At 72.2% G+C, this 52,899-nt stretch carries 40 protein-coding genes and 1 pseudogene; 19 read left to right on the forward strand and 22 right to left on the reverse strand.

Annotated features, from left to right (window positions below; genetic code table 11):
• Positions 1 to 257: 257 nt before the first annotated feature.
• The 3 genes from ACIBTS_RS43885 to ACIBTS_RS43895 form a co-directional block, all read right to left on the reverse strand.
• Entirely contained in the window at positions 258 to 1,325 is a 1,068-nt protein-coding gene (locus tag ACIBTS_RS43885; RefSeq protein WP_399326814.1) for a helix-turn-helix transcriptional regulator, read from the reverse strand.
• Between the two features lies 1 nt (position 1,326).
• Positions 1,327 to 2,223 carry a DUF4097 family beta strand repeat-containing protein gene (locus ACIBTS_RS43890; RefSeq protein ID WP_319670119.1) on the reverse strand — a complete coding sequence of 299 codons (897 nt, stop codon included), beginning with the start codon at positions 2,221 to 2,223 and terminating at the stop codon, positions 1,327 to 1,329.
• 201 nt (positions 2,224 to 2,424) lie between these two features.
• The gene (locus tag ACIBTS_RS43895) at positions 2,425 to 2,607 is read right to left on the reverse strand and encodes a DUF6104 family protein (RefSeq protein ID WP_019058231.1); all 183 of its coding nucleotides are present in this window, start codon (positions 2,605 to 2,607) and stop codon (positions 2,425 to 2,427) included.
• 146 nt (positions 2,608 to 2,753) lie between these two features.
• Here ACIBTS_RS43895 and ACIBTS_RS43900 point away from each other — a divergent pair, with 146 nt between their 5' ends.
• The 8 genes from ACIBTS_RS43900 to fxsT all read left to right on the forward strand — a co-directional run bounded on the left by ACIBTS_RS43900 (position 2,754) and on the right by fxsT (position 16,285).
• Positions 2,754 to 3,272: a CU044_2847 family protein gene (locus ACIBTS_RS43900; RefSeq protein WP_079659697.1), complete on the forward strand. Its 519-nt coding sequence runs from the start codon at positions 2,754 to 2,756 to the stop codon at positions 3,270 to 3,272.
• Entirely contained in the window at positions 3,269 to 5,545 is a 2,277-nt protein-coding gene (locus ACIBTS_RS43905; RefSeq protein ID WP_399326816.1) for a trypsin-like peptidase domain-containing protein, read from the forward strand. The genes ACIBTS_RS43900 and ACIBTS_RS43905 overlap by 4 nt, the downstream gene beginning before the upstream one ends.
• Positions 5,546 to 5,653: 108 nt before the next feature.
• Entirely contained in the window at positions 5,654 to 6,676 is a 1,023-nt protein-coding gene (locus tag ACIBTS_RS43910; RefSeq protein ID WP_399326818.1) for an AAA family ATPase, read from the forward strand.
• 7 nt (positions 6,677 to 6,683) lie between these two features.
• Positions 6,684 to 10,058 carry an SAV_2336 N-terminal domain-related protein gene (locus ACIBTS_RS43915; RefSeq protein ID WP_399326820.1) on the forward strand — a complete coding sequence of 1,125 codons (3,375 nt, stop codon included), beginning with the start codon at positions 6,684 to 6,686 and terminating at the stop codon, positions 10,056 to 10,058.
• Between the two features lie 37 nt (positions 10,059 to 10,095).
• Positions 10,096 to 10,344 (forward strand): FxSxx-COOH cyclophane-containing RiPP peptide, encoded by a 249-nt coding sequence (gene fxsA, locus ACIBTS_RS43920; protein WP_399326822.1) that lies wholly within the window; start codon positions 10,096 to 10,098, stop codon positions 10,342 to 10,344.
• Positions 10,345 to 10,525: 181 nt separating this feature from the next.
• Positions 10,526 to 11,689, forward strand: coding sequence for an FxsB family cyclophane-forming radical SAM/SPASM peptide maturase (locus tag ACIBTS_RS43925; RefSeq protein ID WP_399326824.1), 1,164 nt, complete (start codon positions 10,526 to 10,528; stop codon positions 11,687 to 11,689).
• Complete coding sequence (locus tag ACIBTS_RS43930) at positions 11,689 to 13,143, forward strand: aKG-HExxH-type peptide beta-hydroxylase (RefSeq protein ID WP_399326868.1); 1,455 nt, start codon at positions 11,689 to 11,691, stop codon at positions 13,141 to 13,143. Before ACIBTS_RS43925 ends, ACIBTS_RS43930 begins: the two co-directional genes overlap by 1 nt.
• Before the next feature lie 130 nt (positions 13,144 to 13,273).
• Positions 13,274 to 16,285, forward strand: a complete 3,012-nt coding sequence (fxsT, locus tag ACIBTS_RS43935) for an FxSxx-COOH system tetratricopeptide repeat protein (RefSeq protein WP_399326826.1) — start codon at positions 13,274 to 13,276, stop codon at positions 16,283 to 16,285.
• Positions 16,286 to 16,437: 152 nt separating this feature from the next.
• On the opposite strand, the gene ACIBTS_RS43940 is transcribed toward fxsT, so the two are convergent.
• The 4 genes from ACIBTS_RS43940 to ACIBTS_RS43955 form a co-directional block, all read right to left on the reverse strand.
• Complete coding sequence (locus ACIBTS_RS43940; RefSeq protein ID WP_399326828.1) at positions 16,438 to 20,226, reverse strand: multifunctional oxoglutarate decarboxylase/oxoglutarate dehydrogenase thiamine pyrophosphate-binding subunit/dihydrolipoyllysine-residue succinyltransferase subunit; 3,789 nt, start codon at positions 20,224 to 20,226, stop codon at positions 16,438 to 16,440.
• A gap of 317 nt (positions 20,227 to 20,543) precedes the next feature.
• A complete protein-coding gene (locus tag ACIBTS_RS43945) occupies positions 20,544 to 21,644 on the reverse strand; it encodes a HAMP domain-containing sensor histidine kinase (protein WP_319670110.1) in 1,101 nt (366 codons plus the stop codon).
• A complete protein-coding gene (locus tag ACIBTS_RS43950) occupies positions 21,641 to 22,381 on the reverse strand; it encodes a response regulator transcription factor (protein WP_079659689.1) in 741 nt (246 codons plus the stop codon). The genes ACIBTS_RS43945 and ACIBTS_RS43950 overlap by 4 nt, the downstream gene beginning before the upstream one ends.
• Positions 22,382 to 22,503: 122 nt before the next feature.
• Complete coding sequence (locus tag ACIBTS_RS43955; RefSeq protein WP_399326830.1) at positions 22,504 to 23,202, reverse strand: spermidine synthase; 699 nt, start codon at positions 23,200 to 23,202, stop codon at positions 22,504 to 22,506.
• Positions 23,203 to 23,442: 240 nt separating this feature from the next.
• Here ACIBTS_RS43955 and ACIBTS_RS43960 point away from each other — a divergent pair, with 240 nt between their 5' ends.
• A complete protein-coding gene (locus ACIBTS_RS43960) occupies positions 23,443 to 24,210 on the forward strand; it encodes a rhomboid-like protein (protein WP_399326832.1) in 768 nt (255 codons plus the stop codon).
• A 149-nt stretch (positions 24,211 to 24,359) separates the two neighbouring features.
• Here ACIBTS_RS43960 and ACIBTS_RS43965 read toward each other — a convergent pair.
• Positions 24,360 to 25,253 (reverse strand): annotated as a pseudogene (locus tag ACIBTS_RS43965) (DUF5954 family protein); the annotation flags it as partial.
• Positions 25,254 to 25,384: 131 nt separating this feature from the next.
• Complete coding sequence (locus ACIBTS_RS43970) at positions 25,385 to 26,050, reverse strand: GNAT family N-acetyltransferase (protein WP_399326834.1); 666 nt, start codon at positions 26,048 to 26,050, stop codon at positions 25,385 to 25,387.
• Positions 26,051 to 26,229: 179 nt separating this feature from the next.
• Between ACIBTS_RS43970 and lon the strand changes: the two genes are divergently transcribed.
• Positions 26,230 to 28,665, forward strand: a complete 2,436-nt coding sequence (gene lon, locus ACIBTS_RS43975; RefSeq protein WP_399326836.1) for an endopeptidase La — start codon at positions 26,230 to 26,232, stop codon at positions 28,663 to 28,665.
• Positions 28,666 to 28,905: 240 nt separating this feature from the next.
• Positions 28,906 to 29,346, forward strand: coding sequence for a MarR family transcriptional regulator (locus tag ACIBTS_RS43980; RefSeq protein WP_319677105.1), 441 nt, complete (start codon positions 28,906 to 28,908; stop codon positions 29,344 to 29,346).
• A 32-nt stretch (positions 29,347 to 29,378) separates the two neighbouring features.
• On the opposite strand, the gene ACIBTS_RS43985 is transcribed toward ACIBTS_RS43980, so the two are convergent.
• Positions 29,379 to 30,170 (reverse strand): hypothetical protein, encoded by a 792-nt coding sequence (locus ACIBTS_RS43985; RefSeq protein WP_399326838.1) that lies wholly within the window; start codon positions 30,168 to 30,170, stop codon positions 29,379 to 29,381.
• A 368-nt stretch (positions 30,171 to 30,538) separates the two neighbouring features.
• Here ACIBTS_RS43985 and ACIBTS_RS43990 point away from each other — a divergent pair, with 368 nt between their 5' ends.
• The 5 genes from ACIBTS_RS43990 to ACIBTS_RS44010 are packed head-to-tail and all read left to right on the forward strand — an operon-like array spanning position 30,539 to position 36,177.
• Positions 30,539 to 33,367 (forward strand): nitrate- and nitrite sensing domain-containing protein, encoded by a 2,829-nt coding sequence (locus ACIBTS_RS43990; RefSeq protein WP_399326840.1) that lies wholly within the window; start codon positions 30,539 to 30,541, stop codon positions 33,365 to 33,367.
• A complete protein-coding gene (locus ACIBTS_RS43995) occupies positions 33,364 to 33,867 on the forward strand; it encodes a roadblock/LC7 domain-containing protein (RefSeq protein WP_319676141.1) in 504 nt (167 codons plus the stop codon). The genes ACIBTS_RS43990 and ACIBTS_RS43995 overlap by 4 nt, the downstream gene beginning before the upstream one ends.
• Positions 33,864 to 34,274, forward strand: a complete 411-nt coding sequence (locus ACIBTS_RS44000) for a DUF742 domain-containing protein (RefSeq protein WP_319676142.1) — start codon at positions 33,864 to 33,866, stop codon at positions 34,272 to 34,274. The genes ACIBTS_RS43995 and ACIBTS_RS44000 overlap by 4 nt, the downstream gene beginning before the upstream one ends.
• Positions 34,255 to 34,899: a GTP-binding protein gene (locus tag ACIBTS_RS44005; RefSeq protein WP_399326843.1), complete on the forward strand. Its 645-nt coding sequence runs from the start codon at positions 34,255 to 34,257 to the stop codon at positions 34,897 to 34,899. Before ACIBTS_RS44000 ends, ACIBTS_RS44005 begins: the two co-directional genes overlap by 20 nt.
• A 24-nt stretch (positions 34,900 to 34,923) precedes the next feature.
• The gene (locus ACIBTS_RS44010) at positions 34,924 to 36,177 is read left to right on the forward strand and encodes a styrene monooxygenase/indole monooxygenase family protein (protein ID WP_319676144.1); all 1,254 of its coding nucleotides are present in this window, start codon (positions 34,924 to 34,926) and stop codon (positions 36,175 to 36,177) included.
• On the opposite strand, the gene ACIBTS_RS44015 is transcribed toward ACIBTS_RS44010, so the two are convergent.
• From ACIBTS_RS44015 to ACIBTS_RS44060, 10 genes are all read right to left on the reverse strand, one after another.
• The gene (locus tag ACIBTS_RS44015; RefSeq protein ID WP_399326845.1) at positions 36,150 to 37,496 is read right to left on the reverse strand and encodes an NlpC/P60 family protein; all 1,347 of its coding nucleotides are present in this window, start codon (positions 37,494 to 37,496) and stop codon (positions 36,150 to 36,152) included. The two genes, ACIBTS_RS44010 and ACIBTS_RS44015, sit on opposite strands and share 28 nt — an antisense overlap.
• Positions 37,497 to 37,599: 103 nt before the next feature.
• On the reverse strand, positions 37,600 to 37,902 hold the full coding sequence (locus ACIBTS_RS44020) for a hypothetical protein (protein WP_319676146.1): 303 nt from the start codon (positions 37,900 to 37,902) through the stop codon (positions 37,600 to 37,602).
• A gap of 14 nt (positions 37,903 to 37,916) precedes the next feature.
• Positions 37,917 to 38,567, reverse strand: a complete 651-nt coding sequence (locus ACIBTS_RS44025; protein WP_319676147.1) for a helix-turn-helix domain-containing protein — start codon at positions 38,565 to 38,567, stop codon at positions 37,917 to 37,919.
• 56 nt (positions 38,568 to 38,623) lie between these two features.
• The gene (locus tag ACIBTS_RS44030; RefSeq protein ID WP_399326847.1) at positions 38,624 to 39,562 is read right to left on the reverse strand and encodes a diiron oxygenase; all 939 of its coding nucleotides are present in this window, start codon (positions 39,560 to 39,562) and stop codon (positions 38,624 to 38,626) included.
• 187 nt (positions 39,563 to 39,749) lie between these two features.
• Positions 39,750 to 41,207, reverse strand: coding sequence for a peptidoglycan D,D-transpeptidase FtsI family protein (locus ACIBTS_RS44035; protein ID WP_399326849.1), 1,458 nt, complete (start codon positions 41,205 to 41,207; stop codon positions 39,750 to 39,752).
• Positions 41,204 to 42,640, reverse strand: coding sequence for an FtsW/RodA/SpoVE family cell cycle protein (locus ACIBTS_RS44040; RefSeq protein ID WP_399326851.1), 1,437 nt, complete (start codon positions 42,638 to 42,640; stop codon positions 41,204 to 41,206). The genes ACIBTS_RS44035 and ACIBTS_RS44040 overlap by 4 nt, the downstream gene beginning before the upstream one ends.
• A gap of 147 nt (positions 42,641 to 42,787) precedes the next feature.
• On the reverse strand, positions 42,788 to 43,429 hold the full coding sequence (locus ACIBTS_RS44045; RefSeq protein WP_399326853.1) for an SH3 domain-containing protein: 642 nt from the start codon (positions 43,427 to 43,429) through the stop codon (positions 42,788 to 42,790).
• 84 nt (positions 43,430 to 43,513) lie between these two features.
• Positions 43,514 to 44,848 carry an ATP-binding protein gene (locus ACIBTS_RS44050; RefSeq protein WP_399326855.1) on the reverse strand — a complete coding sequence of 445 codons (1,335 nt, stop codon included), beginning with the start codon at positions 44,846 to 44,848 and terminating at the stop codon, positions 43,514 to 43,516.
• Positions 44,845 to 45,639, reverse strand: coding sequence for a hypothetical protein (locus ACIBTS_RS44055; protein WP_399326871.1), 795 nt, complete (start codon positions 45,637 to 45,639; stop codon positions 44,845 to 44,847). The genes ACIBTS_RS44050 and ACIBTS_RS44055 overlap by 4 nt, the downstream gene beginning before the upstream one ends.
• 287 nt (positions 45,640 to 45,926) lie before the next feature.
• Positions 45,927 to 46,436, reverse strand: coding sequence for a dual specificity protein phosphatase family protein (locus ACIBTS_RS44060; RefSeq protein WP_399326856.1), 510 nt, complete (start codon positions 46,434 to 46,436; stop codon positions 45,927 to 45,929).
• Positions 46,437 to 46,548: 112 nt separating this feature from the next.
• Between ACIBTS_RS44060 and ACIBTS_RS44065 the strand changes: the two genes are divergently transcribed.
• Positions 46,549 to 47,352 carry a nuclease-related domain-containing protein gene (locus ACIBTS_RS44065; RefSeq protein ID WP_399326857.1) on the forward strand — a complete coding sequence of 268 codons (804 nt, stop codon included), beginning with the start codon at positions 46,549 to 46,551 and terminating at the stop codon, positions 47,350 to 47,352.
• Between the two features lie 150 nt (positions 47,353 to 47,502).
• Here ACIBTS_RS44065 and ligD read toward each other — a convergent pair whose 3' ends face one another.
• Entirely contained in the window at positions 47,503 to 48,390 is an 888-nt protein-coding gene (gene ligD, locus ACIBTS_RS44070; protein WP_399326860.1) for a non-homologous end-joining DNA ligase, read from the reverse strand.
• A gap of 46 nt (positions 48,391 to 48,436) precedes the next feature.
• Between ligD and ACIBTS_RS44075 the strand changes: the two genes are divergently transcribed.
• Positions 48,437 to 49,552, forward strand: a complete 1,116-nt coding sequence (locus ACIBTS_RS44075) for a Ku protein (RefSeq protein WP_399326862.1) — start codon at positions 48,437 to 48,439, stop codon at positions 49,550 to 49,552.
• Positions 49,553 to 49,612: 60 nt separating this feature from the next.
• Here ACIBTS_RS44075 and ACIBTS_RS44080 read toward each other — a convergent pair whose 3' ends face one another.
• Positions 49,613 to 51,022, reverse strand: coding sequence for an acyltransferase (locus ACIBTS_RS44080; protein WP_399326864.1), 1,410 nt, complete (start codon positions 51,020 to 51,022; stop codon positions 49,613 to 49,615).
• Between the two features lie 528 nt (positions 51,023 to 51,550).
• On the opposite strand from ACIBTS_RS44080, the gene ACIBTS_RS44085 reads away from it, so the two are divergent.
• A complete protein-coding gene (locus tag ACIBTS_RS44085) occupies positions 51,551 to 52,747 on the forward strand; it encodes an MFS transporter (protein ID WP_399326866.1) in 1,197 nt (398 codons plus the stop codon).
• Positions 52,748 to 52,899 lie beyond the last annotated feature (152 nt).

Genomic DNA, 52,899 nt, shown 5'->3' on the forward strand with positions numbered 1-52,899 from the left:
ACGAGGGCCTTTCGGTTGGTGTAGACGTCGCAATCCACACCGAACCGGAAGGCCCTCACCTGTTCAAGATCCCTCAGCCGAGACCTGCCTCACGCGTCCACAACCTCCCGGGACAGAACAGCTAGGGCCTGTCCGGCGGATCAAGTCGCAGGAGAGCAGCGGCGCCTGATCGACGCAGGTGAGCGGGGGAGGGCGTGCCATCCCCCGCGTCTGCGGCATGATCCGCCGGACAGGCCCTAGGCGGGTGTAGGGGGTGGTCAGCGGTTTGGGGCTCGGAGTATCACCCCGATGTGGGCCGCCGCCGTCGACAGATGGCGGCGGGCTTCGCGCAGTTGCTCGCCGGTGACGCCCTGGTCGCGGGCCGCGTCGCGGATGTCGTCCCGGAAGCGGTCGAGGAGGCGGTCCAGATCGCGGGCCGGGTCGCCGCTGGAGCCCTCGTGGGCCCAGGCCGGTTCGTAGTCGGCGGGGAAGTCCTCCGGGGTGTGCGAGTAATCCGGCCGCTCGGTCGCCGGGCCTGCGGTCGCCGTGTTCGTCGTCGTGCCCGTGCGGCCGAAGCCGAAGTCCTTGCCGAACTCGCCGAACTCCTTGGCCAGTTCGGTCAGGCCCTCGCGGACGCCCGTCGGCCAGTCGCCGCGTGCGAAGTGGTCCTGGACCTGTTCCTGGACCCGGCGCGCGATGCGCTGCACCTCTTCCTGGGCCTGGGACCGGGCCTGTTCCTGCGCCTCCTTGGCCTGGCGGCGGGCCCGCTGGGCCTCCTCGCGGGCGCGGCGGCTCTCGTCCTTGGCCCGGCGCGCCTGCTCCTTCCACTCCTGCTTGACGCGACGCATCTCCTCCTTGGCGGCGTGCCACGCCTCCTTGTCGCCGTACTCTCCGAAGTCCCCGTACCCGCCGGGCTGGGTGTGCTCGCCGTGCGCTGCGGCGCCCGCACGAGTGCCCTGGCGGGCCTCCGAGGCCGCCGCCCGCATCTCGCGCCGCAGATCGCCGGCCGCGCCGCGCACGTCGGCCCGGATCTCCGCGGCCAGTTCGGCGACGGACTCGCGGATCTCCAGCTCCAGGTCGGCCAGTTCGCCGCTGCGGTCCGCCAGTTCGGCCCGGCCCGCGTCGGTGATGGCGTACACCTTGCGTCCGCCCTCGGTGGTGTGGGTGACCAGGCCCTCGGCCTCCAGCTTGGCCAGGCGGGGGTACACCGTGCCCGCCGACGGCGCGTAGAGCCCCTGGAAGCGCTCTTCGAGGAGGCGGATCACCTCGTAACCGTGGCGCGGCGCTTCGTCCAGGAGCTTCAGCAGATAGAGACGGAGACGGCCGTGGGCGAAGACGGGAGGCATGTCAGAGCACCTTCTTTTCGGTCGTGCTGTCGGCCGGGCCGCCGGAGGAGCTCTCGCCGCCCGGGCCGGAAAACGCATTGTCCCCCTCGTCGTCCGCCGGAGGCCTCCGCAGCAGGGCGATCGAGCCGGAGACCGTCGTCGCCCTGAGCTTGCCGTTGCCGGCGCCCAGGCGGCCGGTGATGCGCTTGGCGCCCCACTGGCCGCTGACCCGGAGGTCCTCGAAGGCGTTGGAGACCGAGCCGCTCGCGGTGTTCGCCTCCACCTGTGCGTCCGCCGGGTGGGGCAGCCGGATGGCGATCTCGCCGGAGACGCTGGTCAGGTCGATGTGGGTGGGCCGACTCGTCGGGTCGAGGTCGACGATCATCGACCCGCTCACCGAGTCGGCCTTCACGGAGGAGCCCGCCTCGACCACGGTCAGGTCGCCCGAGACGGAGTTGAAGCGCAGGTCACCGGTGAGGGCCTGGGCCTCCACGCTGCCCGAGACGGTGTCCGCGCGGACCGGGCCGGCGAGTCCCACCAGGGTCGTGTCCCCGTTGACCCCCTTCACCTCGGCGCGGCCGTCGATGCCGGAGACCACCGCCCCCGCGCTCACCACACCCACCTCCACCCGGGTGCCGGCCGGTACGGCGAGCGAGACGACGGCGCTGCGCCGCCAGCCCTTGCGGTCGAGCCACTTGAGGAAGCCCTTCCAGGGCAGGTCCTCGTACGCCACCGTCAACGTGCCCTCGCGATGGCTCACCACCAGGGGCGGTCCCTCTATCCGGGAGACCTCCAGGCGGGCGGGTCCCTCCTCGGTGCCCACCACGTTCACGGTGCCGTCGACGATGCGTACGTGCAGTTCGCTCACGGGCTCGTCGAAGGAAAGCTTCCTCGGCTCGGCGACGGACCACTCGGACATGGTGCGGACCTCCTCCACGACAACGACACGACACGCCATATCGCGTCTCCCGTGAAACACGATATATCGCGGGCAGGGAAAGTCAAGACACTCGATCCGGTGAGCGGGCATGCCGAAGGGGCGCCCCGGAGGACGCCCCTCGTGCGGAAACCGGTGAAGCCGGCGAGGAGCCGGACGACCGTCGCGGCCCGGTCTGCCGCCCTACTCGTCGTCCTCGTCGTCGTCCAGCCGGGCCAGCCACGTCGCCAGGCGCTCCACCGGCACCTCGAAGTCCGGATTCAGGTCGACGAACGTCCGCAGCTGCTCGGCGAGCCACTCGAAGGTGACCTCCTCCTCGCCGCGCCGCTTCTCGAGTTCCTCGATTCCGCGATCGGTGAAGTACATGGATCGTGCTCCGTGGGTCGGTCGTAGGGATAGGCATCCCCCCACGGGGGAAGGACCCTTGTTCCTGCGAGGGAGGGGACAGAAAAAGGATAGGCGCTGGGAGACCGGGAAAAACGGGGGACTGTCGTGAGCGGCGGGGGAGTGGCATGACGGGTGAGGAAGTGACGCGGGTAGCGCGCATCGCGCTGCCGGACGGGACGCCCGTGTGGGCGAGGATCTCGGGGGCCGGGGAGCTGTCCGCTCCGTCCGGTCGGCTGTCGTACAGCGACACCGGGTTCGCCGAGCGGGTGGAGGCGAGCGTGGAGAGCCTGCACGCGCTCGTCACGGGGGTCGCACGGTCGCTGGCGGAACCGCTGCGCGCGGTGCGGCCCGACGAGGTGAGCGTCGAGTTCGGCATCGAGCTGACCGCCAAGGCGGGGAAGGTGGTGGGCCTGCTCGCCGACGGCGAGGCCAAGGCCGGCATCACGGTCACCCTCACCTGGAACAGCGGACCGCCGGACCTCGACGCGCCGCCACCGCACGACGACCCCCCGTCCGCTGCCGCGGATCCACGCGCGCGTGACGGCTCATCGTCGGGCACGGGTGGAGCCCCGCGCGCGGGCGCGTCCCCCGGCGCGCCGATGCACGGGGGCGGCGACGGCACCGTCGGCGGGGGCGGGGCATGACGGGCGGGCACGCCCCGGGCGCATCGAACGCGTTCGATGCCGCCCGCCGTGCACTGCGTGGACTCGTCGTGGCGGCGACCGTGCGCATTCATCGCCCGGTGGTCGGGTATGCCCTGGAGGAGCCCGGCACGTTCCTCGGGAGCGGCTTCTTCATCGCCCCGAACTGGGTTCTGACCTGCGCACATGTGGCCTGCGGCGGGGAGGGGGGCGAGGTCGCGGTGGTGTATGAGACGGCGCCTGGCAGGGGCACGTCGACCGCGCCCGGCCGGGTGGTGGCGACGCTCCCCGACCGTGCCGAGCGCACCGACCACACAGGCCGGGACGGGCGGGACGGGCGGGCCCTGCCGGCCGGCAACTGGCCGGCCCCGGACCTCGCCCTGGTCCAGCTGACCGAGCCCGTCGACGACCACGAGTGCGTGTACGTCTCCGAACGCCCGGCCGCCTATTACGGCGAGGGCCGGGTGCTGTACGCCGGCTGGACCGAGAACGAGGGCCGCTTACAGGTCCTCGACGGGACGCTGACCGTGCAGGGCACCATCGGCGGCTGGTCGTCGGACGTGCAGATGCGGCTCGGCGACAACGACCTGCCGTACGGCGTCTCGGGCGGCCCGGTGATCGACCCCGTGCGCGGTGAGGTGATCGGCGTCCTGAAGGCGCGCTCGGACCACCGGCCCGGGGGCACGTCCACCGGGATCGAGCAGTTGCGCACCCTGCGGGTTCCGGCGGAGGCCGTGCCGGCCGAGCACAGCGACCTGTACCAGGCGGTCTTCCACGCGCACGACCGCTACCACCGCGACCGTCAGCGTCATCCGGCCTCCCGGCGCCAGACGTGGACCGACGTGCAGGGCCGGCTGGGCGCGCGGCCCGGCCGCACCCTCAGCCCGGACGAGCGGATCCAGCTGCTGGGCCGGCTCGCCGAACTCCCGCCGCCGCAGAGCACCCGCGGCCTGCTGGACATCCTCGACTCCCTCCCCGACTTCCAGGCCCCCACCCCGCTGCCCGCGCCGCGCGGCTGGCGCGACGGCCTCGGGGCGCTGTACGAGAGCGCGAGTGACGACGGCGCGCTGGAGCTCGTGCTCGACTACGCGATGCGGGCGATGTCCGCTCCCCGCCCGTTCGTCGTGCCCAGCACCCCGGACGCGGAGAAGGCGCTGTGGGTGTGGGTGTGGCAGGCCGCGCAGCGGCTCAGCGCCCGCTACCGGTCGGGCCTCGCCGAGCAGCGGATCGAGCGGCTGCGCCGCCGGGACGAGGCCGAGCGCGGAGCGGCCGGCCGGCCGGGGCACGACGCCCCCGACACGATCTCCGGTGAGCCGGGCGGTTCCGGCCGCCGGCGGCGGCACCACCGGCGTGCCGACGCACACGCGCGTGCCCGTGCCGTCGGCAGCGCGGGCCGGCCCTCCGCCCTGCTCGAACTGGTGCGGCGCGGCTGGGAGCCGGACCGCTGCGACTGGTCGGTCTCGGTGTCCGTGCCCGGCGGCGCCGTGGTCCGGCTGCACGAGGCCGAGCGCACGCCGCTGGCCGACCTGCCCACGCACCTCGCCGGCCCGCTCGCGGAGGCGTTCCGGCACTGCGACGAGCCCGGCAGGCCCGCGCTGCTGCAGGTGGCGCTGCCGCACGCGCTGCTCGGCCTGGAGGTGGACACCTGGCAACTCCCGCCCGACGAGGAGCCGTTGGGCGCCCAGCGGCCGGTCGTCGTGCGTTGCGCCGACCGCGACCGGCTGCCCGAGGAGGCGTACGGCGAGGACGAAGGCGCCGGCGAGGGCCACGTCGAAGGCGACGCCGAATCCGACGAGGGTGACGACGAGGACGACGTCGACGAGGAGCGCCGGGCCCGCTGGCGCTGGCTGCACGCCCACCGCGCGAAGGCCGAAGTCCTGGACTGCGACGAGGGGTTGCGCAAACCCGTGCCGACCGTGGAGCAGTTGCGCGCCCTGGCGCACGGCACCGTCCCGGTGCTCTGCCGGTACGGCGACCTCCGGTACGAGGACGACGCGGAGGCGCTCGCCCGGATCGTGCTCGGCGGGTACGGCGTGGCCCTGTGGCGCAGGCGGCGCGGCCGGCCCGACGCGGTCTGCGGGGAGTTCCACCGCGGCACGATCGACGAGATCGCCGAACCGCCCAGCGTGCAGCACCTCCCCGAGCTCGTGCACGATCTGCGGATGCGGCTGCGCGCGGGCCGCACGGAGTCCTTCTGGGCGGACGGCGTCGCCCTGCTGTACGACGACCCCCACCAGCCGCTCCCGGGAACCGGTGACCTGCTGGAGGCCCCTTGAGCACACCCGCCCGCGGGCCGGTCGGCCCCTTACCAGTCACCCTCAGGATGGATAACGTGATGCACGTTCGGACGGCCGCGGCGGTGGACGAGTGACGAGGACCGGATCATGACCGAATCCAGTGAGTGGCTCATCTACCGAGGCGCCGGCGAACCCCACGACGGCCTGGACCGACTGCCCGACCCGCCCCCCTGGCGGGACTTCACCAGCCGTGACGCGGCCGGGTCCGGCGACGGCTCCGAGGACCGCAGGCTCGGCGCGCACCGGCACCTGGCGGAACTGCACCGGCCGGGCGCCGAGGAGCTGGAGATGATCAACGCGGCGCTCTATCTGCGCCGCCCCCTGCTCGTCACGGGCAGCCCCGGCGCGGGCAAGAGCACGCTCGCGCACTCGGTGGCGTACGAACTCGGCCTGGGCAACGTGCTGCGCTGGTCCATCGTCAGCCGCTCCGCGCTCCAGGACGGGCTCTACCACTACGACGCGATCGCCAGACTGCAGGACGTGCAGATCGCCGCACAGGGCGGGTTCGGCTCGGCGGCGGGTACGCCGGGCGCGGTCGAGAGCATCGGCAGCTACATCCGGCTGGGCCCGCTCGGCACCGCGCTGCTGCCCTCCGACACCCCGCGCGTGCTGCTCATCGACGAGCTCGACAAGAGCGACATAGATCTGCCCAACGACCTGCTGAACGTCCTGGAGGAGGGCGAGTTCGCGATCCCCGAGCTGGAGCGCATCGCCGACCGGCTGCCGGACGGCGAGGCGGAGGTGCTGACCGCCGACGGGGTGAAGGTCCGGGTGCGCGACGGCCGGGTACGCTGCCGTGCCTTCCCGTTCGTGGTGCTCACCAGCAACGGCGAGCGGGACTTCCCGGCCCCGTTGATGCGCCGCTGCATCCACCTGGAGCTGGGGCGCCCCGACCACAACCGGCTCGCAACCTTCGTCCGCGCGCATCTCGGTGACGAGGCGGCCCGCGCGGGGGACGATCTGATCACCCGGTTCCTGGAGCGCTCACGTAGTGAACTCCTCGCGGCGGACCAGCTGTTGAACGCGATATACCTCACCGACGCGGCCGCGCCGCCCAGCCGTGACCGCCTGGCCGACCAGCTCATCCAGCGACTCGACCGCCCGAGGTGAGGGCCTGATGCCCGACGCTGCGGCCCGCCACGGCCCCGTCCCGCCCGACGGGAACCGTCCCGACACCCCGGCCCCCACGGCGCACGGCGGTGATCCGCTCGCCGAACTCGTCACGCGGCTGCGTGAGATCGGGCTCGATCCCGACGTGCGGCAGCTGTGCGACGCGCTGTGGCTGGCGCGCTGGACCCGGCCCGTGGAGACCCCCGACCAGGAGGACCCGCCCGGAACCGACGGGCAGCCCACACCCCGGCCCGACGGCGGACGCGGCCGGGACGGGGACGGACGGCCGCACGAGGACCGTCCCGAGCGTCCGGAGCGGCCCGCGCAGGACGTGGGGGCCGACGGCCGGGTGAGCCTGTACCCGGTGCCCCAGGACGGCGTGCCGCGGGCCCGTGGCACGGGCCGGGCCGCCGCGCTGCCGGTCGGCGTGCCCGCCGCCCCCGCACTGCCCTCCCCGCTCGAACTCCAGCGCGCATTACGGCGGTTGCAGCGCTACCGGAGCCCCGCGCCGCCGCTGCGCACGGAGCTGGACGAGACGGCGACGGCCGAGCGCAGCGCACAGGCGGGCGGCCTGATCCTGCCCGTCCACCGCGCCGTCACCCGGGCCGACGCCCGGCTGCAACTGGTCCTGGACGCCTCGTCGTCGATGCGTGTGTGGGACCGGCTCTTCGTCGAACTGCAGCAGGTCTTCGGCCAGTTGGGCGCCTTCTCCGACATCCAGGTCAGCTATCTGCACCAGGGCCCGGACGGCGAGCCGGCCGTCAGCCGCAGCGCCGACGCCTACGCGGCGCCGCTGCACTCCACGGACCGGCTCAGCGATCCCACCGGCCGCCGCATCGTCCTGGTGGTCAGTGACTGCGCGGGCCCCCTGTGGCACAGCGGCCACGCGCACCGGCTGCTGCACCAGCTCTCCCGGCAGGGCCCCGTCGCCGTGCTCCAGCCGCTGCCGCAGCGTCTGTGGCACCGCACCCGACTCCCCGTGGTCTTCGGCGAGTTGAGCCGCGGCGAGACGCTCGGCGGTGCCGCCGCCCTGCGTGTGCGGACCCCGGCCGGCGTCCCCTCGGAGGCCCGGCGGGGAGCGCTGCCCGTGCCGGTGCTGCCGCCCGAGCCGGTGGCCCTCGGCGCCTGGGCCAGGCTGCTGTCCGGGGCCGGCGCGGGGCAGGTGCCGGGCGCCGTGGGCTGGGTGCGCGCGGACCAGCCGCCCGCCCCGGCCACCCGCGCGGACCGGCGGCGCACGCCGCTCGAGCGGGTCAGCCGGTTCAGCTCCAGCGCCTCCTCGGCCGCCGGACGCCTCGCCGTCTACCTGGCCGCCGCCCCCCTGTGCCTGCCCGTGATGCAGCTCGTGCAGCGCACCATGCTGCCCGACTCGGGGCCCTCCGAACTCGCCGAGGTGCTGGTGGGCGGGCTCGTCACCCGCGCCTCGGAGGAGTACTCGCGCGACGGCGCCCAGTGGTACCACATCGAGCCGGACGTCCGTGACGCCCTGCTGTCCCGGCTCGGCCGCGACGAGGCCATGCTGGTGCTGAAGCACTGCTCGGAGTACATCGAGCAGCGCTTCGGCAAGGGCGGCCCCAACTTCCCGGCCCTCGCCCTGGCCCAGCTCGGCGACGCCGGCGCGGGCCGCCCGTACGCGCCCACCGCCCGCCCCGCGGACAACGGCGACAACGGCGGCCACGGCGACGACGCCTCCGTGCCCCAGCCGTTCGCCGAGGTCGCGGCCCGCGTCCTGCGCCGGTTCATGCCACTGCCCGAGCAGTTCGCGACGTACGACGGGCAGACCGGACCGGGACGGGCCGCGGACCGGCCGACGCACCAGGCGGTCCGCCGGGCCCGCCGGCTGATCGAACGCTTCGACAGCGAGGGCATGATCCAGGACGTCATCGACGCGGTGCAGTTGCTGCGCGGCGCCACCGAACACGAGCGGCCGGTCGGCGCGGACCCCGAACTGTGGGCCGAGTACGCGCACTGCACGCTGCGTCTGTGGGAGGTGCAGGGCGGCGACGACCTGCTCCAGGAGGCCGAGACGGCCGCGGAACGGGCGGCCGCCCACCCGCGCCGGCTGCACGAACGGGCCGTCCTGGCCCGGGTGCTGCACGCCGCCGCGACCGACCGCAGGCGACGCGGCGACCGGACCGCGGCCCTCGACCTGCTGCGTCGCGCCGACCGCGAGTACGCCGTCGCCTGCGCGGCCCCCGACCTCGACGAGAACGAGGCGCTGAAACTCACCCTGCAGCGGGTCCGCGCCCTGGAGGCGCAGTGGCGGCTCGGCGGGGACAGCGCGCTGCTCCAGGGCGCCGTCGGCATGCTGGAGGCCTTCGCCGACGTCTGGCCCGACCGGCGGCTGCGCCCGCCCGAACTCCCCCTGGAACACGGCCGGATCCTGCTGCGCCTCTCCGGCGCCACCGTCGACCCCGTCCAGGCCCGCCTCTACGCCGAGCAGGGCGCGCAGTCGCTGCGCAACGCCCTGGACACCGCCGTGGAGCCGTACACCGCCGAGTCGGCCCGCGCGCGGGTACGCGTCCTCCTCGACCTGGTCGACGCGCTGCTCCAGGCGGGCGGCCCGCTGGACGACGCCCAGGACCGGGTCGACGAGGCCCTCGCCCTGGCGCGTGAACAGGGCCAGCGGGCGGCGCTGCTGGTGCGGGCCGGCCGGATCGCCGTGGCCCGCTACGCCGAGTCGGGCGAACCGGCGGACCTGGAAACGGCCGCGGAGCGCTTCGCGCTGGCCTCCCAGCGCATGTCCCGCGACGCGCCCGCGCACGCCGACGTCCTCGCCGAGTGGGGCGAGGTGCTGCTGCGGCTGGCCGGGCTCCCGTACGCGCGCGCCCAGAGCATGCTGTCCCCGGCGATCCGCGTCCTGCGGGACTGCCGGATGGAGACCCCGGCGGGCAGCCGCCAGGTCGCCCACCGGCTGCTGCTGCTCGGCCGCGCGCTGATGCTGCGCTACCGGGCCCGCGGGGACCGCGTCGACCTGCGCGAGGCCGAGCACCTGTTCGGGCTCGCGGCGGCGGAGGCGGACGATCCGCTGCTGGCCGCCCGCTGCCGCCTCGACCTCGGCCAGGTCCAGTTCGAGGCCTACCGCAGCCTGCGCCGCCCGGCCCGCCTCGACCTCGCCGTCGACGCGTTCCGGGACGCGGTGGAGGCGGCCCGGGAGGCGGAGGGCACGGCCGAGACCGAGCACCGCCGGCAGGAAGCCGTCCAGACGGGTGCGCAGGCACACCACTGGCGGGGTATGTCCTATGAGGCGGCCGCACGCCCACGCGCCGCCCGGGAGGCCTATCGCGCCGCCCGCGCGGAGTGGTCGCGGCTGCCCGACGACCACCTGGGCACGGGTGAGCCGACGGCGGAGCAGACGGCGCAGCGGCTGGCCGAACTGGGGTGAACGCGGCATCGGGGCGAGCGAGCGAGAGGGGAACGCGATGGACGGACACATCGAGCCACCGGCGGGTCTGCCCGAACGGTCGGACCTGCCGGAGTTATCGAACGTGCCGGACCTGCCCGACCTGCCCGACCTGCCAGAGCCATCGGAGCTGCCGGACCTGACGGAGCTGAGCCTGGCCGAGTTGGGGGCGATCCAACACCCGCTGCTCCAGGAGGTGTTGACGGATCTGCGTGAGCGGGCCAGGCGGCCGAGCGAGATGCTCTGGGGATGGAACAGCTCGTTCTGAAGCCCTGACCCCTCACAGGAGCCCTGACCCAGCACCGTCACGGCCCTGCGCGCCACGTCGGTTTCGGTCGTGTCGTCCACCGAATCGGACAGCCTTGCGCGGTCCGAGTTTGGGGTGTCCCCCGGGACGGGAAGCGGTCCCGTACGGGCAGGGTGGCGGCGCGGGACAGGGGGGTGCTGATGTGTCCGAAAAGCACGTGCCCTTCCGGCAGTTCATCGTCAAGGTCCACGGCCGCTGCAACCTCGCCTGCCGGTACTGCTACCTCTACGAGGGCCCCGACGACACCTGGCGCGACCGCCCCGCCGCCGCGTCCTGGGAGGTTCTGGACCGCACCGCCGCCCGCATCGCCGAGCACGCGCACACCCACGGCCTGGCCGCCCTCTCGCTGATCCTGCACGGCGGCGAGCCACTGCTCGCGGGAGCGGACACGCTCGGCCGGTTCACCGCCCTGGTCCACGACCGTGCCCCGGCCGGCTGCACGGTCCGCGCCGTCGTCCAGACCAACGCCACGCTGCTCACCGAGCAGCGCGTGGCGACCCTGGCCCGGCACCGAGTCGGCGTGGGCATAAGCCTCGACGGAGGCCTTCCCGCCCACAACGCACGGCGCGTCGACCACGCGGGCCGCCCGTCCTGGCCCGCCGCCGCACGCGGAGCCCGTCTGATCGCCGACCGCTTCCCGCAGTCGTACGCCGGGATCCTGGCCGTCGTCGACGTCACGCAGGACCCGGTGGAGACGTACGAGTCCCTGCTCGCCATGCGGCCACCGGTCCTGGACCTGCTGCTGCCGCACGGGAACTGGTCGGCTCCACCGCCGCACTGGGACAGCACGGCGACCGTGTACGGCTACTGGCTGTGCACCGTCTTCGACCGCTGGTGGGAGGCCGGACGGCGGGAGACCCGGGTACGGCTCTTCGAGGAGTGCGTCGCGCTGCTGCTCGGACTGCCGGCGATCTCGGAGGCGCTCGGGCTGGAGCCCTTCGACGCCGTGGTCGTCGAGACGGACGGATCGATCGAGCAGACGGACGCCCTGAAATCGGCCTACGAGGGCGCGGCCCGCACCGGCCTGGACGTCTTCCGGCACACCTTCGACGAGGCGCTGCGGCATCCGGGCGTGGCCGCCCGGCAGGCGGGCGCGGCGGCGCTCGCCGGGCAGTGCCGCGCCTGCCCGCTGCTCTCGGTCTGCGGAGCGGGCCACTACGCCCACCGGTACCGGGCGGGCCACGGCTTCCGCCACCCTTCGGTGTACTGCGCCGACCTCCAGCGGTTCATCCGACATGTGGCCGCCCGGCTCGCGGGGGTCGCCGCCACCGCCGTCCCGCCCTCACCCGAAAGGGGCGCGTCGTGATCCTTCCGCAGATCCCGGACCAGGCCCTCACCGAACTCGGCCGGTCCGAGGGCAGCCCCGGCACCCTCGCGTTCCTCGCCCGGGACCAGGACGCCCGACGGCTGCTGCTGCTGCGCGCCGTGCTCGACGCCGCCGAGGCGGCGGATCCCGCCGTCTGCTCCGCCGCGCAGAGGTCGCGGCTGCGAGACGACTGGGCGCTGCTCACCGAGGCGGACCGCACCGCACCCGTCGGCCGGCGGACTCCCGGGAACTCCGACCGCCCGGCGGCCTCCTTCGCCCGCGCCCGGCTGCTGTATCCGCTCACCGGACCGTGGGCGCTCAGCTGTCTGCGCGGCCTGGACCCGGCGCAGCGGCCTCCCACTCCGCACAGCGCGCGCGAACTGCGCCGCGCCCTCGCCCACTTCGGCGCCCTCGCCGCCGCGGCCGCCGCGCGCGCCGGGATCCCCTTCGCCGTCGAACTGGCGGCCCACGACGGAGTGCTCAACCTTCCCTCCCTAGGGACCCTGCACACGGCCACCGCCGACGACGTCACGGTCGAAGTGACGTACGACCAAGAAAAAGTGACGCTCCGTCAGGCCGACGCCCCGGACGTGATCGTGTTCCTGGAGCGCGCGTTCGGCGCCTGGTCCGGTGCGCTCGCCTGGACACCCGCGTACGCGCTGCCCGGGCTGGTGCCCGAGGCCGCGCCCATGCCCCTGGACGACCTCGACCCGTACCGCACGGCACGCGGCGACCCCCGCCACCGCGCGCTGAGCGCGCCGACGACACTCGACGACCCGGAGCGCAAACGGTGGCTCCAGGTCTGGTCGGGCACCGCCGCCGCACTGCACTCGGGCGGCGCGCACCGCCCGGCGGAGGCGCTGGCGCTGCTGCGCTGCCTGGTCCCCCTGGAGATGCCACCGGACGCGGAAGGCCACGGCGGCTGCAGCGCGACCCGGCGCGACGCGTTCGGCGCGCTGCTGTGCAGCACCCAGTCCTCGCCGGTGGCCTTCGCCGGGACTCTCGTCCATGAACTCCAGCACGCGAAACTGGCGGCGCTCAGCGACCTGACGACCCTGCATCAGGCAGGCCCGGACGCCCGGTACTTCGCACCCTGGCGCCCCGACCCGCGCCCGTTCGACGGCCTACTGCAGGGCGCCTACGCGCATCTGGGGCTCGCGGACTTCTTCCAGCGTCGCGCGCTCACCGTGGACCGCGCGCACCGGGAGTCCGCCTGGGCCCAGCACGCCCGCTACCGCGCCCAGGTCGGCGCGGCGCTGCCCGCACTGGTCGGCGCACCGCATCTCACCGCCCGGGGACGGCGCTTCGTCGACGCCATGGCCGCCGCCCACGAGGACATGGCCGAGCATCCCGCGCCCCGCGGCCACACCGCCCGCGCCCAGGCATATCTGAAGGCCGCGCGCACATTGTGGACACGGCGTCAGACCTCGTCCGCGCCACGGCCGAATGAGTGAAGATACCCGCGTCGGGCCGCCCACTGCGGAAAGATCGTCGCGCCGAGGTGTCGTTCGCGGGCCCGCCACACTTACCAGCGAGGCGCCGAGGTTCTAGGATTTTTGTGGACTACGCGCTGGAGGCCGCTGCATGTCTGGAGCTCGTACGCCGGTCGGTACGACCGTGGGGGAGGCGGCGAAACAGACCGTCACGATCAGCTTCGCCGGGTTCAACCGCGCCTGGGCCGCCTGGATCGGGGACCGGCTGGAGCGCCGAGGACTACGCGTCGTGTTCCAGCGCTGGGACTCCCCGGCGGAGATCCCGCTCGCGGATCTGCTGCGCCATCTGAAACTGGCCGAGGGCCGCATCCTCGTCGTCGTCAGCGAGTGGTACTTCCAACTCGGGCCGCGCACCCGCGAGGAGTGGAACGAGGCACTGGGCGAGGTCGTGGCCCCCGACCCGGCCCGCTTCGCGGCCGTCTCCGTCACCACCGCGGCCGTGCCCTCGGCCGCAGCCGTCCTCGCTCCCGTCGAACTGATCAACGTGGGCGCCGACGAGGCCGAACGGCGCCTGCTGGACCGGCTCGGCCTGCTCCCCGGCCCGCTCCCGGAGCCCGGCGGGACCGAGCGCCGCGCGCCCCGTTTCCCCGCGTCCATGCCCGAGGTGTGGGGCGGCGTCCCGCGCCGCAACACCCGCTTCACCGGCCGTGAGGCGATCCTCAACGACGCCTACCACCAGTTGCAGGGCGCCGCCCCGGGCGCGGGCGTGGTGACCCTCCACGGCATGTCGGGGGTGGGCAAGACCCAGCTCGCCGCCGAGTACGTCTACCGTTTCGGCTCCGAGTACGACGTCGTGTGGTGGGTCAACGCCGAGAAACGGGTCACCTACCGACGCCTGCTGGCCGAACTCGCCCCCAAGCTGGGCCTGCGCACGGGGCAGGAGTACGGCGAACGGCTGCGCGCGGTCCGCGACTCGCTGCGCCGGGGCGACCCCTTCGCCCGCTGGCTGCTCATCCTGGACGGCGCCGACGAACCGGACCAGATCTGGGACCTGGTGCCCACCGGCCCCGGCCACGTGATCATCACTTCGCGCAACCCGGAGTGGAGCGAGCACAACAGCATGCTGCTGGAGGTGCCGGTGTACGAACGCTACGAATCGGTGGCGTTCATCCGCCGCCGCGCGCCCCGGCTCAGCGAGCCGGAGGCCGACCAGCTGGCGGACGCCCTGGAGGACCTGCCGCTGCTGCTGGACCAGACGGCGGGCTGGCTCAACGACTCGGACCTGTCGGTGCAGGAGTACATCGGCCTGCTGGAAGGCGGCATCGACCAGGACGTCGTGAAGGTCTCGGCGGACTTCCCGCTCGCCTTCCAGACGGCGTGGTCGATACTGCTGAACAAACTCCGCGAGACCGTCCCCGAGTCCGTCGACCTCCTGCGGCTGTGCACCTTCTTCGCGCCCGGCTTCATCCCCGTACGCCTGCTCAAGGAGATGCCGAGCGGCGACCTGCCTGAACAGATCGCCGGACTGCTCAACGACCCGCTGCTGTGGAACAAGGCGATCAGCCAGCTCCGCCAGTACTCCGTGGTGCGCCTGGAGTCCCACGAGAACCTCGGTGACGAGGCCGCCTCCTCCGGTGAGTCCCTCTACCTGCACCGCATGGTCCACCAGATCGTCCAGAAGGACATGCCGGACGCGGACCGCGCCGAGTTCATCGACGTCGTACGGCGGGCCCTGGCCGCAGCCGATCCGCGCAGGCCCACCGACACCCGCCTGTGGCCGCGGTACGCCGAGATCGTGCCGCACCTGAAGTACGCGGACGTCCTCAAGAGCCGGGATCCGGGCGTCCAGGGCCTGGTGCTGAACTGCCTGCGCTACATGTACTTCTCCGGTGAGTACACGGCCGGCACCAAGCTCGGCGAACGCGCCATCGAGGCCTGGCCCTCGGTGTTCGGCGAGAGCCACCCGCGGCTGTGGGAACTCACCTTCCACTACGTCAACGTGCTGCGCGCCGGCGGCGACTACGCGCGCACCGAGTCCCTCAACCGTGCGGCCGTCGAGCAGTTGCGGGAGGAACGGGGCCCGCAGGACCTGGAGCATCTGCGCTTCGCGAGCGGCCTCGCCGCCGACCTGCGCGGCCTGGGCCGCTACGACGAGGCGCTGGAACTCTCCCAGTGGGTGCTGGTCGCCTACCGCGAACTGCTCGGCGAACAGGACTCGCGCAGCCTCAACTCGCTGAACAACCTGGCCGTCTCGCTCCGGCTGCTCGGCCGCTACCCGGAGGCCCTGGACATCGACCGGCAGGTCATGGAGGCGCGGCGGCTGGTGCTGAAGGGGCGTCACCCGTGGACGCTCGACTCCCAGATCTCCTACTCCATCGACCTGAGGCTGCTGGGCCGCTACACGGAGGCCGAGTCGATCCAGACGCAGAGCGTCCGCGACAACCGGATCGTGATGGGGGACAGCAACCCGCAGACGCTGAAGGCCGAGTACAACCTGGCCCTGTGCCAGTACCGCAACGGTGAGCGCGCCAGGGCCGGCGAACTCTTCAGCACCGTCCTGGAGAGCGGCGAACGGGTGATGGGCGAGACCCACCCGTGGACGCTGATGTTCGCCTGCGCCCAGAGCTGCTTCGCACGGGAGCACGGCGACATCGACCAGGCCCGGGAGCTCAGCGAGGCCGTCGTCGCACGCTACGAGGTGATGCTGGCCGACACCCATCCCTTCGTCGCCGGGGCCCGCGCCAACCAGGCGCTCATCCTGCGCAACGTGGGCGAGCGGGAACACGCCCACGTCCTCCTCGAACAGGCGCTGGCCGCCATGACCGACGCGGTCGGCGAGAGCCACCCCTGGGCCCTGGGGTGCGCCCTCAACGCCTCGGCCCTGCGCAACCTCGTCGGCGACACCGAGAGCGCGGCCGCGCTCAGCAGGGACACGGTGGCGCGCGCCACCGAGCTGCTCGGGCGCACCCACCCGCTCACCCTGTCGGCGCGCATCGCGCACGCGGCCGACCTGCGCGGGCTTCGGGACCGCCGGCAGGCCGAGAAGGTCGAGCAGGAGGCGCTCTCGGACCTCGAGGCGACGCTCGGCAAGCAGCACGTCCACACCATCTCCGCCCGCTCCCGCAACCGGCCGTACTGGGACTTCGAACCCCAGACGACCTGACCCCAGACGACCTGACCCCAGACGACCTGACCCCAGCCGACCGACCTCGGGCGACCTGACGCCCGCCGACCTGCCGGACGCCCGGCAGAACGCCGAAGGGCCCGCTCCCGAAACCTCGGGAGCGGGCCCTTCGCCCGTCGTGCGGGTGAGGACTACGCCTCGAACACCTCACGGACCAGCTGCTCCTGCTCGGCCTGGTGACGCTTGGCCGAGCCCACGGCCGGCGACGAGCCGTGCGGGCGCGAGATGCGGCGCAGGCGCTCGCCGTGCGGCACGTCCGCGCCGACCGCGAGGTCCAGGTGGTCGATCAGGTTCAGGGCGATGAACGGCCAGGCGCCCTGGTTGGCCGGCTCCTCCTGGGTCCACAGGTACTTCTCGGCGTTCGGGTACTTGTTGACCTCCGCCTGGACCTCCGCGCCCGGCAGCGGGTACAGCCGCTCGAGCCGGATGATCGCCGTGTCCGTGAGACCGCGCTTCTGACGCTCGGCGTCCAGGTCGTAGTAGACCTTGCCGGCGCAGAAGACGACCTTCTTCACGGCCGCCGGGTCGGTGACGGTGGTGTCGCCGATGACCGGGCGGAACTGGCCCGTGGTGAACTCCTCCGCCTTCGACGCGGCGGCCTTCAGCCGCAGCATCGACTTCGGGGTGAAGACGACCAGCGGCTTGTGGTGCGGGTTGTGCACCTGCCACCGCAGGAGGTGGAAGTAGTTCGACGGGAGCGTGGGCATCGCCACCGTCATGTTGTTCTGGGCGCAGAGCTGCAGGAACCGCTCCACGCGCGCGGACGAGTGGTCCGGGCCCTGGCCCTCGTAGCCGTGGGGGAGCAGGAGCGTGACGCCGGACGTCTGGCCCCACTTCTGCTCGGCCGCCGAGATGTACTCGTCGACCACCGTCTGCGCGCCGTTGACGAAGTCGCCGAACTGCGCCTCCCACATCACGAGCGCGTCGGGGCGGGCCAGCGAGTAGCCGTACTCGAAGCCCATGACCGCGTACTCGGACAGCAGGGAGTTGTAGACGTTGTAGCGGGCCTGCTCCTCGTTGAGGTACTGGAGCGGGGTGTGCTCCTCGCCCGTCTCACGGTCGATGAGGACCGCGTGGCGCTGGCCGAAGGTGCCGCGCTGGGAGTCCTGACCGGACAGCCGGACCGGGGTGCCCTCCAGGAGCAGGGAGCCCACGGCCAGCGTCTCGCCCATGCCCCAGTCGATCGTGCCGTCCTCGACCATCGACGCCCGGCGCTGCAGCTGCGGCAGCAGACGCGGGTGGACGTGGAAGTAGTCGGGGATGTTGACCTGGGACTCGGCGATGCGCTTGACGACCTCCGCGGAGACGGCGGTGTTCACCGCCACGGGGAAGTTGTCCTGCGGCTCGTGGACGTCGCCGGCGGCGGGCTGCGCGGTGGCCTCGCGGACCTCCGTGAAGACCTTCTCCAGCTGGCCCTGGTAGTCCTGCAGCGCCTGCTCGGCCTCTTCCAGGGTGATGTCGCCGCGACCGATGAGGGACTCGGTGTACAGCTTGCGCACCGAGCGCTTCTTGTCGATCAGGTCGTACATCAGCGGCTGGGTGAAGGCCGGGTTGTCCGACTCGTTGTGACCGCGGCGGCGGTAGCAGATGAGGTCGATCACCACGTCCTTGTTGAACGCCTGACGGAACTCGAAGGCGAGCCGCGCGACGCGGACCACGGCCTCCGGGTCGTCGCCGTTCACGTGGAAGATCGGGGCCTCGATCATGCGGGCCACGTCCGTGGCGTACATCGACGAGCGCGAGGACTCCGGGGCGGCGGTGAAGCCGACCTGGTTGTTGATGACGATGTGGACCGTGCCGCCCGTGCGGTAGCCGCGCAGCTGCGACATGTTCAGGGTCTCGGCCACCACGCCCTGGCCCGCGAAGGCCGCGTCGCCGTGCAGGGCGACCGGCAGGACGGTGAAGTCCGTGCCGCCCTTGTTGATGATGTCCTGCTTGGCGCGGGCGATGCCCTCGATGACCGGGTCGACCGTCTCCAGGTGGGACGGGTTCGCGGCCAGCGAGACCTTGATCTGCTCGCCGTCCAGGCCCGTGAAGGTCCCCTCGGCGCCCAGGTGGTACTTCACGTCGCCGGAGCCGTGCATCGACTTCGGGTCGAGGTTGCCCTCGAACTCGCGGAAGATCTGCGCGTACGACTTGCCGACGATGTTCGCCAGGACGTTCAGGCGGCCACGGTGGGCCATGCCGATGACGACCTCGTCGAGCCGCGACTCGGCCGCGCTGTCCAGCACCGCGTCCAGCAGCGGGATGACGGACTCGCCGCCCTCCAGCGAGAAGCGCTTCTGGCCGACGTACTTGGTCTGCAGGAACGTCTCGAAGGCCTCGGCGGCGTTCAGGCGGCGCAGGATGCGCAGCTGCTCCTCGCGCTCCGGCTTGGTGTGGGCGCGCTCGATGCGGTCCTGGATCCAGCGGCGCTGCTTGGGGTCCTGGATGTGCATGAACTCGACGCCGGTGGTGCGGCAGTACGAGTCGCGCAGCACGCCGAGGATGTCGCGCAGCTTCATCAGGGACTTGCCGGCGAAGCCGCCGACGGCGAACTCGCGCTCCAGGTCCCACAGGGTGAGGCCGTGCTCGGTGATGTCCAGGTCGGGGTGCTTGCGCTGGCGGTACTCCAGCGGGTCGGTGTCGGCCATGACGTGGCCGCGGACCCGGTAGGAGTGGATCAGCTCGAAGACCCGGGCGGCCTTGGTGACGTCGTCGTCGTGGCTGGCGTCGATGTCCTTGAGCCAGCGGACCGGCTCGTAGGGGATGCGCAGCGCCTCGAAGATCTCGTCGAAGAAGCCGTTCTCGCCGAGGAGGAGGTTGGCGACGATCCGCAGGAACTCGCCGGAGGCGGCGCCCTGGATGACCCGGTGGTCGTAGGTCGACGTGAGCGTCATGACCTTCGAGATGCCGAGCTTGTTCAGGGTGTCCTGGGAGGTGCCCTGGAACTCCGCGGGGTAGTCCATCGAGCCGACGCCCATGATGACGGACTGGCCGGGCATCAGGCGCGGCACGGAGTGGACGGTGCCGAGGCCGCCGGGGTTGGTCAGGGAGACCGTGACGCCGGTGAAGTCGTCCATCGTCAGCTTGCCGTCGCGGGCGCGGCGGACGATGTCCTCGTAGGCCTGCCAGAACTCGAAGAAGTTCAGCGTCTCGGCCTTCTTGATGCCGGCGACGACGAGCTGGCGGTCGCCGTTGGGCTTCACCAGGTCGATGGCCAGGCCGAAGTTGACGTGCGGCGGCTTGACGAGGGTGGGCTTCCCGTCCTTCTCCGCGTAGTGCCAGTTCATCGACGGCATGGCCTTGATGGCCTGCACCATCGCGAAGCCGATCAGGTGCGTGAAGGAGATCTTCCCGCCCCGGGCGCGCTTGAGGTGGTTGTTGATGACGATGCGGTTGTCGAACAGCAGCTTCACCGGGACGGCGCGCACGGACGTGGCCGTGGGCAGCTCCAGCGAGGCGTTCATGTTCTTGGCGACCGCGGCGGCCGGGCCGCGCAGCGTCACGAACTCCGGGCCCGCGGGCGCCTCGGTCGCGGGTGCGGCCTTCGCGGCGGCGGCCGGCTTGGCCGCGGGGGCCGCCTTCGCCGGAGCGGGAGCCGGAGCAGCGGCCGCGGGCTTCGGGGCGGCGGTCGGGGCGGGCACGGGAGCGGCGGGGGCCGCCGGAGCCGGGGCGGCGGGCGCCGGGGGAGTGCTGGTGGTCGCTGCGGCCCCCGCGGCCGCAGTACCCGCCGGAGCCGAGGGCGCGGCCGCCCCCGGCTTGTAGTCGGCGAAGAAGTCCCACCAGGCACGGTCTACCGAATTCGGGTCCTGGAGGTACTGCTGATAGATCTCGTCGACGAGCCACTCGTTCGGTCCGAACGCGGCCGCGGGATTCTTGCCCGCTTGGTCTGCGTCGGTCGAGATGCTCGATGCGTTACTGGGGGACTGTGGCGACACGGCGGCAACCGCCCTCTTCCGCTTCACAAGGTGATGGACAGCGGGAATAAAGGCTACGCCCCCGAGAGGGGGAAGGTCAGGCCGGGCCGGTCCATCGTCGTGTAAGTCACATCGGAAAGTGTGTTTCGGGGGTGGAAATGGCGGGAAACAAGCGCGGTTGCGCGTCACAAGGGTGTCCTGATGCGGGTCGCGCACGCCGAGCGTGCAGGACCCGTGCCGACCTGCGACGGTCCGCTGCCTGATCACACGTGTCCGACTGCGCGAACGCCGATGGATCTTGTGGCTCCGCTTCGAACTTTACGTCAACTTGGGGCGGATTACTCTCCCGGAAGAGTGACAAGAATCCGGCAACCCCGCTCGGATTCGGCCACTCCGATCCGGCCGCCGTGGAGATCGACCGCCCAGCGGGCGATCGCGAGCCCCAGCCCCGTGCCGCCGTCGCTGCCCGGACCGTGCGGCCGGCGGACGGCTCCGCGGTTGAACCGCTCGAAGACACGGCGCCACTCGGAGCGCGGAATGCCGGGGCCCTCGTCGAGGACCTCCAGCTCCAGCGACTCCGGCAGCGGGCCGCGCCGCGCCTTCACCGTCACCCGTCCGTGCGGCGGGCTGTGCTTGACCGCGTTGTCGATGAGATTGGCGACGACCTGGTGGATGCGCTCCGGGTCGGCGTGCGCGGTCAGCTCCGGCGGGGTGACGTCCAGATGCAGATGGACGTCCGTGCGCGTGTGGTTGCCGCCCGAGCCCATCGTGGCGCGCGCCGAGGCGACCATGTTGGCCTCCTTCAGCACCCCGGACAGGTACGGCCACACCTCGAAGCGCCGTTTGCGCAGCGGGACGACGCCGTTGTCGAGGCGGGACAGGTCCAGCAGGGTCTCCACCAGCCGCCCGAGCCGCTCCGTCTGCTTCAGGGCCGTGCGCATCGTCTCGGTGTCGGCGTCGGCGATGCCGTCGACCACGTTCTCCAGGACGGCGCGCAGGCCCGCGATGGGCGTGCGCAGCTCGTGCGAGACGTTCGCCACGAGCTCCTTGCGCTGACGGTCCTGCGCCTCCAGCTCGTCCGCCATGACGTTGATCGTCTGAGCCAGGTCGCCCAGCTCGTCACGGCGGTTCTCGCTGACCCGGCGGGTGTAGTCGCCGTGCGAGATCGACCGGGCCACCGTGTTCATCTCGTCCAGCGGCGCGGTGAGCGAATGCGCCACGAACTGCGTGATCAACAGTGTGGCGATCATCGAGAAGACCGTGATGAAGCGCAGCTCCGTCTTGGTGTGCACCGCGATCATCGACAGCCCGGTGGTGATCAGCACCGAGATGACGACCAGCGCACCCAGCTTCGTCTTGATCGAGAACGGGCGTACGCCGCCCCAGGGCTCCCCTGATCCGGGAGCGGGGCTTCTCGGTCCGTCCGGCCCGGAACTCATGGCGTCGGGGTCTCCAACGCGTAGCCCACGCCGTGCACCGTGCGGATCCGCTCGGCGCCGATCTTCCGGCGCAGTGCCTTGATGTGGCTGTCGACCGTGCGGGTGCCGGAGGCGTCCGCCCAGTCCCAGACCTCGGCGAGGAGCTGCTCACGGGAGAGCACCGCGCGCGGGGTGTTCGCCAGGCACACCAGCAGGTCGAACTCGGTGGGCGTGAGGTGCACGTCCTCCGAGCGGACCCGCACCCGGCGCTGCGCGTGGTCGATCTCCAGCTCACCGAGCCGCAGTATCCCGCTGCGGGGCGTGGTGGCCGCGATCGCGGCCCGCTCCACCCGGCGCAGCAGCACATGCACGCGTGCCGCCAGTTCCCGCATCGAGAACGGCTTGGTCATGTAGTCGTCGGCGCCCACGCCGAGCCCGACCAGCATGTCGGTCTCGTCGTCGCGCGCGGTGAGCATCATCACCGGCACCGGACGGGACGCCTGCACACGACGGCAGACCTCCAGACCGTCGAAGCCGGGCAGCATGATGTCGAGGATCAGCAGGTCGGGCTGCCAGGCCTCGGCGGTGTCGACGGCCGCGGGGCCGTCACCCGCCGTTTGCACGAGGAATCCCTCGGCGCGCAGGCGGGCCGCGATGGCGTCGACGATCGTCGGGTCGTCCTCGACCACCAGGACGCGCCGCTGCGCTCCCGGAGTCGCCGTCGTCGTGTTGTTGTGCGAGGTGTGTGTCTGCTCCATCGCCCGCCCCTGAGTGTGCTTTCCGGGACCAGTGGGGTGATCCCTTTTCTGCGCATGACTGCGGTTGACGCGTGAATGATCGGCGTCAGGCATGCAACGTACCCGGAGTCACCTCGCCTTTGCTATCCAGGTCGGACGGCGATGTGCACGACGTCCGGCACGCCTCGGGCAACCGGGATCTCTTCGGTACGCACCTGTTGGAACCCGGCATTCCCCATGGTTCCCTCGAATACCGGATCGGGTTGGGCCGACCAGACAGCCAGAACTCCACCAGGTCTCAACACCCGTGCGCAGCTTGCGAGTCCGGCCGCGGAGTACAGGCTCTCGTTGCCCTCGGTGACCGTCCAGCCGGGCCCGTTGTCGATGTCGAGACATACCGCGTCGAACGTGTCGCATGTCTCATTGACGTAATCGAGCAGATCCGTTTCGACGATCTTCGTCCGGGGATCGGCGAGCGCCGGCCCGGAGACGGCGGCCAGTGGGCCGTCGAGATGCCAGTCGATGACGGCGCGTTCGCGCTCCACGACCGTGACGCCGCCCCAGCGGGGATCGGCGGCGGCGTGCGCGAGGGAGAAGCCGACGCCCAGGCCGCCGAGGAGCAGTCCGGGCGCGGGACAGCCGTCGGGGCGGGGGTCGAGAGCGGCCAGCGCGGCGTCGACCAGCAGCCGCTCCGAGCGGCCGTCCGAGGTGTCCATCAGGAAGCAGCCGTTGGCGATGATCTGGAGCAACTCCCCATGCCTGCGCAGGACCACCTCACCGTAGGGGCCCTCGCGACGGTCCAGGACCTCGGGTGCGCCGGGGATGTCGTACGGGATGGGCATCGCTCCATCGTTGCACTTTCCTGACGGTTTGTTGGGGGAATGGTGAGCGTGACGGGTGGGGTTGACGTACGGGTGTGCGGAACAGGATCTGAGCGGGTTCGGCGGGCGGGCTGGGAGCGGATGAGAAACAGCCGAGAGAAGTCTCAGATGTTGCTGTGAATCGACCCGGGCGTGGTGTCGGTCACAGACAGCGGGCGGGGGCGCCGCGAAGGGTGGGGTGAAACGGAAGGAGCGCGTCAGGTGGACAGCACGGCACAGGTCACGAGCCCGCCCCTGCCCGACGTCTCCGGGCTGCTGGACGGCATCCCGGGCCAGCGCGTTCCCCGCGCCGTCGAGCCGCCGCCCGAGGCGAGCCCCAACCCCGGTCCCAGCCTCGGCCCTCGCCCCGCCTTCCGGGCCCCCGTCCCCTTCACCCTCGCCTACGCCGCCGTCCTCGCAGTCACCTCGTTCTTCGCCGCGCACGCGGACCCCGCCCTGGTGAGCGCCCTGCAGCAGGGCTCCAGCACCGACGTGGCGCACCTGTGGCAGACGCCGGTGCTGGTGCTGGTGGCCAGCGCGCTGTGGGTGGCGGGCGGCTTCGCCTCGCCGTTCACGCTCGGCTTCCTGGTCGTCCTCAGCGCCCTGGAACGGCGGATGGGCGGCGTGCGGACGGCCGTCGTCTTCCTGCTCGGGCACGTCCTGGCCACCCTCGCCACCGAGGTCCCGGTGGGCCTGGCCGTCCTCGCGGGCCGGCTGCCCCACAGCTCGCTGCACCGCCTCGACTACGGCATCAGCTTCGGCGTCGCCGCGAGCGTCGGAGCCCTGGCAGGACTGCTCAGGCCCTGGCTGCGCTGGCCCCTGCTCGCCGCGTTCGGCGGGATGCTCCTTCAGGACCTGCTCGCCTTCACCGACCCGATGACGAACTGGGGCCACCTGATCGCGCTGGCGATAGGGGTGGGGACCTGGCCGTGGATACGACGGTGGGCCGCCCGAACCCCCCTGCCCGCGACGGCCGTACGAACCGCGTAGACCGCCCGCCGCCCGCCCCCGTGGTCAGTCGTCGTACTTGACCGTGCCTCCTCGTGCAGGGTCGGGTGGAGTTTCATGGGGCCGTACTCGTCGGCGTCCGACGGTCGGGGCGGCTCGGGGCCGTCCGGGCCCAGGCGGATCATTCGTTCGACGCGGCAGATCCGGAACAGACGGCCCTCCACGCGCGCCTCGTCGGCACGGCCGGCCGCCCGGAACGCCTCCGCGGCCCGCCCGTACAGGGCCTTCTTGTGCTCGTCGAAGCGGTAGAGCATCGCCCACACGCGGGCCATCCCCTCGTACAGCGTGCGGCGCGCCTCGTGCGGGGTCGCCGACAGGGAGCCGCACGGGGTCCAGCCCTCGTCGTCGCGTTCGGCGACCGAGAAGCCGACGGGCAGCCTGACCACGTCCGGGTGCGTCCTGGTCGCCCGCTCCGAGTCCGCGCGCACCTCGGCGGGGAAGTGGGCGCCCGTGTACGTGAAGTCGCGCAGGCCCAGCCGCAGCGCGCCCGCCATCGGGCCCTCGTCCCGGTCGGGGTCCAGGACGTAGCCCACGTCAGGCGAGGGACAGGCGCCCTGGTCCTCCCAGGAAAGGGCCGCGGATTCGGGGTCGGTGGGCCGGGGCGGCTCCAGGCCGTCGTCGCCGGTCCGGGCGAACTCGTCGCCGCGCACCACCCGGTAGCGCACGCCCAGGGCCTCCACCTCGTCGGCCGGGGCCCGTTCCAGCAGGGCCACGGCCGCCAGCAGCTCGCGTCGGACGGCCGGATCGTCGGTGCCGTCCTTCGCCTTGAACCACAGGTGCGAGTTCAGGCCGTCCCGGGCCTGCTGGGGCATGCTGTCCACCACCGGTTTCAGCAGGCGCCAGCCCGGCTCCGCGGCGGCCGGGTCCTGCACGGCGATGCCGAAGACGGGCCCGCGCAGCGCGATGTGCGGATAACGCCGGGACGCCTCGACCGCGTCCGCCTCCGTCACCCAGGCGACGGGGTCGTCGCGGCGCACCAGCTCCGCGTGGAGGGCGTCGAGACGTCGCTTCCAGTCATCGGTCATAAACGCATTGTGGTCGGCGCGAAGGGGTGCTTCGGGGCGAATGCCTGAAGTGGACGGGGTACGGGGCGGGGGCGTAAGGGGCGTGCCCGGTCGTGCACGCCCGAAGGGTGCGCCCCCGCGACCGCCGGACGTCACCCCCGTGGGTCCCCCGTGTCCCCGGTGAACTTCCCGCTGGTCAACGGCGACTCGACGCGCCACCCCAGCGACTCGTACAGCGCCCGCCCCTCCGGTGTCGCGCCCAGCGCGCCGGTCCGAGCGCCCTGGTCGACCGCCGCGCGCTGGAGCGTCCGCATGACGAGGGCGCCGAGGCCGCGGCGGCGGTGCGCGGGGGATGTCTCGATCTGGTCGACGACCGCCGTCGCACCGGTCGGGGCGATCTGCCCGCGCGCGGCCAGGGAGCCGTCCGGGGCGGCGATCATGGTGCGGGTCACCCCGCCGATGGACCAGGTGCGCTGTCGGTAGCCGTCGGGGAGCGGGCCGGCCGGGACGTCCGTGAGTGCGGCCGTCATCAGGAAGCCGGGCTCGGGATCGACCCACCACTTGGGCCCCAGCCAGTCCCCGACCGTCGCCGGGTCCGCGAACACCTTCAGCCACACGCCGGCCCCGGTCACCGCGCCCGCCACCTTCCGTACGTCCGCCTCCTCGACGGCGTCGTTCGTCGCGCCGAGGACGTGCCGGGTGACGTGATGGATCCCCGTCCCCACATCGATGGTGCAGCCCCACGGCTCGTCCACCGGCGGCGCGGCCCCCCGCGACACGACCCAGCCGTCCACCCAGGCCCGCACGATCCACTCCACAACGACCTCCCGTAAGGACTGCTACGTACTTTCAGCCATTACTCGATGACGATAGGCGCACGGTCCCCCGCGCCGACAGCCGTGATCGCCCACAGCGAACGGGCGGGATCCCGGGGAACATTCGAAGCGGCCCGCGCATTGAGTCGGCATAGCTCAACTTGACTGCCTAAGGGGAGATCATGGCTTCGACGTCCGCACCGCTCACCCTGCCCGTGCTGCCCCTCGATGACGAGGTCGTGCTCCCCGGCATGGTGGTTCCGCTGGACCTCAACGACACCGACGTGCGCGCCGCCGTGGAGGCCGCCCAGGCCGCCGCCCGTTCAACACCCGGCAAGCCTCAGGTACTCCTGGTGCCGCGCATCGAGGGGACCTACGCGAGCACGGGTGTGCTCGGCACGATCGAGCAGGTCGGCCGGCTGGCCGACGGCGACCCGGGCGCGCTGATCCGCGGCCGCGGGCGGGTGCGGATCGGCGCCGGCACCACCGGACCGGGCGCCGCCCTGTGGGTCGAGGGGACCCGGGTCGACCAGAGCGTCCCCGACCCGCTGCCCGGCCACGTCGCCGACCTCGTCAAGGAGTACAAGGCGCTCGCCACCGCCTGGCTGCGCAAGCGCGGCGCCTGGCAGGTCGTCGACCGCGTCCAGGCCATCGACGACGTCTCCGCGCTCGCCGACAACTCCGGCTACTCGCCGTTCCTGACCACCGAACAGAAGGTGGAGCTCCTGGAGACCGCCGACCCGGTGGCCCGTCTGAAGCTCGCCACCTCCCAACTGCGCGACCACCTCGCCGAGCAGGACGTGGCAGAGACCATCGCCAAGGACGTCCAGGAGGGCGTCGACAAGCAGCAGCGCGAGTTCCTGCTGCGCCGTCAGCTCGAAGCGGTCCGCAAGGAACTGCGCGAGCTCAACGGCGAGCAGGAGGGCGAGGAGTCCGACGACTACCGCGCCCGCGTCGAGGCCGCCGACCTGCCCGAGAAGGTCCGCGAGGCCGCCCTCAAGGAGGTCGACAAGCTCGAGCGCTCCAGCGACCAGTCGCCCGAGGGCTCATGGATCCGCACCTGGCTGGACACCGTCCTCGAACTCCCGTGGAACGAGCGGACCGAGGACCGGTACGACATCCCGGGCGCCCAGGCCGTCCTGGACGCCGAGCACGCCGGCCTTCAGGACGTGAAGGAGCGGATCACCGAATACCTGGCGGTGCGCAAGCGGCGCGGCGAGCGCGGCCTCGGCGTGGTCGGCGGCCGCCGCGGCGGCGCCGTGCTCGCGCTCGTAGGCCCGCCGGGCGTCGGAAAGACCAGTTTGGGCGAGAGCGTCGCGCACGCCATGGGCCGCAAGTTCGTCCGCGTCGCCCTCGGCGGCGTCCGCGACGAGGCCGAGATCCGCGGCCACCGCCGTACGTACGTCGGCGCGCTGCCCGGCCGGATCGTGCGGGCGATCAAGGAAGCCGGGTCGATGAACCCGGTGGTGCTCCTCGACGAGATCGACAAGGTCGGCTCCGACTTCCGGGGCGACCCGGCGGCCGCCCTGCTGGAGGTCCTGGACCCGGCGCAGAACCACACCTTCCGCGACCACTACCTGGAGGTCGAGCTCGACCTGTCCGACGTGGTCTTCCTCGCCACCGCCAACGTGCTCGAAGCCATCCCGGAGGCCCTGCTCGACCGCATGGAGCTGGTCCGCCTCGACGGCTACACCGAGGACGAGAAGGTCGTCATCGCCCGCGACCACCTGCTCCCGCGCCAGCTGGAGCGGGCGGGCCTGGACAAGGACGAGGTCACGCTCGACGAGAGCGCGCTGCGCAAGCTCGCCGGCGAGTACACCCGCGAGGCGGGCGTGCGCACCCTGGAGCGGTCCATCGCCCGACTGCTGCGCAAGGTCGCGGCCCAGCACGAACTGGGCGAGCGGAAGCTGCCGTTCACCGTCACCGACGAGGAGCTGCGCGCTCTGATCGGCAGGCCGCACCACGTGCCCGAGTCCGCCCAGGACCCGGCCGAGCGCCGGACCGCCGTGCCCGGCGTCGCCACCGGCCTCGCGGTCACCGGCGCGGGCGGCGACGTCCTGTACGTCGAGGCCTCGCTGGCCGACCCGGAGACGGGCGCGGCGGGCCTGACCCTGACCGGTCAGCTCGGTGACGTGATGAAGGAGTCGGCGCAGATCGCGCTCAGCTTCCTGCGCAGCCACGGGGCCGAGCTGGAGCTGCCGGTCGGCGACCTGAAGGACCGCGGCGTGCACATCCACTTCCCGGCGGGCGCGGTCCCGAAGGACGGCCCGAGCGCCGGCGTCACCATGACGACGGCCCTCGCGTCCCTGCTGTCCGGCCGGCTCGTGCGCACCGACGTGGCGATGACCGGCGAGGTCTCCCTGACCGGCCGCGTCCTGCCCATCGGCGGCGTGAAGCAGAAGCTGCTGGCCGCGCACCGGGCCGGGGTCACCACCGTGATCATCCCCAAGCGCAACGAGCCCGACCTGGACGACGTCCCCGCGGAGGTACTGGACAAGCTCGACGTCCACGCCGTCACGGACGTCCGCCAGGTCCTGGAGCTGGCGCTCGCGCCCGCCACGAACGGCGCGACGCCGGAGGTTCCCGTGGCGGCGATGGGGGCACCTCCCAGGCGTTGAGCACTGGGGGAGGGCGCTGCGGGAAAGGCGAGGCCCGGGTTCCGTGAGGGAGACCCGGGCCTTCGCCATGCCCGACGCGGGCCTGGAACCGCCCCGGGCGTGTGCCTGCGAAATACTTAAGAGCTGCACCGAAGGCAGCGACCGGCGAACATCAGGGGTGCTGACGTGCACGAGGACCACGAGGACCACGAGGACCGCGAGGACCGCGGGGAGACGGGCGGCGACGCGTCGTCGCGCGGCGTGGAGCGGGACGACCGCGAGTTCCTGTCCCTGGAGCGGGAGCTCACGGTGCTGCTGCGCCGCGCCCGCGCCAACCAGGGCGAGATGGCCCGCGAGGTCCACCCGGACCTGGAGTCCGCCGCCTACGGCCTCCTCGTCCGGCTGGAGGAGTGCGGCCGCCAGCGCGCCACGGAACTCGCCGCCTACATCGGCGTCGGCAAGGCCACCATGTCCCGCCAGCTGCGCGCCCTGGAGGAGCTCGGCCTGATCGCCCGCGAACCCGACCCCGCGGACGGCCGCGCCTGGCTGGTCGACCTCACCGAGGAGGGCCGCACCCGGGTCCGGCGGGTCCGCGACGCCCGCCGCGAGCGGTACGTCAGCCACTTCTCCGACTGGGACCGCAGAGAGGTCGGCGAGCTGGCCCGCCTGCTGCACCAGCTGAACCGGGGCATGGAGAAGTGAACCGGCGGCCGTAACCACCTCACGGCTCCACCTCACAGCTCCACGCGCACCACCGTCGCGTCGTCGTGCGTCTTCGCCCCGCCCAGGAAGGCCCGCCCGGCGCCGTCGTCCGCCCGCTCCAGCTCCCGGACCCGTTCCACCAGCGCCCCCGCCCCCTCCTTGCCGAGGAGGGCGAACAGGGCCGGCCAGTCGCCCTCGCGGAAGAGCTCCGTCCAGCGGGTGGCCCCGTCCGACAGCGCGGCCAGGGCGCGCACCTCGGCGCGCGGCACGGTCACGGTCACCGCGCGGGCGGCCACCGCGGGATCGGCCGCGGCCGTGAAGAACCCGCCCTCCTTGTTGCGCAGCGTGCCGTCGACGATCTCGGCGCTGCCCAGCAGCGCGCGCGGCAGCCGCGCCAGCCGGTCGTCCTGGACGGCGGTCACCGTGCCGCCCGGGGACGCCAGCAGCAGCGTCGCGTCGCACAGGACCAGGCACTCGACCGTCTCCGGCGACCAGCGCGCCAGGGCCACTGTGGCCTGTGGGGTACGTGGGTGAGAAAGGTCACAGGTTTCGGAATGGGCCCCAGCGGTACGCGCGATGGCGAGGGCGAGCGCCTCGGCCAGCGGAACATCCGGGAGTGAAACGGTCAGTTCGGTCAGCGCGCCGCCCAATCGCGCGGTGAACCAGGGGACCGAATGCAGACAGCCCGCGCCGCCCCGCGGCGGCGTCACTCCGTCCAGGAGGACGAGCGAACCGCCCTGTCCGGAGGCGGAAAGTCCGATACCCGCGAAGTCCTCGTTGGGGCGGGCCCGATCGCCGGCCTCCGACACAAGTTCCGTACGCATTCGGCCAGTCTGCACGACCCCTTCACAGCCTTCGCAAAAGGCTGGCATCGCGCGCCGAACAGCCGTACCGCCGCAGGTCAGACGCCTGCTTTGGGTAGGAATGAAGCACTCCGGGAAGGCGTGGCGGCGAATACTGTCAAAGCCCGCCGCCCACGTCCAACCGACCTGCCGGGCAAGGCCGCTGCACACGCCAGAGGAACTTGCCCGCCAACTCCCCTCCGATGTTCACTCCTTCGGGTGGCGGGGCAACCGATGCGCGACCCCTGCCCACCGGCACTGGGAGGGTCGGGAACCGTACCGGACGTACGCACCAGTTGGCGGAGCGACACATCCGGCCCATGGAGCACGAGTCAGGAATGCGAGCACCGGTGCAGAAGACGCGGCCTCGGCGTACAGGCAGGCAGACGGCCTCCGAGGGGGGCGCGGAGCGCACCCCTGTCGGCAAGGGCCGCCCCACCCACGTGCGCAACCGGCTGATCGTCGCGGTGGCCGTGGTGGCCGCCGCCGTCGCCGGGGCCGGCGCCCCCTCGATCCTCGCCGTCTCCGGGCAGCTGAAGGACTCCCAGGACCTGGTCACCCTCGCCGAACAGACCCAGGACGCCCTCGCCCTCGCCCAGTCCCTCGCGGACGAACGCGACGAGGTCACCGCCTACGTCGCGGCCGGCCGCGCCAAGTCCAAGGCGCCCTCCACGCAGGGCAGCGCCCGCGTGGACCGGCAGACGCGCGAACTGACCACCGAGACGGACGTCTCCGAAGCGCTGCGCAAGGCCCTCGCCGCCGTCCCCTCCGTACGGCAGTCGGCCCTCACCGGCAAGAGCACGGCGCTCCAGGCGCACCAGGCGTACTCCGAGGCCGTCGCCGCGCTCCACGTCCTCGTCGACCGGCTGGCCGAGCAGATGCCGCCGCGCGCCGGCTCCGGCGCGTACGCCCTCGCCGAGCTCGACACGGCCGTCCAGCAGGCCTCCGCGGCCCGGGGACTGCTGCTCGCGGCGCTCAACGTGCCGACGACCACCGAGACCTACTACGACCCCGTCACCGGCCGGACGACCACCGAGAAGGTCTCCACCGCAGCCGACACCAAGCAGCGCGACGCCCTCACCGCCGCGGCGCAGCAGGCCCGGCTGCGCTGCGACGCGGCCCTCGCCGACTTCCGGGAGGGCGCGCCCCCGGAGGCGGTGTCCTCCTACGACTCCACCGTCACCGGCGGCGACGTCGACACGGCCGAGGCCTACCTCGCCTCCCTCACCGACCAGCCGACGCTGAGCGGCAACGAACTCGACACCGGCGTCAAGAAGCTGGACGCCGCGCTCTCCGCCCGCGTCGACCTGATGCGCGGCGTCGAGTCCTCCCTGTACAACCACCGCACCGAGGACCTCGCCCAGCTCCGGGACGACGACGTCACCGACCTGGAACTGCGCGTCACCCTCCTCGGGGCCCTGATGCTGCTGGCGATCGTCGTCGCCACGGGCCTGGCCCGCAGCCTCACCCGCCCGCTGTCCGTGCTGCGCCGGGGATCGGCGCGGCTGGCCGAGGCCGAGAACCCGGCGGCCGAGGAACCGGTCCGGTTCACCGGCCGCAACGACGAGTTCGCCCAGGTCGTCCGTTCCGTCAACGCGCTGCACGAGCACGCCGTGGCCGTCCACGAGCGCGTCACCACCCTGGAGTCCGACCGCAAGCACCTCGTCGGCCAGCGCCAGCGGATGGCCGACGCCCGTGAGGAACTGCGCGCCGAACTCGCCGACTCCGCGGCCAAGCTGGACGGCCTGCGCGACAGCATCAGCGGCACCTTCGTCAACCTCGCCCTGCGCACCCTCGGCCTCGTGGAGCGCCAACTCGCCGTCATCGAGGGCCTGGAGGAGCGCGAACAGGACCCGGACCGGCTGGCTACCCTCTTCAAGCTCGACCACTTCGCCACGGTCATGCGCCGCCACAGCGAGAACCTGCTGGTCCTGGCCGGCACGGAACACGTCCAGCAGCACGCGGGCGCGATCCCGCTGGTGGACGTGGTCCGCGCGGCGGTCAGCGAGATCGAGCGCTACGAGCGGGTCCGTATCTCGGCGCTGCCCCCGCACGCCCACGTGGCGGGCTTCGCCGCCGACGACCTCTCCCACCTGCTGGCCGAACTCATGGAGAACGCCACCTCGTTCTCCCCGCCCGACCTGCCCGTCGAGGTCTCCGGCTGGCTCCTGGAGAACGGCGAGGTCATGCTCTCCGTCCAGGACGAGGGCATCGGGATCACGGCGGACCGCCTGGAGCGGCTCAACGCCCGCCTCGCCGAGTTCGACCCGGAGACGCCGTACGACCAGGAGGGCGAGGACGGCCTCGGCCTCGGCCTGTACGTGGTGGCCCGGCTCGCCCACCGGCACGGGGTGCGGGTGCGGTTGCGCGAGCAGAAGCAGGGCGGGGTGGCGGCGGTCGTCGTCCTGCCGGCCCCGCTCCTCGCCACCGCCCCCACCGCCGCGATCCCGTCGACGACCCCGGCCGCCGCAACCGCCCAGGGGTTCACCTTGCCCGGCGCGGACGCGGAGGCCAACTCCAATGTCCTGCCGGGCCGTTCGAAGCAGCAGGATCCCCTGGTCGCGCTGGCGGAACAGGCGGTACGCAGGTCGCAGACCCCGGTCGAAACCCCGGCCGAGACGACGATGGAACTGCTCCTGCCGTCCCCACCGGACGCGACGGCGGGGGAGCAGACCACTGCCACCCCCGAACCCGGAGCCCCCGAACCCGGAGCCCCCGAACCCGGAGCCCCCGAACCAGGGGCCGCCGAACCCGCGGCCGAACCCGCGGTCGTCGACGGCGAGAACGCCTCACAAAGGCCGCCCGCAGCCGACGCCGAAAGCAGTACGGCCGGTGCGTATGGGAACGAATCGGCCGTTGTGGAAGCCGAGGCGGAACACGCGCGCGCGCCGGAGGACGCCCTCACCGACAAGGGCCTCCCCAAGCGCACCCCCAAGATCACGACACCCGCACACACCCCGCGCCAGCGGACCGGCTCCGTCGACGCGGACGCCCTCCGCCGCCGTCTGGGCGGCTTCCGCAGGGGTGCGGAGGCCGGCTACCGCGACGTAGAAGCGGAAATCGCCGACCGCACGGGCCAGAACAAGGTTCCGGCGCCCCACGCACCGCAAAGAGCTCAAGAAGCACACGCACACGCCGAAGAAGACACGGGGGGCACAGTCGAGGAGGCAAGCAGTTGACCGCGCCCAGTACCTTCGGACTGAGCAGTGAAGCCCGTAACCTGCACTGGCTGTTGACCAACCTCGTGGAGGAAGTACCAGGCATCCAGTCCGTCGCCGTCGTCTCCTCCGACGGCCTGCTCCTGCTCTCCTCGGACCCAGGCCGCAACGACGAGGCACGCCAGTCCCGCGAGATCAAACCGTCCGGCCCACGAGGCTCATCCGCCGACCTCGCCACCATCGTCTCCGGCATCGGCAGCCTCACCGTCGGCGCCGCCAAGCTCATCGCCTTCGGCGGGGTCAAGCACACCATGGTGGCGATGGACGAGGGCAGCCTCTTCGTCATGTCGATCAGCGACGGCTCGCTCCTCGGCGTGCACGGCTCCGCGGACTGCGACATGAGCGTGGTGGCGTACCACATGGCGCTCTTCGTGGGCCGCGCCGGCCATGTGCTGACCCCGGAACTCCGCAGCGAGCTACGGCAGTCCCTGGAGTCCACGACGACGGGGATCGTCCGATGAGCGCCGCCAGGCAGCAGCTCCCCGTCCGGGGCGGCGACCGCAAGCCGGCCCGCGTGCGCCCCTACTCGCTCACCGGCGGCCGCACCCGCTTCGGCCACGTCCTGCTGGTGGAGACCTTCGTGGCCGCCCTCGAAGCGCCCGAAGAGCGCAAGGAACTGACGAATGGTTTGCTCAAGTCCACGGTCATGCCGGAACTGCGGGCCATCGTCGAACTGTGCCGCCGTATGCGCACGGTGGCGGAGATCGCCGCGCTGCTGAAGATGCCGCTCGGCGTGGTCCGGGTGCTCCTCAGCGACCTCGCGGACCAGGGAAAGATCCGTGTGTACGGCACCGGTACCGCTCACGGTACGGGCCGTCCCGACCGCGCTCTGCTGGAAAGGGTGCTGAGTGGACTCCGTCGTCTCTGACGCCGCTCGTGGCGTCTCCCCGTTCGTCGAGCCCGAGCCCGACGACACGTTGCAGCCCTGGCAGACGGACCGCACCCGGGCCCCCATAGCCACCAAGATCGTGGTGGCGGGCGGCTTCGGCGTCGGCAAGACCACCCTCGTCGGCACCGTCTCGGAGATCGAGCCCCTCCAGACGGAGGCGCTGATGACCGAGGCCAGCGAGGAGACCGACGACCTCACCGGTACCCCGGAGAAGACCACCACCACGGTCGCCATGGACTACGGCCGTCTCACGCTCGACGACGACCTGGTGCTCTACCTGTTCGGCACGCCGGGCCAGCAGCGGTTCTGGTTCATGTGGGACGACCTGGTGCGCGGCGCGATCGGCGCCGTCGTCCTGGCCGACACCCGCCGCCTGAAGGACTCCTTCCCCGCGCTGGACTACTTCGAGAGCTGCGGACTGCCGTACGTCGTCGCCGTCAACCACTTCGACGGCAGCGAGCTGTTCGAGCCGGAGGACGTGCGGGAGGCGCTGACGATCCCCGCGCACATACCTGTCATGATCATGGATGCGCGGCGCCGGATCTCGGTGATCGAGACTCTGCTGGCCCTGGTGGGCCACGCGCTCGACGAAACCCCCGAGTAAGGCCCCTCAAGGAGAGTTCCCCGCATGCGGAAGATACTCGTCGTCGGAGCCGGCCAGTCCGGTCTCCAGCTCGCCCTCGGCCTCCAGTCGCACGGGTACGAGGTCACCCTGATGTCGAACCGGACCGCGGACGAGATCCGCTCCGGCCGGGTCATGTCGACACAGTGCATGTTCCACACCGCCCTGCAGCACGAGCGCGACCTCCAGCTGAACTTCTGGGAGCAGCAGGCCCCGAAGATCGGCGGCCTCGGCGTCTCGGTCGCGGCCCCCGGCTCGCACGACCCGGGCCCGACGCAGCGCGCGATCGACTGGGTGGGCCGCCTCGACGGGTACGCGCAGTCCGTCGACCAGCGGGTGAAGATGGCGGGCTGGATGGAGACGTTCGCCCAGCGCGGCGGCCGGCTCGTCATCCACGGCGCGGCGGTCTCCGACCTCGACTACTTCTCCCGCGCCTACGACCTCGTCCTGGTCTCGGCCGGCAAGGGCGAGCTCGTCCAGATGTTCGGCCGCGACCCGCAGCGCTCCCCGTACGGCGAGCCGCAGCGCGCCCTCGCCGTCTCCTACGTCCACGGCCTGGGCCCGCGCCCGGAGCACCCGGACCTGGAGGCGGTCCGCTGCAATCTCGTGCCCGGCGTCGGCGAACTCTTCGTCATGCCGACGCTCACCACCTCCGGTCGCGCCGACATCCTCTTCTGGGAGGGCGTACCCGGCGGCCCGCTGGACGTCTTCAACGGCGTCAAGGACCCGGCGGAACACCTCTCCCTGACCCTGGAGCTCATGGAGAAGTTCACGCCCTGGGAGTACGCGCGGGCCACCAAGGCCGAACTGACCGACGCCGGCGGCACGCTGTCCGGCCGCTACGCGCCCACCGTGCGCAACCCCGTCGGCCGGCTGCCCGGCGGCGGCCTGGTGCTCGGCGTCGCCGACGTCGTCGTCGCGAACGACCCGATCACCGGGCAGGGCTCCAACTCGGCGTCCAAGTGCGCCGCCGCGTATCTCGCGTCGATCCTCGAGCAGGGGGAGAAGGAGTTCGACGAGGAGTGGATGCAGGCCACCTTCGACCGGTACTGGGAGACGGCTCAGCACGTCACCAAGTGGACCAACGCGATGCTGGCGCCGCCGCCGGAGCACATCGTCAACCTGCTGGGCGCGGCCGGGCAGCTGCCGCCCGTGGCTGATCGTTTCGCCAACGCCTTCAACGACCCGGCCGACTTCGAGAACTTCTTCTACGAGCCCGACAAGACGGCCGCCTACCTGACATCGGTCGCCGGAGCCTGACGAATCCGTGGCGGCTCGTAGCGGCCCAGCGGCTTCCCCTCCGGGTCCGGCCGCACGGCCCCGAGCACCGGCTGGGCCGCGATCGGGGTCACCTTGACCTTCTCGCCCGTCCTCGGCGCCTGGATCACCTTGCCCCCGCCCAGGTACATCGCCACGTGGGTGGCCCCGGGGAAGTAGATCACCAGGTCGCCGGGGCGCAGCTGCGTCAGCGGGATCCTCGTCAGCCGCGCCCACTGCTCCTCGCTGGTGCGGGGGATCGGCGTCCCGGCGTGCCCCCAGGCCTCGGACGTCAGCCCCGAGCAGTCGTACGACTTCGGGCCCTCGGCACCCCATTCATACGGCTTGCCGATCTGCCCCACGGCATACCGCAAGGCCTGCGCCCCCTCCGCCGACGGCCTCCGCTCCACACCAAGCACACCAAGGACATCGGCCGCACCGAGCACCCCGGCGGCACCCGCCGCACCGGGCGTACCGAATGCGCCGAGTGCCCCGGATGCATCGAGCGCGCCGGGTGTACCGGATGCACCGAGCGCGCCGGGTGTACCGAGCGCGCCGGGTGTACCGAGGGCGCCGGATGTCATGAGCTTCTTCTGGGCCTGGGCGATGCTCTTCTTCTCCAGCTCGGCGAGGGCGGTGAGCTGCTCGGCCGTGAGGGAGGCGAGGAGTTCCTCGACGTCGTCGAGGCGTCGGCGGACGTCGTCCCGCTCCTTCTTCGCGCGCTCGGCGAGGGTGAGTTGGTCGTCGAGGGCGGCGCGGGCCCTGCGCGCCAGCCCGTCGGCCTTGCGTTCGCCGCTCTCCAGCCGCCCCACCGTCTTCGCCCGCTCGCGCGCCAGCCGACCGATCACATGCCCTTGGTCGAGGGCGTGTTGCGGATCGCGGGCGAGCAACAGCCGTACGTAGGGGGAGATACCGGTACTGCCCTGGTACTGCTGGCGGGCCAGCCGTCCGGCCGCGCCCCGGCTGTCGTGCAGGGAGAGCCGGGCCTTGGCCAGATCGGCGTCCAGCCGCCGGGTCTCGGCCCGCCGCCGTCCGAGCTGCTCGTCGGTGGCGTTGAAGGCCTCGGTGGCCCGCTCGACCTCCCGATACAGCCGCTGAAGCTCCACCAGCAGCTCGGCCGCGGTGCGCTCATCGGTTTCCGGCGTCTCCGCCTCGGCGGCCGGCGGTTCGTCCGGCTTCGGGGTCGGCGACGCGGTCGCCGTCCGTTCGCCCGGCTCCGTCGGCTCCGTTACGGCCGCGGCGAGTCCGGGGGCCAGGACGGCCTGTGCGGCGAGCGCCGCCGTCGAGACCGTACAGGCCAGACGCAGCAGTCTTCCTGACACGTCATCACCTCCGCTGCGGGGTGGCCCCTCCATCCCGCAGGGTGAGCATCAGGCGTGCGCGCGCGGCCCGCGCGCCGAGCGTGCGCGGTTCGGCGCAACGGGGTCACTCGTCGGCGTCGTCCCGTCGGCCGTCCGGCGTGGCGTCGGGCTTGGACCAGGGCCACCGTGGTCGGCCGCTCTTCTTCCCCTCGGGATCGAACTCGTACTTCCAGCCCCGGGGCAGTCCGAGCTTCTTGCTGTGGCCGCGGGGCACGCGCCGGTAGACCAGGACGGTCGGCGGGCCGCCGGCCGCGTCGGGGACGGGGATGCGGTACGTCTTCGGCGGCTGCCCGGTCGGGCCCAGCAGCACGGGCAGGACCCGGCCGTCCATGGGCCCGCCCTCGAAGGGGGTGTCTTCGCTCTTCACGACACCAGTGTCGATCAGGTCTCCGCGGCCAGCGCACCCCGGATCAGCTCGGCGGTCTGCGCGTCCCGCGCCGCGGTCACCGTGAGGACGGCGACGAACTGGTCCACCAGCCAGTCCCGCAGCTCGTCGGCGGGCGGCTGCTTGTCCTCGTCGAGCCAGATGAGGGAGGCCGCCTCCACCGCGGTGATCCACATCCGTACGGTCATCCGGAGCCGCGGCCCGGGATCGGCGACCCCCAGGTGGCTGTAGAGGTGCTCGGCGGCGGCCCGTCGTACGCCGTCCACGATGGCCGTCGTCCGGGAGGTCTCGACGACGCTGCCGCCCTGGAGCAGGGCGCTGAAGCCGGCGTCGTGGCGGGCGACGAAGGTGAGGTAGCGGTCGAGGGCGCGGGCCAGACGGGGGAGGAGAGGGCCCTGGCGGGGCTCGTCGAAGCAGTGGTTCAGTTCCTCGGCGGCGGAGCGCAGGGCGGCCTCGTAGAGCTGCTGCTTGCCGCCCGGGAAGTACCGGTAGACGAGCGGCCGGGACACCCCGGCGGCCTCCGCCACGTCGTCCAGCGAGACGTCCTCGGGGACGCGGTGCGCGAAGAGCGAGAGTGCGGCGTCGAGCAGCTGACTACGGCGCTCCTCGACGCTGAGGCGCCGGTAGGCGGGGGCGGCGGGGGTCATGACGTGCAGCGTAATCGCCCAACCCGGCCCCGTGCCCGCCGCCCGTCACGCTCCGGTCACGCCAGCAGCCCCGAGGACCTCCACAGCCGCCGCCCGACCCCCCGGAGCACGCCGATGTCGTCCAGGAAGTCCGTCAGCCGCTTCGCTCCCGTCTGCATGATCTCCCTGCGGTGCCCGCTGGCCTGCACCTGTGCCATCGCCTCACGCCTGTCCAGGCCGACGTTCGTATAGACCTCGGGGTTCACGAAGGCGACGGAGAACACCCGGGCGAACTCGCCCGACGTGACCCTGGTGAACTCCTGCGACCACCTCGGCGCGGTCATCATCTGCCGGCGCAGCTCCTCGCGGGCGTACCGCACGTGCCGGGCCTCCTCCACGACGTGGATCCGGGTGACGCCCCTGATCAGCGGCTGGACCCGCTCGTCGGGGAAGGTCAGCCGCTGCATCCAGTCCAGGACCTCCTCGCCGAGCAGGGTCGCGGTGAAGGAGCCGGGGGTGGTGGAGATCGTCTTGAACAGTCGCCCCAGGTTCTGGTGGGCGCGGCTCACCGGGTACCAGGGGGTGCCACCGGCCGAGATCAGCCGGGCGAACATCTTCGAGTGCCGGCACTCGTCCTCGATCTCGGTCAGCGCGTACCGGACGTGCGCGCTCGTCGCCGACTTGTCGTAGATGTGCCGGACGAGCAGCTGCATGAGGATGATCTCGAACCAGATGCCGAGCGAGGCGAGCGCGGCGGCCTCGTGCTGCGACAGCAGGATCCGCTGCTCCTCGCTCATCCGCCGCCACATCGGCGTGTCGTACAGCGAGACGAGCTCCGGCGGCCAGAACCACTTGCCCTCCTCGAAGGGGGCGTCCCAGTCCAGCTCCTTGTCCGGGTCGAAGGAGTGCTTGGCGGAGGACGCGAGCAGCCGCTCGGCCACCTGCTCCCGCCCCTTGAGCAGGCCCAGCGCGTCCCGCAGCCCGTCCAGCGCATCGGCATCGGTGAGGCTCGTCATGCCCTTATGAGACTGCTTGTCAGCAAGCTCGTCAATCCCCTGCGCGTCAATGGCACTGTCCGTGATCACTCGACAGAGGGGGCGAATCGGCATATCCCGCTGGATACGCCGGCAGTGCCAGGCAGCCTCCGCCGTACGGGAGCAATCATGAGCGCCGCACGCGAGTACGGGCTGGATGAGGCCCCTCTCACGAGTTGAGCACCGCCTCCATCACCGCCCGCGCGATCGGCGCCGCCATCCCGCCCCCGGTGATGTCTCCGCGGCGCGCCGACCCGTCCTCCACCACCACCGCGACCGCGACCTTCGGCTCCATGTCCCGCTCGCCCTGCGCCCACGACACGAACCAGGCATATGGAATACCGGCGTTGCCGATGCCGTGCTGGGCGGTGCCGGTCTTGCCGCCGACGACCGCGCCGGGGATCGCGGCGTTCGTGCCGGTGCCCTCCCGCACCACGTCCTCCATCAACTCCCGCAGCCGTCGCGCCGTCGAAGGCAACATCACCTGACGGGACGGGCGCGAACCGGCCGTTGCCACCGTCGCCCCGCCCTTGCGCGTCGTCCGCTCCACCAGATACGGCGTGTGCCCCTGCCCCCCGTCGGACACCGCCGCCGCCACCATCGCCATCTGCAGCGGGGTCGCCCGCGTGTTGTACTGGCCGATCGAGGACAGCGCCAGCTGCGCCCTGTCGAGCGAGGTGTCGAAGGTGCTCGGCGCGACCGAGAACGGGATCCGCACATCCACGTCGTTGAAGCCGAACGCCTGCGCCGTCCGGGTCATCCGGGCCAGCCCGGTGTCCACGCCGAGCTTCGCGAAGACCGTGTTGCACGACCACTCGAAGGCGTCCCTCAGCGGAGCGTCCTCACAGCCGTCGCCCTCGTTCGTCAGGACCGTCGTCGTCCCGGGCAGCCGATAGGGGTCGGGGGAGTCGGTCGCCGCGTCGAGATCCGTGATCACGCCCGCGTCCAGCGCCGCCGCCGCGGTGACCACCTTGAAGGTCGACCCCGGCGGATACGTCTGCCGCACCGCCCGGTTCAGCATCGGTCGGTCCGGGTCGCCGTTGAGCCGCGCCCAGGCCCGCTGCGCCCCGGCGTCGTTCCCGGACAGCACGCCCGGGTCGTACGACGGACTCGACACCAGCGCCAGCACCCGCCCCGTCGCCGGCTCCACCGCCGCCACCGCGCCCTTGCGGCCGTCCAGCCCCTCGTAGGCGGCCCACTGGGCGCGGCGGTTCAGCGTCGTCACCACGTTGCCGCCGGGGGGCCGGCCGCGCGTGACGTCGTTCCACAGCGGGAACGGCGAGAGCAGCGGATCCGACCCGGACAGGACGTCGTCCCCGGTGTGCTCCAGGAACGTCGTCCCGTACACCTGTGAGGCGAAGCCGGTCACCGGCGCGTACAGCGGCCCGTCCTGGTACGTGCGCTCGTAGCGCAGCTGCTCCCCGGTGTCCCGCGAGCCGGTGACCGGGGTCCCGCCGACCAGGATGTCGCCGCGCGGCTGGGCGTAACGGGCGATGGACCCGCGCCGGTTGGCCGGGTTGTCGTCGTAGACACCGGACCGGACGACCTGGACGCGTGCCGCGTTCACCAGCAGCGCCACCAGCAGCAGGGTGCAGAAGACGGCGGCGCGCCGGATGTGCCGGGTCACCCGGACCTCCGAGGGCTCTTGTCGGCCGGTACGGCGACGGCTTCACGAACCGACTCCTCGAACTGGTGCGCGTACGGCCGTCGCGCCGAGTCGCTCACCCGGATCAGCAGCGCCACGATCGCCCAGTTGGTGACGACCGACGAGCCGCCCTGCGCCAGGAACGGTATCGCCATACCGGTCAGTGGGATCAGCCCGGTCACCCCGCCCGCGATCACGAACACCTGGAGCGCCACGATCGAGGCGAGGCCGGTCGCCAGCAGCCGGCCGAACGGGTCGCGCAGGGACAGGCCCGCCCGGTAGCCGCGCTCCACCAGCAGGCCGTAGAGGAGGAAGAGCGCCGTCAGCCCCGCCAGGCCCAGTTCCTCACCGGCCGTCGCCAGGATGAAGTCCGACTTCGCGGCGAACCCGATGAGGATGGAGTGGCCGAGCCCGAGCCCGGTGCCGAGCACCCCGCCGGCCGCGAACGAGAACAGCGACTGCGCAAGCTGGTTGGGGCCCTGACCGGCCTCGATCGACGCGAACGGGTGCAGCCAGTCCTCGACCCTGCTGTGCACGTGCGGCTCCAGCCGGCCGACGGCGACCGCGCCGAGCGAGGCGAGCAGCAGCCCGACGGCGATCCAGCCGGTGCGGCCGGTGGCGACGTAGAGCATGACCACGAACAGCCCGAAGAACAGCAGGGACGTGCCGAGGTCCCGCTCCAGGACCAGCACGCCGACACTCAGCAGCCAGATCGCGACGATCGGTCCGAGGACGCGCCCGGTGGGCAGTTGCAGCCGCCGGAAACGCCAGATCGTCCGTCCCGCGTACGCCAGGGCCGTGCGGTTGGCCGCCAGGTACGCGGCGAAGAACACCGCCAGCAGCACCTTCGCGAACTCGCCGGGCTGGATGGAGAACCCGGCGATCCGGATCCAGATGCGGGCGCCGTTCACGGCCGGGAACAGGATCGGAAGGGCGAGAAGGGCGAGCGCGCCGACCACGCACACGTACGCGTACCGCTGGAGCACCCGGTGATCGCGCAGCGCGACCACGACCACGATGAACAGGGCCACGCCCAGCGTGGACCAGACCAGTTGTGTGGGCGCCGCCCGGTCGCCCGGCGTCTCCAGGTCGAGCCGGTAGATCAGCACCAGGCCGATCCCGTTGAGCAGCACGCCGATGGGCAGCAGGAGCGGGTCGGCGCAGGGCGCCCGCCACCGCACCGCGAGATGCGCCAGCAGCGCGAGCACGCCGAGCCCGGCGCCGTAACCGGCGGCGCCGGGCGGGACGGTGCCGCTCTTCGCGAGGCCGACGGCGCAGTAGCCGTACACGGAGAGCAGGACGGCCAGGACGATGAGGGCGAGCTCGACGCCACGGCGCCGGGGGAGGCCGACCGAGGGGGCGGGTGCGTCGGCCGCCGCCAGGGTGGCCGCCGCTCCGACTCCGGCTTTCGTCATGTCCGGAACTTACCCAAATGGGGCTCCTTGTGAGCCGTGGATGCTTTCGAGTCGCCGTCGTGGCGACGTCGAGTCGCCGCCGTGTCGCCGTGTCGCCGCCGTGTCGCCGCCGTGCCGGCGCAGCGTCGGCGCTGTGTCGGCGCTGTGTCAGCACCAGCGCGGTGGCGTCCCGATGGTCTTGATGTGGCGCGCCGCGCCCCAGGCCCAGGTGCCGTCCGTGAGCAGGTACCACAGGCGGTCGCCCTGGACCTCCTGGCCGGACGTCTTGCAGAAGATCGAGACGATCTCCCCGCGGTGGGCGACCCGGATCACCTCGCTGGCGCGGGTCGGCTTGCTCCGCAGGAGCAACTCGTCCGCGGTGACCCGCCCGCGGAAACGGCGGAAGTCGTTGTCGTTGTCGTTGTCGTGGTTCCCGGACTGCCAGTCGCCGCCGTCGCCACCACCGCCCGACTGCCAGTGCCCGTTCCCACCGTTGTTCTGGTTGTTGTTCTGGCCGCCGTCCTGGTGGCCGCCGCCCTCGTTGTTGTCCTCGTCTCCGCCATTCTGGTGGCCGCCGCCCTGGTGGCTGTCCCCGTCTCCGTCGTCCTGGCCGCCCCCGCCTCCCTGGTTCTGCCAGTCCTGTGGGTCGTCCCCCGAGCCGTTGAAGTCCTTGCCGCTGGTGCTGCTGCTGTTGTCGCCCCAGTCGTCGTCCCCGCCGCCGGCGAGGGCGGGGGTGATGGTCGCGGTGGCGGCGAGTGCGCCTGCTGCGGTGACTATGGCGAGACGGGTGCAAGCGGAGCGCAGGGACATGGCGATACCTCCATGAAGAGGGTGAAGCGAAGAGGGTGAAGCTGACTTATCGCCACATTAGGAGCGGTTCGCGTACGTCGCCCGTCACACTGCGCCATCGGAGAGGCAGGCCCCGGCAGGAGGCGTCTGAGGGAGCGTCAGCGTGGCCACGGCGCCGCCGTCCGGCGCGTTGGCGAACGTCAGCCGGGCGCCCATCACCTCTGCCTGGCCGACCGCGATCGTCAGCCCGAGCCCGTGCCCCTTCGCCCCGCCCTCGGTGCGGAACCGCTGTGGCCCATGCGTGACGAGGTACTCCGGATAGCCGTCCCCGTGGTCCCGGACGGTGACCACCGGCCCGTCCACCGTCAGCGTGACCGGGGGCCGCCCATGCCGGTGCGCGTTGGCCAGCAGGTTTCCCAGCACTCGCTCAAGGCGTCGTCGGTCGGTCTCCACGCGCACGTCCCGGACGATGACGACCGTGACCGTGGCCTCGGCGCCGGTCCCCGACATCCCGAGGCCGGCCGAACCTCCGAAGGTGTCGGAAGCCTCCGCCGTCCGCACCACCCGCATCGCCAGCGCGCCCAGTTCCTCGGCGTCCAACTCCAGCTGCTCCCGCCCGGTGTCCAGCCGGGAGATCTCCAGCAGGTCCTCGGTCAGTGTGCGCAGCGCCGCCACCCGGTCGCGCACCAGCTCCGTCGGCCGCCCCGGCGGCAGCAGTTCGGCCGCCGCGTGCAGCCCGGTCAGCGGGGTGCGCAGCTCGTGCGCCACGTCGGCGGTGAACCGCTGCTCGCTCAGCAGCTTGCCCTGCAGCGAGGCCGCCATGGAGTCCAGTGCGACGGCGACGGCGCCCACCTCGTCCTGCGGCCGGCCCGGGTCCTTCGCGCGGGGGTCGTCCACGCGGGCGTCCAGGTCGCCGGCGGTGATCCGCCGGGCCACCTGCGCGGTGGTGTGCAGCCGCCGGGTCACCCGGGTCACCGCGACGGCGCCGACCAGCAGCGTCGCCCCGATCGCCAGCACCGACGACCACAGGATCGCGGTGTCGAGCGCCTCGATGGTGTGGGCGCTCTGTGAGTAGTCGACGGCGACCGCGAGGGCCCGCTCGTCGTCGGCGGGTCCCGCCGCCCACATCGTGGGGCGCCCCCGGTATTCGGCGACCATGGTGCCGCGCTCCCCGGCCACCGCGAGCGTCCGCAGCGAGGTGGGCAGTCCCGGCGGATCGAGGCTCGCTCCCCGCCCGAGGGAGTCCCCGGCCTCGAACGCCGTCGTCGCGTCCTTCAGCCGGGACAGCGCGAGATCGCGGGCCTGGCCGACGGTCTGGTTCGTCACCGACACATGCACCAGGACGCCGAGCAGGGCGGCCAGCGCGCAGCACATCACCGTGATGAAGACGGCGGCCTTCACGGCGAGTGTGCCGGCCCACGAGGGCAGCGCGAGCCTCATCGGCCACTCGCGGAGGCGGCCGAGGGGGAGGCCGAAGCGGAGGGGGAGGGGGAAGGGGAGACCGGGAGCCGTGAGGAGTGCGGGGCGTGCGGGGAGCGCTTGTGGTCCGCTTCGCCGGTGCGCAGCATCTCGTCGTTGGTGAGCAGCATCGCCTGCTGCTGCTGGTCCCAGGTCCACTGCAGGCGGTACTCGTAGCCGGCGACCTCCGAAGGGGCGCGGATGATCACGGACCGCCCGGCCAGCTCGACCGCGCTCACGGCGTCCTCGTAGCCCATGATCTGCACGAGCCGGTCCTTGCGGACGGTGTAGACGCGGACGGCCGTCAGGTTGCCGGGCAGCTGTCGGAAGCCCAGCGTCATGTCGTCACGGCCGTCGCCGGTGAGATCGCGGTAGTACGCCTTGAGGACGGGACACCTGCGCCCCTGCGCGCCGCTCTTGCCGCAGTCGGCCATCAGGCGGGCGGTCTCGTCGTACGCCCCCGCGCTGTAGTCGCCCGGGTGCGCGGCGATCTCCCTGCGGACGACCGCGACCGGATCCACCTTGTGGATGTCGCCTCCGGGCACCGTGATGCCCTTGACCACCTCGGTGTCGACCTCGCCGATGTCGAAGGCCGGGCTCGCGGCGGGCGTCAGATCCGGCCAGAGCTTGTCCGGGCTGATCGCGGTCGGCGTGGCCCCCGCACCCTTCAGCTCACCGGCGTCACCGCAGCCCACGGCGACCGACGCCAGCAGAACGACGGCGAGACCGACGAACACGGGACGGCCGGCGCGGTTGGCACGGCCGGGGCGCAGGGAACCGGAAGAACCCGCGGAACGGGAGCGACGGACGGGGCGACTGCGGGGCACGGGACTCCTGTGACTCCTCTTGGGCTACACGATGTCAGGCCCCGTACACCTTATTCATGGGGAAGTCTGTTTTGCGTACCGGTGGGGCCGGAGATGCCGACCCGGTGAAGCGACAGGTGGCACGGCCGGTGAAGCGACAAGCGAACCCGCAGGTGAACCCGCAGGAGAAGCAGCAGGTGAACCAGCAGGTGAACCAGCAGGTGAACCAGCAGGAGAAGCAGCAGGTGAAACGATTACTCGGCCAGCTCCTCCAGCAGTCTGGCCGTCGGCAGCCCCGCCCGCAGATACTCCACGAACAACTCGTTGTGCAGGGCCCACGGCGAGCGCCGTGACCGTATCAGCCGGATCGCGTCCTCGGTCGAGTGCCCCCGGTGCACCAGCGTGTGGGCCACGACCAGCCCGGACCGGTTGTAGCCGCTGTAACAGCGGACGAGGACCGTACGCCCCTCGTCCATGGCGTCCCCCGCGGCCTGCGCCAGCCGGATCACCCCGGCGAGCTGGGTGCCGTCCAGCGGCCCGTCCGGAATCGGCCACACATGGTGCCGCACACCGGGATCGGGACCGTGCCCCTGCCGGGCCCGCGTCAACGTCTGGACGAGATCGAACTCGCCGCGCACCACGGCGAGCTCCAGTTCCCCACCGGACGCCCGGAACTCGTGCCCGCCCATCCACAGGCCGGGCACGATCTCACTCCACGGACGGTCCGGAACCGGTACGTCGGGTTGCTTCCTGCGGGTCCGCAACGGCGCCTCCCCAAACGCGCTGCCCAGTGCCTGCCCAGCTCCCTTCGAAGGTAACCGCCTTCTTGCCCCCGGAGCACCCCTACTGTTCCCATGGTCGGTGGGGTGATGGTGCATGAACGGACTGCGCGTCATACCGACCTGGCGACATGGCCAGGAGCGGCTCTACGTCTGTCTCACGGACGGCAGGAACATCGCCTGGTACGACCGTGACGCGGGCCGCGTCAACCTGCTCGGCGACGCCCGCAGAGAGGACGTCCTGGAGGCCCTGAGCCCCTTCATCACGGGCCCTGTCACGGTCGGCCCACCCCCGGTGCCGACCCCAGCGGAACTGGCCCGCCTGGCCCTCCATCCCGACGACGACCTGGCCCCCAACCGTCCCGGCGAGGCCCTCCTCATCGCCCTGGACCGCGACCCGGGCCCCGCCCACCGCCTCCGCACCGACCCGCGCCGCCACGCACTGGCGGCCGAGCAGACCGTGGGCGAGGCCCTGGACCGCCTCGACGGCGCGGGCTGGCGCACCCTGCACTCCGTCCCGCTGCCCGGCGGAGACCGCGTCCACCACCTGGCGATCGGCCCCGCCGGCCTGTTCGCTATCCACACCCTGTACGCCCGCAAACAGCGGGTCCGCGTCGCCGACCCCATGGTCACCCTGGGCCGCCGGACCCCGGAACCCCTGCTCCGCCGCCTGCGCGCAGACGCCGACCGCGCCTCCTACGCCCTGACGGCCGAGGTCCGCCCGATCCTGGTCCTCGTCGCCCCCGCGGACGTCGCGGTCCCGCTCCCCCCACGCGAGGTCCGCATCCTGACCGACACGGCTCTGACCGACCTGTCCCGCCTGGGCGGAATCCTCAAACCGGCAGACGTGGAGGCCCTCCACGCAATGGCGAGGGACAGGGGAACATGGTCGAGGGTATGACGCCCTCCGGCTCGCTCTTTCAGCCTGTCCGGCGCTTGAGGACAAGACCCGTTCGGGGCCGAAGCGGGGGTCTGGGGGCGGCAGCCCCCAGGGATGGATGGGGGAGGGCAGAGGCGGAGGGGGCGGCGAGGGCGAAAGACCCGACCCCCTTCACGGCACCGGCACCACCCCCGCCCGCCCCCCGTCGAGCAGCGGCGCCAGCAGATCCCCGTAATCCTGCACCCGCGGAGCAACATCCGAGGCGAGAAACGTGAGCGTCTCCACAGCCCCACACCCCTCCACCTCCTCCCACGTCACCGGTGCCGAAACGGTCGGCGCGGCCCGAGCCCGCAACGTGTACGGCGCAGCCGTCGTCTTGCGCGCCGCGTTCTGACTCCAGTCCACGAACACCTTCCCCGGCCGCAGACTCCGCGTCATCCGATGCAGCACCAGCCGCGGCATCCCCCGCTCCGCCTCCACCGCCAGCCGTTTCGCATACTCCGAGACCTGTTCGGACGACGCCCCCCGCACCGCTGCCAGCAGATGCAGCCCCTTCGCCCCGGACGTCTTCGCGTACGCCTCGATCCCGTCCGCCGCCAACCGCTCCCGCAGCCACACCGCGACCTCGCAGCACTCGACGACGGTCGCGGGGGCCCCCGGGTCGAGGTCGAAGACGAGCCGGTCGGCGACCGCGGGTTCCTGAATCACCCACTGAGGCGTATGGAACTCGGTGACGAGGTTCGCCGCCCACACCAGACTCGCCAGATCCTGCACGACGACCATCCGAGCCGGACCCTCCGACCGCGGCACCTCGGCGGTCGTGACCCACTCGGGCGTGCCCGGCGGCACGTTCTTGGCGAAGAAGACCTGCCCGTCGGGCCCGTCGGGGTAGCGCAGGAAGGACAGCGGCCGGTCGCGCAGATGGGGGAGCAGGACGTCGGCGACGGTCGCGTAGTAGTGCAGCACCTCACCCTTGGTGAAGCCGGTCGCCGGATACAGCACCTTCTCCAGATTGCTGAGCGCGAGCCGCCGTCCCTCCACCTCAGTGATCGGCGTCATACCATGAGAATCACACGAAAACGGCACATAACGCTCTCCCGGGAGGATGCTGCACGTGAGATCCATATGGAACGGCGCCATCTCCTTCGGCCTGGTCAGCATCCCGATCAAGCTGGTGAACGCCACCGAGAGCCACTCGATCTCCTTCCGCCAGATCCATCTGGAGGACGGCGGCCGTATCCGCTACCGGAAGGTCTGCGAGCTGGACGAGCGTGAGGTGAGCTCGACGGAGATCGGCAAGGGGTACGAGGACGCGGACGGCACGATCATCCCGATCACCGACGACGACCTGGCCCACCTGCCGATCCCCACCGCGAAGACGATCGAGATCGTGGCCTTCGTCCCGGCCGACCGGATCGACCCCCTCCAGATGGACGCCGCGTACTACCTCCAGGCGGGCGGCGCGCCCGCCGCGAAGCCGTACGCGCTGCTCAGGGAGGCCCTGAAACGCAGCAACAAGGTGGCGATCGCGAAGTACGCCCTGCGCGGCCGCGAGCGCCTCGGGATGCTCCGCGTGGTCGGCGACGCGATCGCCATGCACGGTCTGCTCTGGCCGGACGAGGTCCGCGCGCCGGAGGGCGTCGCCCCGGACACCTCCGTCACCGTCCGCGACAAGGAACTGGATCTCGCGGACGCTCTCATGGACACCCTCGGCGAGGTCGACCTGGAGGACCTGCACGACGAGTACCGCGAGGCGGTGGAGGAGGTCGTGGCGGCGAAGGCGGCCGGCGAGACCCCCCGCGAGGCGCCGGCCGCGCCGTCCAGCGGCAAGGTGCTGGACCTGATGGCCGCCCTGGAGAAGAGCGTCAGAGCGGCGAAGGAATCGCGCGGCGAGGAAGCGCACCGCACGGCGGAGCCGGAAGAAGCGGAAGAGGCCGGAGAAGAGGCGGGAGAAGAGGGAGAGGCGGAGGTCAGACGCCTACCGCAACGTAAGTCGACCCGCACGGCTCCCAAGCAGACGGGCGGCAAGAAGTCGACGTCGACGGCGAAGAAGACGACGGCGGCACCGAGGAAGTCGACAGCGAAGAAGACGACGGCGTCGAAGAGCACGGCCAAGAAGGCCGCAGCGAAGAAGACCACGGCCCACAAGACAACGGCGAAGAAGACCCCAGCGACAAAGAGCCCGACGAAAAAGACAACGTCCCCCAAACGCACAGCCTGACCACCCAAACCACCCCCTCCCCGTCTCCCCGGCTCCCCGGTTCACGACTGATCGCAGGCGTCAGGCAGCCTTTCGCAAACCCGCGCCCGTTCCACCAACTCCTGCGCCCGCCGGACCCCCGCCGTCGGATCCGTCGCCTTCACCGCCCCGTCGGGACGGCCCCACGAGCACCAAGCCCGTGCCCACCCCCAGCCCCACGGCTGCCCAGACGGGAAACTCCCCGCCAAAAGCGAACCCGTGCCCGGCGAAATAGGTCAGCGACCAGACGCTCACGCCGAGCCCGCCCCACATCCGCCAGGCAGCCGCCCCCCGAAGCCCCGCGTCGGGCAGCACCCGGACGCCCACGGCAGCCACCCCCCGCTCCAACGGCCGCAAAGCCCGCAGCACCCCCACCAGCACGACGCCCAGCACCGCCACCCACGGCACCCGCAGCGCCCACCAGCCGACCGACCCGTAACCGGGTTGGGGAGCGAGGCCGGTCAGATAGAAGGCGGCGGCGACGATCAGCACGGGCACCATGTGCCACAGGTAGAGGGCCATGCTGCCGGCCCCCACCACCCGCACCGCCCGCGCCACCCGAGCCCGCTCCAACACCCGCCGCGCCACGGGCGCAACCGCCAGAGCGACCCCGACCTGAGCCACGGCCCACGCCAGCATGGCGGCCGACGGCGGATCGGTGTTGCTCAGCTCCTGCCCGGTCACCAGGATCAGACTGACGGGAAACGGCCCAGGCCCGACCAGCGCGGCGAACCCTGCCCCACCCCCCACCGCCATGGCGACCGCCACAGTCCGCGTCCGCTTCCGCGCAGGCGTCCGCGTCCCGCCGCCCCACACCCCGTCCCGCCAGCAGAACCCAAGCTGATACACCACCCCCCACACCAGCAGGTAGTTGAGCGCACCCACTGCCTCCACGCCTCCCGTACGGGACGACGACCCGGCGGCCGCGACAAGCACACTGACCCCGAGCGCAACGACCCCCGTCCCCACCGGCACCCGAACGCCCCACCGCTCGTGAAGGGCGTACATCAGTGGCGTCAGGGCGCTGAGCAGCAGATACACCGGCAGGAACCAGAACTGCATGGCCAACGCCCACCCCACCAGCGCGAGGGTGCCGGGATCCACGCCGAGGCCGACGCACACCCCGACGGCGAGCAGCACGAGCCCGCTGTACACGGCCGTGGGCAACATCAGCCGTACGGCCCGCTGCCCCACCCACCCCGCGACGGACGCCCCACCGGCCCGCGCCCGAGACCAGGACCCGCCGGCCGCATACCCGCCCGCCAGGAAGAACAACGGCATGATCTGAAAGCCCAGGGTCAGCCACTGCGTCCAGGGCACCGCCGCCAGCAACTCCGGCGCGCCGATCGCACCGTCCGGATGCCGGACCAGCCCGGTGATCACCCAGTGCCCGAGCACCACGAGCAGAATCGCCCAGGCCCGCAGAAAGTCGACGTACCGGTCTCTCCCCATGCGCCGCATGCTGCCCCGCCGCCCAACCCCCTTGCGCCGAAAAGCCCTTGTCGCAACCAACCCGTGCCCGAGCCGACACACCCCCGCATGCTTTCGCCCGCTACTCGGCCCCAGGCCGCGTCCGGCGCATGACGAGGATCGATCGCCTCGCCGGGCTCGGGGGGCCGCGACCACGACAGGGTGGTGAGCGTGTACGCAGGCCCCCGGGTCAGCGCGAACCGAGGCAGCCGCACCCCGAACTCGCCCGCGACGGCGTCCAGAAGCCATGCCCCCATGCTGGCAGCCACCACTGACAACGCCCCAGCACGACCGACGATCGCATGCCGAGCCCAAAGTCCCCGAGCCCGACCGAAATTGCTCCCTCGCGTCCTGGCGACGCTCCCGCCCCGCCCCGCCCCGCTCTGCGACCGCCCTGAACGGCAAGTCCGCCGAATATCTTGACGGCCTAAATGTTACCGGTAACATCCATATTCTTCGGATCATCACACCACCCCACACCGCAGTGGGCCGTCCGCTTCTGGAGTTCGCGTGAGCGACCACCCCACGGCACAGCGCGCCCCCGCGGCGACCCCACCCGACACCACCCCCGTCTTCACCACCCCCGCCGTGGCCGCCTCCTGCGCCGGCTTCGTACTCATCGGCGCACTCCAGGCCCTCTACGGCCCGGCGATCCCGGCCCTGCGCCAGGAGTTCGGCCTCTCACCCTCCGCAGCAGGCCTCGGCCTGAGCGCCCATTTCGTGGGCGGAGTAGCCGGCGTCCTCCTCTTCGACCGCCACTACGGCCGTACGAGCAACCGACGGATCCTCGCCACCTCGTTCCTCCTGATGGCAGCCGGCGCCGCAGGCTTCGCGCTCGCGCCGAACTGGCCTCTCGCCCTCGCCGCGGCCCTCCTCGCGGGCCTCGGCTTCGGCGGCATCGACTACGGCCTCAACCAGCTCTTCTCCATCGGCTTCGGCCATCGTTCCACCGCGATGCTCAACATCCTCAACGCCCACTTCGGCATCGGCGCGATCCTCGGCCCGGCCCTGATCGGCGCGGTCGGCGCCGAGCACTACCCCACCCTCTTCCTGGCCTTCGCCCTCGCCAACCTCCCCCTCCTCCTCTGCCTGAGAGGTGTACGCGACCACACCCCCAACCCCCCACCCCACGACGCCCGCCCCACCCCCGTCCACCGCAGCCTCACCACCGTCCTCGCGGTCTTCGTCACCCTCTACGTCCTGCACGTGGGCATCGAGGCAGGCGTAGGCGGCTGGGAACCCACCCACCTGGAGACCGTCGGTTACGCCGCGGGCACGGCCGCCACCGCCACCAGCGTCTACTGGCTGATGATGACCGTCGGCCGCTTCCTGGTCGCCCCGATCGCCCTCCGCTTCTCCCCGCAGGCCATCATCACCGTCTCCTGCGCCGGCATGACCGCCTGCCTCCTCCTGGCCGCCGTACCGAACCTGGCCCCCTACGCCTACGCCGGCGTAGGCCTCTTCATCGCCCCGATCTTCCCCACCGGCCTGCCCTGGCTCAACCGGACGGCCCCCCACGCCCGCCGCGCCGGCGCCCTGGTGATCGCCGCGTCCATGCTGGGCGGCGTCACAGCGGGCCCAGCACTGGGCAAGGCCATCGAGTGGTCCGGCGTGAGAACCATCCCCATCCTCCTGGCCACGGTCTCGGCCGCCTGCCTGGCAGCCACCCTCTGGCTGATCAGAGCAACAAGCAAAACACCCCACTGAGCCAAGCCACCCCGCGGAGACGGAGAGCACCCCGACGCACCCGCGGCCGCCGACGGCCGGGAGCGGGGGGGGGGGGGGGGGGGGGGGGGGGGGGGGGGGGGGGGGGGGGGGGGGGGGGGGGGGGGGGGGGGGGGGGGGGGGGGGGGGGGGGG

Source organism: Streptomyces sp. NPDC050121 (genome assembly GCF_044460385.1).
Classification (GTDB): Bacteria; Actinomycetota; Actinomycetes; order Streptomycetales; family Streptomycetaceae; genus Streptomyces; species Streptomyces soliscabiei.

Excerpts from the sequence above, each read along its gene's own strand:
- ACIBTS_RS43885 (WP_399326814.1), bottom strand. The coding sequence starts at position 1,325 with ATGCCTCCCGTCTTCGCCCACGGCCGTCTCCGTCTCTATCTGCTGAAG.
- ACIBTS_RS43890 (WP_319670119.1), bottom strand. The coding sequence starts at position 2,223 with ATGTCCGAGTGGTCCGTCGCCGAGCCGAGGAAGCTTTCCTTCGACGAG.
- ACIBTS_RS43895 (WP_019058231.1), bottom strand. The coding sequence starts at position 2,607 with ATGTACTTCACCGATCGCGGAATCGAGGAACTCGAGAAGCGGCGCGGC.
- ACIBTS_RS43900 (WP_079659697.1), top strand. The coding sequence starts at position 2,754 with ATGACGGGTGAGGAAGTGACGCGGGTAGCGCGCATCGCGCTGCCGGAC.
- ACIBTS_RS43905 (WP_399326816.1), top strand. The coding sequence starts at position 3,269 with ATGACGGGCGGGCACGCCCCGGGCGCATCGAACGCGTTCGATGCCGCC.
- ACIBTS_RS43910 (WP_399326818.1), top strand. The coding sequence starts at position 5,654 with ATGACCGAATCCAGTGAGTGGCTCATCTACCGAGGCGCCGGCGAACCC.
- ACIBTS_RS43915 (WP_399326820.1), top strand. The coding sequence starts at position 6,684 with ATGCCCGACGCTGCGGCCCGCCACGGCCCCGTCCCGCCCGACGGGAAC.
- fxsA (WP_399326822.1), top strand. The coding sequence starts at position 10,096 with ATGGACGGACACATCGAGCCACCGGCGGGTCTGCCCGAACGGTCGGAC.
- fxsT (WP_399326826.1), top strand. The coding sequence starts at position 13,274 with ATGTCTGGAGCTCGTACGCCGGTCGGTACGACCGTGGGGGAGGCGGCG.
- ACIBTS_RS43945 (WP_319670110.1), bottom strand. The coding sequence starts at position 21,644 with ATGAGTTCCGGGCCGGACGGACCGAGAAGCCCCGCTCCCGGATCAGGG.
- ACIBTS_RS43950 (WP_079659689.1), bottom strand. The coding sequence starts at position 22,381 with ATGGAGCAGACACACACCTCGCACAACAACACGACGACGGCGACTCCG.
- ACIBTS_RS43955 (WP_399326830.1), bottom strand. The coding sequence starts at position 23,202 with ATGCCCATCCCGTACGACATCCCCGGCGCACCCGAGGTCCTGGACCGT.
- lon (WP_399326836.1), top strand. The coding sequence starts at position 26,230 with ATGGCTTCGACGTCCGCACCGCTCACCCTGCCCGTGCTGCCCCTCGAT.
- ACIBTS_RS43985 (WP_399326838.1), bottom strand. The coding sequence starts at position 30,170 with ATGCGTACGGAACTTGTGTCGGAGGCCGGCGATCGGGCCCGCCCCAAC.
- ACIBTS_RS44000 (WP_319676142.1), top strand. The coding sequence starts at position 33,864 with ATGAGCGCCGCCAGGCAGCAGCTCCCCGTCCGGGGCGGCGACCGCAAG.
- ACIBTS_RS44010 (WP_319676144.1), top strand. The coding sequence starts at position 34,924 with ATGCGGAAGATACTCGTCGTCGGAGCCGGCCAGTCCGGTCTCCAGCTC.
- ACIBTS_RS44025 (WP_319676147.1), bottom strand. The coding sequence starts at position 38,567 with ATGACCCCCGCCGCCCCCGCCTACCGGCGCCTCAGCGTCGAGGAGCGC.
- ACIBTS_RS44030 (WP_399326847.1), bottom strand. The coding sequence starts at position 39,562 with ATGACGAGCCTCACCGATGCCGATGCGCTGGACGGGCTGCGGGACGCG.
- ACIBTS_RS44040 (WP_399326851.1), bottom strand. The coding sequence starts at position 42,640 with ATGACGAAAGCCGGAGTCGGAGCGGCGGCCACCCTGGCGGCGGCCGAC.
- ACIBTS_RS44045 (WP_399326853.1), bottom strand. The coding sequence starts at position 43,429 with ATGTCCCTGCGCTCCGCTTGCACCCGTCTCGCCATAGTCACCGCAGCA.
- ACIBTS_RS44050 (WP_399326855.1), bottom strand. The coding sequence starts at position 44,848 with ATGAGGCTCGCGCTGCCCTCGTGGGCCGGCACACTCGCCGTGAAGGCC.
- ACIBTS_RS44065 (WP_399326857.1), top strand. The coding sequence starts at position 46,549 with ATGAACGGACTGCGCGTCATACCGACCTGGCGACATGGCCAGGAGCGG.
- ligD (WP_399326860.1), bottom strand. The coding sequence starts at position 48,390 with ATGACGCCGATCACTGAGGTGGAGGGACGGCGGCTCGCGCTCAGCAAT.
- ACIBTS_RS44075 (WP_399326862.1), top strand. The coding sequence starts at position 48,437 with ATGCTGCACGTGAGATCCATATGGAACGGCGCCATCTCCTTCGGCCTG.
- ACIBTS_RS44080 (WP_399326864.1), bottom strand. The coding sequence starts at position 51,022 with ATGGGGAGAGACCGGTACGTCGACTTTCTGCGGGCCTGGGCGATTCTG.